57 protein-coding genes and 1 riboswitch (1 of these 58 running past the window's edge) are annotated in these 55,646 nt (G+C 69.4%); of the genes, 35 read left to right on the top strand and 22 right to left on the bottom strand.

From position 1 onward, the window contains the following. The 4 genes from EV644_RS40830 to EV644_RS40815 all read right to left on the bottom strand — a co-directional run. A protein-coding gene (locus EV644_RS40830) for a glucosidase family protein (protein ID WP_242001041.1) crosses the window boundary here: on the bottom strand, positions 1-1,040 show its 5' portion. 1,606 nt of this gene lie to the left of the window's left edge; 1,040 of the gene's 2,646 nt are visible here — the first part of the coding sequence; it begins with the start codon at positions 1,038-1,040; its stop codon lies off the left edge, out of view. A 44-nt stretch (positions 1,041-1,084) separates the two neighbouring features. Beyond that, complete coding sequence (locus EV644_RS40825) at positions 1,085-2,119, bottom strand: LacI family DNA-binding transcriptional regulator (protein ID WP_132196533.1); 1,035 nt, start codon at positions 2,117-2,119, stop codon at positions 1,085-1,087. Positions 2,120-2,226: 107 nt separating this feature from the next. Continuing rightward, the gene (locus EV644_RS40820) at positions 2,227-3,036 is read right to left on the bottom strand and encodes an LLM class flavin-dependent oxidoreductase (protein WP_132196531.1); all 810 of its coding nucleotides are present in this window, start codon (positions 3,034-3,036) and stop codon (positions 2,227-2,229) included. Positions 3,037-3,063: 27 nt separating this feature from the next. After that, positions 3,064-3,804 (bottom strand): SDR family NAD(P)-dependent oxidoreductase, encoded by a 741-nt coding sequence (locus EV644_RS40815; RefSeq protein WP_132196529.1) that lies wholly within the window; start codon positions 3,802-3,804, stop codon positions 3,064-3,066. Positions 3,805-3,963: 159 nt separating this feature from the next. On the opposite strand from EV644_RS40815, the gene EV644_RS40810 reads away from it, so the two are divergent. From EV644_RS40810 to EV644_RS40795, 4 genes are read left to right on the top strand one after another with little or no spacing between them, the layout of a single operon-like run. Next, a complete protein-coding gene (locus EV644_RS40810; RefSeq protein WP_369410617.1) occupies positions 3,964-5,475 on the top strand; it encodes an AlkA N-terminal domain-containing protein in 1,512 nt (503 codons plus the stop codon). 1 nt (position 5,476) lies between these two features. Continuing rightward, the gene (locus EV644_RS40805; protein WP_132196527.1) at positions 5,477-6,031 is read left to right on the top strand and encodes a GNAT family N-acetyltransferase; all 555 of its coding nucleotides are present in this window, start codon (positions 5,477-5,479) and stop codon (positions 6,029-6,031) included. After that, positions 6,028-6,513, top strand: coding sequence for a methylated-DNA--[protein]-cysteine S-methyltransferase (locus EV644_RS40800; protein ID WP_132196525.1), 486 nt, complete (start codon positions 6,028-6,030; stop codon positions 6,511-6,513). Before EV644_RS40805 ends, EV644_RS40800 begins: the two co-directional genes overlap by 4 nt. A gap of 44 nt (positions 6,514-6,557) precedes the next feature. After that, positions 6,558-7,205, top strand: a complete 648-nt coding sequence (locus EV644_RS40795; RefSeq protein WP_241999383.1) for a YdeI/OmpD-associated family protein — start codon at positions 6,558-6,560, stop codon at positions 7,203-7,205. On the opposite strand, the gene EV644_RS40790 is transcribed toward EV644_RS40795, so the two are convergent. Both EV644_RS40790 and EV644_RS40785 read right to left on the bottom strand, forming a co-directional pair. Next, positions 7,189-8,379: a cation:proton antiporter gene (locus EV644_RS40790; RefSeq protein WP_132196523.1), complete on the bottom strand. Its 1,191-nt coding sequence runs from the start codon at positions 8,377-8,379 to the stop codon at positions 7,189-7,191. The two genes, EV644_RS40795 and EV644_RS40790, sit on opposite strands and share 17 nt — an antisense overlap. A gap of 1 nt (position 8,380) precedes the next feature. Beyond that, positions 8,381-8,866, bottom strand: a complete 486-nt coding sequence (locus EV644_RS40785; protein WP_132196521.1) for a cation:proton antiporter regulatory subunit — start codon at positions 8,864-8,866, stop codon at positions 8,381-8,383. Positions 8,867-8,989: 123 nt separating this feature from the next. On the opposite strand from EV644_RS40785, the gene EV644_RS40780 reads away from it, so the two are divergent. The 3 genes from EV644_RS40780 (at position 8,990) to EV644_RS40770 (ending at position 12,566) form a co-directional block, all read left to right on the top strand. Further along, on the top strand, positions 8,990-9,565 hold the full coding sequence (locus EV644_RS40780; RefSeq protein WP_132196519.1) for a PadR family transcriptional regulator: 576 nt from the start codon (positions 8,990-8,992) through the stop codon (positions 9,563-9,565). After that, on the top strand, positions 9,562-11,583 hold the full coding sequence (locus tag EV644_RS40775) for an NADPH-dependent 2,4-dienoyl-CoA reductase (protein WP_132196517.1): 2,022 nt from the start codon (positions 9,562-9,564) through the stop codon (positions 11,581-11,583). Before EV644_RS40780 ends, EV644_RS40775 begins: the two co-directional genes overlap by 4 nt. A gap of 68 nt (positions 11,584-11,651) precedes the next feature. Then, on the top strand, positions 11,652-12,566 hold the full coding sequence (locus EV644_RS40770; protein ID WP_241999382.1) for an iron chelate uptake ABC transporter family permease subunit: 915 nt from the start codon (positions 11,652-11,654) through the stop codon (positions 12,564-12,566). Between the two features lie 10 nt (positions 12,567-12,576). On the opposite strand, the gene EV644_RS40765 is transcribed toward EV644_RS40770, so the two are convergent. Beyond that, positions 12,577-13,164: an HhH-GPD-type base excision DNA repair protein gene (locus EV644_RS40765; RefSeq protein WP_132196515.1), complete on the bottom strand. Its 588-nt coding sequence runs from the start codon at positions 13,162-13,164 to the stop codon at positions 12,577-12,579. 203 nt (positions 13,165-13,367) lie between these two features. On the opposite strand from EV644_RS40765, the gene EV644_RS40760 reads away from it, so the two are divergent. After that, a complete protein-coding gene (locus EV644_RS40760) occupies positions 13,368-14,711 on the top strand; it encodes a threonine/serine exporter family protein (protein ID WP_158293084.1) in 1,344 nt (447 codons plus the stop codon). Here EV644_RS40760 and EV644_RS40755 read toward each other — a convergent pair. Next, positions 14,691-16,226, bottom strand: coding sequence for an MFS transporter (locus EV644_RS40755; RefSeq protein WP_132196511.1), 1,536 nt, complete (start codon positions 16,224-16,226; stop codon positions 14,691-14,693). The genes EV644_RS40760 and EV644_RS40755 overlap by 21 nt on opposite strands. Before the next feature lie 169 nt (positions 16,227-16,395). Between EV644_RS40755 and EV644_RS40750 the strand changes: the two genes are divergently transcribed. The 6 genes from EV644_RS40750 to ribH all read left to right on the top strand — a co-directional run bounded on the left by EV644_RS40750 (position 16,396) and on the right by ribH (position 21,375). After that, on the top strand, positions 16,396-16,986 hold the full coding sequence (locus EV644_RS40750) for a TIGR03086 family metal-binding protein (RefSeq protein WP_132196509.1): 591 nt from the start codon (positions 16,396-16,398) through the stop codon (positions 16,984-16,986). A 74-nt stretch (positions 16,987-17,060) separates the two neighbouring features. Then, a riboswitch (FMN riboswitch) is annotated at positions 17,061-17,192 on the top strand. A 128-nt stretch (positions 17,193-17,320) separates the two neighbouring features. After that, positions 17,321-18,367, top strand: a complete 1,047-nt coding sequence (ribD, locus tag EV644_RS40745) for a bifunctional diaminohydroxyphosphoribosylaminopyrimidine deaminase/5-amino-6-(5-phosphoribosylamino)uracil reductase RibD (protein WP_199240309.1) — start codon at positions 17,321-17,323, stop codon at positions 18,365-18,367. Then, complete coding sequence (locus EV644_RS40740) at positions 18,368-18,994, top strand: riboflavin synthase (protein ID WP_132196507.1); 627 nt, start codon at positions 18,368-18,370, stop codon at positions 18,992-18,994. Further along, positions 18,991-19,671: a nicotinamide riboside transporter PnuC gene (gene pnuC / locus EV644_RS40735; protein WP_132196505.1), complete on the top strand. Its 681-nt coding sequence runs from the start codon at positions 18,991-18,993 to the stop codon at positions 19,669-19,671. Before EV644_RS40740 ends, pnuC begins: the two co-directional genes overlap by 4 nt. Position 19,672: 1 nt before the next feature. Further along, positions 19,673-20,905 carry a bifunctional 3,4-dihydroxy-2-butanone-4-phosphate synthase/GTP cyclohydrolase II gene (locus tag EV644_RS40730; RefSeq protein ID WP_132196503.1) on the top strand — a complete coding sequence of 411 codons (1,233 nt, stop codon included), beginning with the start codon at positions 19,673-19,675 and terminating at the stop codon, positions 20,903-20,905. After that, on the top strand, positions 20,905-21,375 hold the full coding sequence (gene ribH / locus EV644_RS40725; RefSeq protein ID WP_132196501.1) for a 6,7-dimethyl-8-ribityllumazine synthase: 471 nt from the start codon (positions 20,905-20,907) through the stop codon (positions 21,373-21,375). The genes EV644_RS40730 and ribH overlap by 1 nt, the downstream gene beginning before the upstream one ends. Before the next feature lie 57 nt (positions 21,376-21,432). Here the strand turns inward: ribH and EV644_RS40720 are convergent, their stop codons facing one another. Both EV644_RS40720 and EV644_RS45770 read right to left on the bottom strand, forming a co-directional pair. Further along, positions 21,433-22,389: a hypothetical protein gene (locus tag EV644_RS40720; protein ID WP_132196499.1), complete on the bottom strand. Its 957-nt coding sequence runs from the start codon at positions 22,387-22,389 to the stop codon at positions 21,433-21,435. Between the two features lie 2 nt (positions 22,390-22,391). Then, entirely contained in the window at positions 22,392-23,333 is a 942-nt protein-coding gene (locus tag EV644_RS45770; protein ID WP_199240308.1) for a hypothetical protein, read from the bottom strand. A gap of 61 nt (positions 23,334-23,394) precedes the next feature. Here EV644_RS45770 and EV644_RS40710 point away from each other — a divergent pair, with 61 nt between their 5' ends. After that, entirely contained in the window at positions 23,395-24,369 is a 975-nt protein-coding gene (locus EV644_RS40710) for a helix-turn-helix transcriptional regulator (protein ID WP_132196497.1), read from the top strand. Here EV644_RS40710 and EV644_RS40705 read toward each other — a convergent pair. After that, on the bottom strand, positions 24,357-25,328 hold the full coding sequence (locus EV644_RS40705) for a P1 family peptidase (RefSeq protein ID WP_132196495.1): 972 nt from the start codon (positions 25,326-25,328) through the stop codon (positions 24,357-24,359). The two genes, EV644_RS40710 and EV644_RS40705, sit on opposite strands and share 13 nt — an antisense overlap. Here EV644_RS40705 and EV644_RS40700 point away from each other — a divergent pair. From EV644_RS40700 to EV644_RS40685, 4 genes are read left to right on the top strand one after another with little or no spacing between them, the layout of a single operon-like run. Continuing rightward, entirely contained in the window at positions 25,327-26,043 is a 717-nt protein-coding gene (locus tag EV644_RS40700; RefSeq protein WP_241999381.1) for an MBL fold metallo-hydrolase, read from the top strand. The genes EV644_RS40705 and EV644_RS40700 overlap by 2 nt on opposite strands. A 40-nt stretch (positions 26,044-26,083) precedes the next feature. After that, positions 26,084-26,347 (top strand): phosphoribosyl-ATP diphosphatase, encoded by a 264-nt coding sequence (locus tag EV644_RS40695; protein ID WP_132196493.1) that lies wholly within the window; start codon positions 26,084-26,086, stop codon positions 26,345-26,347. 46 nt (positions 26,348-26,393) lie between these two features. Continuing rightward, positions 26,394-27,242, top strand: a complete 849-nt coding sequence (hisG, locus tag EV644_RS40690; RefSeq protein WP_132196491.1) for an ATP phosphoribosyltransferase — start codon at positions 26,394-26,396, stop codon at positions 27,240-27,242. Then, the gene (locus tag EV644_RS40685; protein WP_241999380.1) at positions 27,230-27,718 is read left to right on the top strand and encodes a PH domain-containing protein; all 489 of its coding nucleotides are present in this window, start codon (positions 27,230-27,232) and stop codon (positions 27,716-27,718) included. The genes hisG and EV644_RS40685 overlap by 13 nt, the downstream gene beginning before the upstream one ends. Here the strand turns inward: EV644_RS40685 and EV644_RS40680 are convergent. The 4 genes from EV644_RS40680 to EV644_RS40665 form a co-directional block, all read right to left on the bottom strand. After that, positions 27,715-28,611: an aldose 1-epimerase family protein gene (locus tag EV644_RS40680; protein WP_132196489.1), complete on the bottom strand. Its 897-nt coding sequence runs from the start codon at positions 28,609-28,611 to the stop codon at positions 27,715-27,717. The genes EV644_RS40685 and EV644_RS40680 overlap by 4 nt on opposite strands. A 4-nt stretch (positions 28,612-28,615) precedes the next feature. After that, positions 28,616-30,208 carry a hypothetical protein gene (locus EV644_RS40675; protein WP_132196487.1) on the bottom strand — a complete coding sequence of 531 codons (1,593 nt, stop codon included), beginning with the start codon at positions 30,206-30,208 and terminating at the stop codon, positions 28,616-28,618. A gap of 118 nt (positions 30,209-30,326) precedes the next feature. Continuing rightward, positions 30,327-31,079, bottom strand: coding sequence for a uridine kinase family protein (locus EV644_RS40670; RefSeq protein WP_132196485.1), 753 nt, complete (start codon positions 31,077-31,079; stop codon positions 30,327-30,329). Continuing rightward, positions 31,066-31,572, bottom strand: coding sequence for a hypothetical protein (locus EV644_RS40665; protein ID WP_132196483.1), 507 nt, complete (start codon positions 31,570-31,572; stop codon positions 31,066-31,068). Before EV644_RS40665 ends, EV644_RS40670 begins: the two co-directional genes overlap by 14 nt. Positions 31,573-31,670: 98 nt before the next feature. Here EV644_RS40665 and EV644_RS40660 point away from each other — a divergent pair, with 98 nt between their 5' ends. Next, positions 31,671-32,162 carry an SseB family protein gene (locus EV644_RS40660; protein WP_132196481.1) on the top strand — a complete coding sequence of 164 codons (492 nt, stop codon included), beginning with the start codon at positions 31,671-31,673 and terminating at the stop codon, positions 32,160-32,162. Between the two features lie 140 nt (positions 32,163-32,302). Then, positions 32,303-33,022 (top strand): TetR/AcrR family transcriptional regulator, encoded by a 720-nt coding sequence (locus tag EV644_RS40655; protein ID WP_132196479.1) that lies wholly within the window; start codon positions 32,303-32,305, stop codon positions 33,020-33,022. A gap of 6 nt (positions 33,023-33,028) precedes the next feature. Here the strand turns inward: EV644_RS40655 and EV644_RS40650 are convergent, their stop codons facing one another. Next, complete coding sequence (locus tag EV644_RS40650) at positions 33,029-34,198, bottom strand: glycoside hydrolase 5 family protein (protein WP_132196477.1); 1,170 nt, start codon at positions 34,196-34,198, stop codon at positions 33,029-33,031. A gap of 42 nt (positions 34,199-34,240) precedes the next feature. Further along, positions 34,241-35,263 (bottom strand): LacI family DNA-binding transcriptional regulator, encoded by a 1,023-nt coding sequence (locus EV644_RS40645; protein ID WP_132196475.1) that lies wholly within the window; start codon positions 35,261-35,263, stop codon positions 34,241-34,243. Positions 35,264-35,358: 95 nt separating this feature from the next. Here EV644_RS40645 and EV644_RS40640 point away from each other — a divergent pair, with 95 nt between their 5' ends. From EV644_RS40640 to EV644_RS40625, 4 genes are all read left to right on the top strand, one after another. Further along, positions 35,359-36,651, top strand: a complete 1,293-nt coding sequence (locus tag EV644_RS40640) for an ABC transporter substrate-binding protein (RefSeq protein ID WP_132196473.1) — start codon at positions 35,359-35,361, stop codon at positions 36,649-36,651. Positions 36,652-36,655: 4 nt separating this feature from the next. Then, positions 36,656-37,534, top strand: a complete 879-nt coding sequence (locus EV644_RS40635) for a carbohydrate ABC transporter permease (RefSeq protein ID WP_132196471.1) — start codon at positions 36,656-36,658, stop codon at positions 37,532-37,534. Beyond that, entirely contained in the window at positions 37,531-38,454 is a 924-nt protein-coding gene (locus tag EV644_RS40630; RefSeq protein WP_132196469.1) for a carbohydrate ABC transporter permease, read from the top strand. The genes EV644_RS40635 and EV644_RS40630 overlap by 4 nt, the downstream gene beginning before the upstream one ends. Before the next feature lie 469 nt (positions 38,455-38,923). Beyond that, positions 38,924-39,199, top strand: coding sequence for a YggT family protein (locus EV644_RS40625; protein ID WP_132196467.1), 276 nt, complete (start codon positions 38,924-38,926; stop codon positions 39,197-39,199). A gap of 113 nt (positions 39,200-39,312) precedes the next feature. On the opposite strand, the gene EV644_RS40620 is transcribed toward EV644_RS40625, so the two are convergent. Continuing rightward, the gene (locus tag EV644_RS40620) at positions 39,313-39,753 is read right to left on the bottom strand and encodes a DUF1844 domain-containing protein (RefSeq protein WP_132196465.1); all 441 of its coding nucleotides are present in this window, start codon (positions 39,751-39,753) and stop codon (positions 39,313-39,315) included. Between the two features lie 299 nt (positions 39,754-40,052). Between EV644_RS40620 and infC the strand changes: the two genes are divergently transcribed. From infC to EV644_RS40570, 10 genes are all read left to right on the top strand, one after another. Beyond that, complete coding sequence (infC, locus tag EV644_RS40615; protein ID WP_132196463.1) at positions 40,053-40,778, top strand: translation initiation factor IF-3; 726 nt, start codon at positions 40,053-40,055, stop codon at positions 40,776-40,778. Between the two features lie 72 nt (positions 40,779-40,850). After that, positions 40,851-41,045, top strand: a complete 195-nt coding sequence (gene rpmI / locus EV644_RS40610; RefSeq protein WP_132196461.1) for a 50S ribosomal protein L35 — start codon at positions 40,851-40,853, stop codon at positions 41,043-41,045. Between the two features lie 77 nt (positions 41,046-41,122). After that, the gene (gene rplT / locus EV644_RS40605) at positions 41,123-41,512 is read left to right on the top strand and encodes a 50S ribosomal protein L20 (RefSeq protein WP_132196459.1); all 390 of its coding nucleotides are present in this window, start codon (positions 41,123-41,125) and stop codon (positions 41,510-41,512) included. A 34-nt stretch (positions 41,513-41,546) separates the two neighbouring features. Next, on the top strand, positions 41,547-42,365 hold the full coding sequence (locus tag EV644_RS40600) for a TrmH family RNA methyltransferase (RefSeq protein WP_132196457.1): 819 nt from the start codon (positions 41,547-41,549) through the stop codon (positions 42,363-42,365). Further along, a complete protein-coding gene (locus EV644_RS40595) occupies positions 42,362-43,294 on the top strand; it encodes a CehA/McbA family metallohydrolase (RefSeq protein ID WP_132196455.1) in 933 nt (310 codons plus the stop codon). The genes EV644_RS40600 and EV644_RS40595 overlap by 4 nt, the downstream gene beginning before the upstream one ends. A 46-nt stretch (positions 43,295-43,340) precedes the next feature. Further along, entirely contained in the window at positions 43,341-44,450 is a 1,110-nt protein-coding gene (gene pheS / locus EV644_RS40590; protein ID WP_132196453.1) for a phenylalanine--tRNA ligase subunit alpha, read from the top strand. After that, positions 44,450-46,939 (top strand): phenylalanine--tRNA ligase subunit beta, encoded by a 2,490-nt coding sequence (pheT, locus tag EV644_RS40585; RefSeq protein ID WP_132196451.1) that lies wholly within the window; start codon positions 44,450-44,452, stop codon positions 46,937-46,939. Before pheS ends, pheT begins: the two co-directional genes overlap by 1 nt. Positions 46,940-46,957: 18 nt before the next feature. After that, complete coding sequence (locus EV644_RS40580) at positions 46,958-48,499, top strand: gamma-glutamyltransferase (protein WP_132196449.1); 1,542 nt, start codon at positions 46,958-46,960, stop codon at positions 48,497-48,499. A gap of 91 nt (positions 48,500-48,590) precedes the next feature. Next, on the top strand, positions 48,591-49,562 hold the full coding sequence (locus EV644_RS40575) for a glycosyltransferase family 2 protein (RefSeq protein WP_132196447.1): 972 nt from the start codon (positions 48,591-48,593) through the stop codon (positions 49,560-49,562). Next, positions 49,559-51,892, top strand: coding sequence for a hypothetical protein (locus tag EV644_RS40570; protein WP_241999379.1), 2,334 nt, complete (start codon positions 49,559-49,561; stop codon positions 51,890-51,892). Before EV644_RS40575 ends, EV644_RS40570 begins: the two co-directional genes overlap by 4 nt. A gap of 181 nt (positions 51,893-52,073) precedes the next feature. Here the strand turns inward: EV644_RS40570 and EV644_RS40565 are convergent, their stop codons facing one another. From EV644_RS40565 to EV644_RS40550, 4 genes are all read right to left on the bottom strand, one after another. After that, entirely contained in the window at positions 52,074-52,622 is a 549-nt protein-coding gene (locus EV644_RS40565) for a dihydrofolate reductase family protein (RefSeq protein ID WP_132196445.1), read from the bottom strand. An 86-nt stretch (positions 52,623-52,708) separates the two neighbouring features. Further along, entirely contained in the window at positions 52,709-53,230 is a 522-nt protein-coding gene (locus EV644_RS40560; RefSeq protein ID WP_132196443.1) for a GNAT family N-acetyltransferase, read from the bottom strand. A gap of 550 nt (positions 53,231-53,780) precedes the next feature. Further along, positions 53,781-54,746 (bottom strand): RNA polymerase sigma factor SigJ, encoded by a 966-nt coding sequence (gene sigJ / locus EV644_RS40555; RefSeq protein ID WP_132196441.1) that lies wholly within the window; start codon positions 54,744-54,746, stop codon positions 53,781-53,783. Further along, the gene (locus tag EV644_RS40550; protein ID WP_132196439.1) at positions 54,743-55,294 is read right to left on the bottom strand and encodes a carboxymuconolactone decarboxylase family protein; all 552 of its coding nucleotides are present in this window, start codon (positions 55,292-55,294) and stop codon (positions 54,743-54,745) included. Before EV644_RS40550 ends, sigJ begins: the two co-directional genes overlap by 4 nt. Positions 55,295-55,646 lie beyond the last annotated feature (352 nt).

Raw genomic sequence — 55,646 nt, 5'->3', positions numbered from 1 at the left:
TCACCAGGCAGGTCCACTGAGGTCATCGCGTCGATCGCCGCCCGGTCGCGGCTCTTTGCCTTCAGCAACTTCTCCGGGTTGCCGATCGCCTTCTGGTACTCGCGCTGTGCCGCCGCCGGGTTGTCGTCCGATCCGGCGACCGCGAACCACACGGTGGTCGGCTTGTCCGGCTTGACGTCGACCGAGTAGGTCAGCCGCCCGCCGGTGCCCTTGCCGAAGACGGAGTCGTCGCAGTGCGCGGGCGGAGTACCGTCGGCCGGGCAGACGACCGCCGGGTCCTGCGGGCCGCGATGGTTCGCGCCGAGCGCGTGACCCGTCGGACGCAGGGACGACCCGACGAGTGCGGTGTAGTCGTGCGGCGCGGCGTTCGTGATCGGCGGCGTGCCCTGCTCACGGAACTGCAGCGTCCCGTCGGCGTACGAGCCGGTGTCGGGCAGGTTCGCCTCACCCGCGTTCGGCGTCGTCCAGCCCCACGGGTAGGACGCCATCAGTTCGGAGTGCGCGTCGACGTCGAGCTTGACCGTCTTGGTCGTGCTGGACTTCAGCGTCAGGCCGACCAGGGTCGCGCGGACGCCGTCAGGGACGAAGTCGGTGCGTGCCACGCTGACGTCGCCGCCGTAGTCGATTCGCTGGTAGCCGTGCCCGCTGGTGTACTTGGCCGCGGCGACGTCCTTGCCGAGCCACGCGCCGTCCAGGCCGAACCAGATGCCGTCGAGCAGTTTCAGCGGCTGGGTCCAGAACCCTCCCATCTCGCCGCGGGTGTGCCAGCCGGTGGCGGGGTAGAGACCGGTCTCGTCGCCCATCGCGTAGGCACGGTCGCCGACCACCAAAGACCTGCGATCGGCCAGCCGCGTCGTCTCCGACAACTCACTACCGCCGGACTGCGATCCGGTCTGTACTGCGCCTGGTGATGCGGCGGCGGGCGGACCGGCGGTGGCCGGCAGTCCTGCGCCGGTGAGGGCGAGCACCGTTGCCGCGGCGAGGAGACCGGCGGGTCCGGCGGAGCGCCTGATAGTTCGTCCGACAGGGCGGGGTGTCATGACGGGATACCTCCTTCTGGCGGTGCGTGGCCGCACCACCTGTGTCAGCCTGGGCCTGAGCTGCCCCTGATCACTACTTCGGGTTCTAGGAGTCGTTCGGTGGAAGGCCGGGTGTCGCCGTTGCCGGTGGCGTCGGTGGCGGGCCCGGTCAGGATGTCGATGAGTTCGGTGGCGATCTGGTCCATCGGCTGGCGAATGCTGGTCAGCGCGGGGGACACCACCGAGGCCAGCGGGGAGTCGTCGAAACCGGTGATGCCGAGGTCGATACCGGCTCGCAGGCCGCGTCGGTTCAGCTCGCGGAGCGCGCCCAGCGCGAGAATGTCGCTGATGGCAACAATCGCGTCGACCGGCTGGTCCGCGTCGAGCAGTTCGGCGGTCGCCTGGGCGCCGGCGTCGATGGTGTCCTCGGGACAGCGGACCGCCAGCTTGGCGTCGTGCGGCAGGCCGAGTTCGCGGCACGCGGTGCGCCAGCCGCTCAGCCGGTCCTCGGCCAGGCCCGAAATCTTGGGCCAGCTGAGGAAGCCGATCCGCCGCCGGCCGGTCTCGTACAGGTGCCGGACCGCCGCGGCGCAACCGGCCGCGCCGTCCACGTCGACCCATGGACCCGGCTGGGTGCTCTCCTTCCACACCCGCCCGAACGAGACGAACGGGATCTGCTGCTCCTTCAGCCAGCCGTGCCGCGGATCGTGGGTCTCCGTCTGCGAGAGCACGAAGCCGTCGACGAGTCGCCGCGCGTGCAGGTCGTCGTACACGAGCATGCCGTCGACGCCGGTGGGTGCGGTGAACAGCAGGATGTGCCGGCCGCTGGTCTCGGCCGCGGTACAGAGCGCGTGCAGGAACTGGTCCATCACCAGGTGCGCCTGACCGTCCGGCCAGCTGGGCACGCAGTACCCGATCAGCTCGACCGCGCTGGTCCGCAGGCTCCGGGCATTACGATTGGGCCGGTAGTTGAGCAGTTCGATCGACCGGGTGACCCGTTGCAGGGTGTCCGGGCGCAGCCGGTGCGGGGCGTTCAGGGCGTTCGAGACGGTCTGGACGGAGACCTCCGCGTGCGCGGCGACCTGCTTCAGCGTTGCCATACCGATCTCCTCAACCCGGGTCACACCAGCCGGTTTGAACGTTAAAACGCTCTCGCAGTCTCACCTCACCAGCCCGTCCGTGTCAACGGTTCGGGTGGCTTGGAAAGTCAGGGCAGGCGAGGTGGTCCGGCCCGGAGGATTGCCACCGCGTCGGCGACCGGACCGGGTGCGATCCAACGGCCCCACCACGTCGCGCCGGCTTCGGCGAAGGCGATCGGATCGCCTCCGCTGACCTTGACGTCGAAGTGCGTCCGGTCGGTGGTCCAGTGTTCGGCCAGCAGGTCGTGGACATCCTGGGGCGTCATCCGCTGTGGTGCATCGGTGCTGCCCTTGTAGGCACAGGACCCGTCCCAGCGCAGGATCCGGCGACGCACCGCGGGCACCAGGAAGTTGCCGCCGACCCAGATCGGGATCCGCGGCTGCTGCACCGGCCGAGCCGTCAACTGCACCCCGTCGAGGCTGTAGTGCTTGCCGGTGAAGGTGACGGGGGCACCCGTCCACAGGGAGGTGATGATCTCCAGCGACTCGTCCAGCATCTCGGCGAGCACGCGGGGCTCAGTCGGCCCGCCGACGCCGGCCAGGAACGGATCACCCGGATCGCCGATCCCGACGCCGAGGATGAAGCGACCACCGGACAGGTGATCCAGCGCGACCGCCTCGGCGGCCAGCTTCCAGGGTCTCCGCCTCGGCACCGGCGTCACCGTCGTACCGAGTCTGATCCTGGTCGTCGCGCAGGCCATCGCGGCGAGGCAGATCCAGGGGTCGTAGGTGGGTAGCGCGGTCTCGCCCTGGTAGACGAGATAGTCCTCCAGGAAGACGGCGTCCCAGCCAGAGTCCTCGGCCAGCCGGGCGAGCTCGGCCAGACCGCGGGGATCGCGGCCTGGCCCCACTGCTCCGAACGTCACCGAGTAACGCACAACCCCAAGCTACTCAGTTTGCAGCCGTCAGGCCGCATGGCCGCCGTCGACCGTGAGTTCGGTGCCGGTGACGTAGCTGCCGCCCGGACCGGCCAGGTAGACGACCGCCGCGGCCACATCGTCGACGGTGCCGAAACGGTCGAGCGCGAGGAAGGCCCGCTGCGCGGCCGCCATCGGACCGTCGGCAGGATTCATGGACGTGTCCGTCGGACCCGGCTGGACGACGTTCGAGGTGATCCGGCGGCTGCCCAGGTCGCGGGCGAGGCCCTTGTTCAGGCCGACCAGGGCGGACTTGCTCATCGCGTACAGCGTCATGCCCGGGCCGGCGTTGCGCTCGGCGATGCAACTGCCGAGGTGGATCATCCGGCCACCGTCGGACAACCGAGCCGCGGCGGCCTGGGCGGCGACGTACACACCGCGGACGTTGACCGCGAGCACTCGGTCCAGATCCTCGAGGGCGACGTCGGTGATCAGCCCCATCGCCCCGACGCCGGCGTTGTTGACGAAGATGTCGAGCCCACCGAGTACGTCGACCGCGCGGGTGACCGCCGCGGTCACGGCGGCGGCGTCGGCGGCATCGGCCTCGAGCGCGAAGCCACGGCGTCCGAGCGCCTCGATCTGCTTGACCACGGCCGCCGCCTCGTCCGGAGAACTGTTGTAGGTGAGGGCCACGTCGGCGCCACGGTCGGCGAGGGCGATCGCGGTGGCAGCGCCGATCCCGCGGCTCCCGCCGGTGACAAGGGCCAGCTTGCCGGTCAGTTCAGTCATTGTTCCGGGGTGTCCGTTTCTCGTTGTGCTGCAGGGATTCCTGTCCCTCCAGTCCAGCGGCCGGGCGGACCGCAAGCTGGCGGAAATGCGACCCCGGATCCTCAGGTCGCATTTCCGCTGCCCGGGCCGTCCACCTCGATGGCGCAAAACCGCTAGAAAGTGTCGGCGCGGCCGGGGATGCTGGGCGACGTGTATGAATGCGTCGAGCGTTGCGTCCGTGCGGTCCAGTCGAAGGACGCCCGGTTCGACGGCTGGTTCTTCACCGCGGTCCTGACCACCCGGATCTACTGCCGGCCGAGCTGCCCGGTGGTGCCGCCCAAGGTCGAGAACATGCGCTTCTACCCGAGCGCGGCCGCCGCTCAGCAGGCCGGGTTCCGCGCCTGCAAGCGCTGCCGGCCGGACGCTAGTCCCGGGTCACCGGAGTGGAACGACCGCGCCGACCTGGTCGCCCGCGCGATGCGGTTGATCGGCGACGGGGTGGTCGACCGCGACGGCGTACCGGGGCTGGCGACCCAGCTGGGGTACAGCGTTCGCCAGGTGCAGCGACAGCTTCAGGCGGAGCTTGGCGCGGGCCCGCTCGCTCTGGCGCGGGCCCAGCGGGCCCAGACGGCCCGGCTGCTGATCGAGACGAGTTCGCTGCTCATGGCCGACGTAGCCTTCGCTGCCGGCTTCTCGAGCGTGCGGACCTTCAACGAGACCGTGCAGGAGGTGTTCGCACTGTCGCCGACCGAGCTGCGCAGCAGGGTCAAGCGCGGTAGCCGGTCGACCGCTGCCGGCACGATCTCCCTGCGGCTGCCGTTCCGTGCGCCGCTGACTCCGGACAACCTGTTCGGGCACCTCATCGCGACCGGTGTGCCCGGGGTCGAGGAGTGGCGCGGCGGGGCGTACCGCCGCACCCTGCGACTGCCGCACGGGCACGGCGTGGTCGCGCTCAGCCCGATGCCCGACCACATCGCCTGTCAGTTGTCGTTGACGGACCAGCGCGACCTCTCGATCGCGATCAGCCGGTGCCGCCGGATGCTCGATCTCGACGCGGACCCGATCGCCGTCGACGACCTGCTCCGGACCGATCCGGTGCTCGCGCCGCTGGTCCAGAAGGCGCCGGGCCGCCGGGTTCCGAGGACCGTGGACGGCGCCGAGTTCGCCGTACGGGCTGTGCTCGGGCAGCAGGTGTCGACGGCTGCGGCGCGGACGCATGCGAGCCGGTTGGTGCAGGCGTACGGGGATCCGATCGAGGACGCGGGTGGCGGGCTGACCCACCTGTTCCCCCGGATGGACGCCCTGGCCGCGCTCGATCCGGAGACACTCGCCTTCCCGGAGTCCCGGCGGACGACGCTGACCACCCTGATCGCGACGCTCGCGGCCGGCGAGATCGATCTCGGGGCCGGCAGCGACTGGGACCAGGCGCGCGAGCAGCTCGCGGCCCTGCCCGGGATCGGTCCCTGGACCGTCGAGTCGATCGCGATGCGGGCGCTCGGTGACCCGGACGCCTTCGTGGCCAGCGATCTGGGCGTCCGGTACGCCGCTCGCGACCTCGGGTTGCCCGAGGCACCGAAAGCGCTGATCGCGCATGCCCGGGCCTGGCGTCCCTGGCGTGCTTATGCGGTGCAGTACCTCTGGGCGGCCGGAGACCACGCCATCAACAAGATCCCCGACACCTCCGCGGAGTGAGATGACCGAGCTGAAGACCGACCGCCTGCTGCTGCGTCAGTGGCAGGACAGCGACTACGAGCCGTTCGCGGCGATGAACGCGGACCCGGCCGTGATGGAACACTTCCCGGCGCCGATGACCCGGGAGGCCAGCGACGGGCTGATCGACCGGATCAAGCCGTCCATCGAGGAGCGCGGGTTCGGGCTGTGGGCGCTGGAGGTGCTCGACACCGGCCGGTTCATCGGCTTCACCGGGCTGTCGGTGCCGAGCTTCGAGGCGCACTTCATGCCGGCGGTCGAGATCGGCTGGCGTCTGTCGAAGGATGCCTGGGGCAACGGATATGCGAGCGAGGCGGCCCGCGCGTCACTGGCGGACGGCTTCGGTCCGGCCGGGCTGGAGGAGATCGTCTCGTTCACCGCGACCAGCAACAAGCCGTCCCAGCGGGTGATGGAGCGCATCGGCATGACGCACGACGAGGCCGGCGACTTCGACCACCCGAAGCTGGAGCCCGGCCACCGGCTCGAGCGGCACGTGCTCTACCGCATCACCCGGGCGCAGTGGGAAGCCCGACGATGACGTACGCCGTGATCGACAGCCCGCTCGGGCGACTCACCCTGGTCGCGAGAGACCAGGGCGAGCTCGCCGGGCTCTATATGGAGGAGCACCGCCACCGGCCGCCACTCGAGACGTTCGGCATCCGGGACGACTCGGTGCTGCCCGAGGTCGTGCAGCAGTTGAAGGAGTACTTCGCCGGCGAGCGCACCACCTTCGACATCCCCCTCGCCCTGACCGGTACGCCGTTCCAGCACCGGGTGTGGACCGCCCTGCAGGACATCCCGTACGGCGAGACCACGACGTACGGGGAGCTCGCGGCCTCACTCGGTCTGGTGCCCGGGGCCTCCCGGGCGGTGGGGCTAGCGAACGGGAAGAACCCGGTCAGCATCATCGTCCCGTGCCACCGGGTGGTCGGCTCGACCGGCAGCCTCACGGGGTACGGCGGCGGCCTCGACCGCAAGCAGCGGCTGCTCGACCACGAACGCGCCGACGTGCTCTTCTGAAGTTCTTGATGAAAGTGCTCATTCGGTGAGCACTTATCGGGCGCATGCTGTCTTTCAAGAACGAGCGGATCGACGGAAGGCAGCGCGAGATGAGCACCCTGGTCAAGACCCCGCAGGTCGTCACCGACGCCGAGGCGTTCCATCCGGCGAGCGTCGAGGAGTGGCGCGAGTGGCTGGCGCTGAACGGTCAGACCCAGCGGTCGGTCTGGCTGGTCGTCCACCGCAAGGGCAGCGCCGAGGGCATCGATCTCGCCGAGGCGGTCGAGCACGCGCTGTGCTTCGGGTGGATCGACAGCAAGACAGTCCGGCGCGACGGACAGAGCACGTACCAGACCTTCACCCCGCGCAACCCGCGCAGCACCTGGAGCCAGGTCAACCGGGACCGGGTCGAGCGGCTGCTCGCCGAAGGCCTGATGGCGGAGCCGGGTCAGGAACTGATCGACCTGGCCCGGCGGACCGGCACCTGGGACTGTCTCGCCGAGGCGCAGAACGGCGTGATCCCCGCCGATCTGCAGGTCGAGTTCGATCGGTGCGAGGCGGCGGCCAAGCATTTCCAGGCGTTCCCGCCCTCGTCGAAGCGGCTCATCCTCGAGTGGATCGCGCTCGCGAAGCGCCCCGAGACCCGGCAGCGCCGGATCGACCAGACCGTCACCCTCGCCGCCGCCAACCAGCGGGCTAACCACCCACGCTGATTGATGCGGAGGTGGACTTGCTGCGCCGGGTGGTGAGCTTCTTGGCGATCGGTTCGGTGAAGCGGGCGGCGAGCGGGCCGAGGATGACCAGGATCAGCACGTACGCCGTCGCCAGCGGGCCGAGGCGTGGTTCCACCCCGACTGCGAGGCCGGCGATCACGATCGAGAACTCGCCGCGCGCCACCAGCGTTCCACCCGCGCGCCAACGGCCCGCCTTACCCACGCCGGCACGGCGGGCGGCGTACCAGCCGGTGCCGACCTTGGTCAGGGCTGTCAGTACGGCGAGGGCGAGCGCGATGCCAAGCACTGGTGGGATCTGGGCGGGATCGGTGCTCAGCCCGAAGAACACGAAGAACACCGCGGCGAACAGGTCGCGCAGCGGGCTGAGCAGGTTCCGGGCGCCGTGCGCGACCTCACCGGACAAGGCGATGCCGACCAGGAACGCGCCGACCGCGGCGGAGACCTGCAGTGCCTGCGCGATCCCAGCGACCAGCAGCGTCATGCCCAGCACGACGAGCAGCAACATCTCCGGGCTGTCCGAGGAGACCGCCCGGCTGATCAACCGCCCGTAGCGCAGGGCGACGAACAGCACGATGCTCACCGCGCCGAGTGCGACCAGCACGGTGATGCTGCCGCCGGCCAGTCCGACACCCGCCAGCAACGTGGTCAGGATCGGCAGGTAGACCGCCATCGACAGGTCCTCGAGCACCAGGATGCCGAGGATCACCGGCGTCTCCCGGTTACCCAGCCGGCCGAGGTCGCCGAGCACCTTCGCGATCACGCCGGACGACGAGATCCAGGTGACGCCGGCCAGGGCCACGGCCGCGACCGGTCCCCAGCCGAGCAACAGCGCGGCGATAGCACCGGGCAACGCGTTCAGCAGGAAGTCGACCACCCCCGACACGTACTGCGTCTTCAGCGTGCCGACCAGATCGGCGGCGGTGTACTCCAGACCCAGCAGCAAGAGCAGCAGGATGACGCCGATCTCGGCGCCGGTGGCAACGAACTCCTCCGAAGCGGCCAACGGCAGCAGACCGCCGTGTCCGAAGGCCAGACCGGCCAGCAGGTAGAGCGGGATCGGGGAGAAGCCGAACCGCCAGGCGATCCGGCCGAGGATGCCGAGGGCAAGCAGAACCGCGCCGAGCTCGATGAGCAGGGCTGTGGTGTCGTGCATCTCAGCCTCCTGTGATGAGGTCTGCCGCGGCGTCCACGCCTTCGCGCGTGCCGACCACCACGAGGGTGTCGCCGATCGCGAACCGGAAGTCCGGCGTCGGCGACGGCACCGCGCCGGTGCGGCGCAGTACCGCGACGATCGACGCGCCGGTCCGGCTGCGGACCTGGGTGTCGCCGAGGGTCCGGCCGGAGTACGGCGATCTGCCGGTGACCGGGATCTGCTCGGTGACCAGGTCGATCTCGATGTCGCTGTGCAGCGGGTCGATCGGTGCCGGGGTCAGCAGTTGCCCCAGGGCGGACGCCTCCGCCGGAGTCAGCGGGACCGAGGCGCGGCAGTTGTCGTCGTCATCGGGGTCGTGGAAACCGAGGAACCGCCGCCCGTCCGTGTGCGCCACCACCGAGACGTGCTTGCCGCCGTCGGTGGTCAGGTCGTACCGGACACCGATGCCCGGCAGCGTGGTCCTGGTCGGGTGAGCCTGCTGGTCCATGGTTCGTCCGTTCCCGCGATAGATGGCGTCTGCAACATTCTTCCCTACCTCGTAAACGCCTTCAGTGTGACGCTGCTTGCAATCAGCTGCAGTGCAACGAGTTGCATAGGTAGCCTCGGGCTCATGGCCCTCGAGCACGCGATCCTCGTCTCGCTCACCGAACGGACCGGCTCCGGTTACGAGCTGGCCCGGCGGTTCGACCGGTCGATCGGGTACTTCTGGCCCGCGACCCACCAGCAGATCTACCGGGTACTGCGCCGGATGGACGACGCCGGTTGGGTCACCCACACCGAGGTGGCACAGGACGGCAGGCCGGACAAGAAGGTCTACGAGGTGTCCGACGCCGGCCGCGACGAGTTGGTCCGCTGGCTCGCCGAGCCGGTCGAGCCTGCCGTGCTCCGCGACGGTCTTGGCGTGAAGCTCCGCGGCGCCTCCCTCGGCGACACCGACGCGGTACTCCGTGAGGTGGAGCGGCACCGCGGCGAGCACTCGGTCCGGCTCGAGGTCTACCGCGGCATCGAGCGCCGCGACTTCCCCAAGCCGAGCGAGCTCACCGGCCGGGAACTCCACCAGTACCTCGTCCTGCGCGGCGGCATCCGCGCGGAGGAGTCCTTCGTGGCCTGGTGCGACGAAGTCCTCCAAGCTCTGTCCCCGTCGACCAAGTCGTCCGAGGCATCGCGATCGGAGCGCACCCGATGACCGAGTACCCGCACCTGCTGGCACCGCTGGACCTCGGCCACGTCACCCTCCGGAACAGGGTGATCATGGGCTCGATGCACACCGGCCTCGAGGACCGGGCGAAGGACCTGCCGAAGCTCGCCGCGTACTTCGCCGAGCGGGCCCGCGGTGGGGTCGGCCTGATCGTCACCGGCGGCTACGCCCCGAACCGGACCGGCTGGCTGACGCCCTTCGGCTCCCGGCTGACCAGCCGCCGGCAGGCGCGCAAGCACCGGGTCGTCACCGACGCCGTGCACGCGGAAGGCGGTCTGATCGCGCTGCAGATCCTGCATGCCGGGCGGTACGCGTACCACCCGTTCAGCGTCTCGGCCTCCGCAGTGAAGGCACCGATCAACCCTTTCAAGCCACGCGCGCTGTCAGACCGTGGCGTCCGCCGCCAGATCGACGCGTACGTCGAGTGCGCCGCGCTGGCCCGCGAGGGCGGCTACGACGGCGTCGAGGTGATGGGGTCCGAGGGGTACTTCATCAACCAGTTCCTGGCCGAGCGGACGAACAAGCGCAAGGATCGCTGGGGTGGCAGCGCGGAGAACCGGCGCCGCCTCGCGGTCGAGATCGTCCGGGGCATCCGGCAACGCGTCGGCCCGGACTTCCTGATCATCTACCGGCTCTCGATGGCGGACCTGGTCGAAGGCGGCCAGGACTGGGCCGAGGTCGTTGCGCTGGGCAAGGAGATCGAGCAGGCCGGCGCGTCGATCATCAACACCGGGATCGGCTGGCACGAGGCCCGGGTGCCGACCATCGTCACGTCGGTGCCGCGGGCCGCGTTCACCTCGATCACGGCCGCGTTCCGTCCGCACGTGCGGATCCCGGTGGTCACCTCGAACCGGATCAACCTGCCGCAGGTCGGCGAGGAGGTGCTGGCCCGAGGTGATGCGGACCTGATCAGCATGGCCCGGCCGTTCCTGGCGGATCCCGAGTGGGTGCTCAAGGCAACCACCGACCGGGCCGACGAGATCAACGTCTGTATCGCCTGCAACCAGGCCTGCCTGGATCACGTGTTCGCCAAGCGCAAGGCCAGCTGCATGGTGAATCCCCGGGCCGCCCGGGAGACGGAGCTCGTGCTGCTGCCGACCCGTCGTACGCGCAGGATCGCGGTCGTGGGCGCCGGGCCGGCCGGACTCTCGGCAGCGGTCACCGCGGCCGAGCGGGGGCACGAGGTCGAGCTGTTCGAGGCGGACGACGAGATCGGCGGGCAGTTCGACATCGCCCGGCGGATCCCCGGCAAGGAGGAGTTCGCCGAGACCATCCGGTACTACGGTCGCCGGCTCGAGCTCACCGGCGTCAAGGTGCACCTCGGCCGCCGCGCGAGCGTCGAGGACCTGCGCGGTTTCGACGAGGTCGTGCTCGCCACCGGGGTGGTTCCGCGAATCCCGGCCATCCCCGGGATCGACCACGAGAAGGTCCTCTCGTACGTCGATGTCGTGCGCTTCGGGCGGCCCGTCGGGGACCGGGTGGCGGTGGTCGGCGCAGGTGGGATCGGCGTCGACGTCAGCGAGTTCCTGACCACGGCTGACTCGCCGACCCTCGACCTCGCCGCGTGGAAGGCGGAGTGGGGTGTCACGGATCCGCAGCTCGCGGCGGGCGCACTCACGAAACCCCGGCCCGAGCCCTCGCCACGTCAGGTCTTCCTGCTGCAGCGCAAGCCCGGCAAGATCGGCGCCGGTCTCGGCAAGACCACCGGCTGGGTGCATCGCGCGGCCCTGAAGAACAAGCAGGTCGAGCAGTTGCGCGGGGTGAACTACGAACGCATCGACGACGAAGGCCTGCACATCACCTTCGGGCCGAAGCGCGAGAAGCCCCGCACTCTCGCCGTCGACACCGTCGTCATCTGCGCCGGCCAGGAACCCGTCCGCGACCTGGCCGACGACCTCCGCACCGCAGGCGTCTCCGTCCACCTGATCGGCGGCGCCGACATAGCCGCCGAACTAGACGCCAAACGCGCCATCGACCAGGGCACCCGACTCGCCGCGACGCTCTGAATCTGTCACCGTCCAGGTACCGATCGTGAAGCTGACGAGTTTGGTTAGGTGAGGCTAACCTTCAGCCCGTGCGAGAGTCAGTGGGGCTGGCCGGCGTCGTGAACTGGATCAACGGCCGCTCCGGCCGGGCGATCACCTACGTCCTCGACCAGCGCGTCCCGCGAGTGCTGTCGGCCGTGCTGTGCGGCGCGGCGCTCGCGATCGCCGGTGCCACCGTGCAGGCCGTTTGCCGCAATCCGCTGGCGGAGCCGGGCATTCTCGGCATCACCGGTGGGGCAGGCGTCGGTGCGGTCATCACGCTCATGGTGGTGCCGGCCGCGAGTATCTGGCTGCTGTCCGGTGTCGCCGCGACCGCCGCACTGGCCACCTTCGCGCTGGTCTATCTGGTCTCCTGGAGGGGTGGGCTCAGTTCGGACCGGCTGGTGCTGATCGGGGTCGGCGTCTCGTCGGCGACGACCGCGATCATCACCTTCGTCATCGTCTACACCGATCCGTGGAACCTCAGCCCGGCGATGACGTGGCTGTCCGGCAGCACCTACGGCCGGACCCTGCCGCAGGTCGTCCCCGTCGCCGCGGCGCTGCTGGTGCTGACGCCGGTCATCGTGCTGGCCCGCCGCGAGCTGGACCTGCTGTCCCTCGACGACGACGTGCCGCGCATCCTCGGAGTACGGCTCGAGCGGACCCGGTTGGTCGCGTTGGTGGGTTCCGCGTTGATGACGGCCGCGGCCGTGTCAGCCGTCGGCGTGGTCGGTTTCGTCGGCCTGGTCGCACCGCACGCGGCGCGGGCACTGGTCGGCGGGCGCCATGCCCGCCTGCTCCCGGTCGCCGCCCTGCTCGGCGCGGTCCTCGTCAGCGTCGCCGACAGCCTGGGCCGCACCGTCCTGGCCCCGGCCCAGATCCCCGCCGGCCTGCTGACCGCCCTGATCGGCGCCCCGTACTTCGTCTACCTCCTCTGGCGCACCCGCACCCCCGCCCGCGCTTGACCCCCGGAGGTCAGCCGACGGCGTTGTCCTGCTTGTCGCGTTTGGCGGCCTTCTGGGCCTTCTTCCACTCGCGGACCTTGGCGAGGGACTCGGGGCCGTCGATGTCCGCGACCGAGCGCGGGATGTCGTCGCCGAACTTGCCGGCCGCCTCCCGCCAGCCCTCCGGGCGGACGCCCTGGGTCTTGGCCAGGATGGCGACGAAGATCTTCGACTTCTCCTCGCCGTACCCGGGCAGTGCGCGCAGCCGCCGGTACAACTCGGCGCCGGTGTCGACGCCCTTCCAGATGTTCGCCGCCTGGCCCTCGTACTCGTCGGCGAGCACCGTGCAGACCTGGTGGATCCGCTTGCCCATCGCACCGGGGAACCGGTGGATCGACGGCTTCTCCGCGCAGACCGCGACGAACTCCTCGACGCCCATCGCGGCGATCCTGTTCGCGTCGAGATGGCCGAGGCGTTCCTTGAGCTTGGCCGGACCGCCGAACGCCCACTCCATCGGCACCTGCTGATCCAGCAGCATGCCGATCAGCAGGGCGGTTCCATCTTCGTTCAGCAGACCGTCCGCGGCCTTGTCACCTGTGATGTAGAGCGTCCCGGGCATGCGCTCAGGCTACTGGGTGCCCGGGGCGGGGTGTGGTCAATCCTCCGGAAAGCGCAGCGGCGCCGGGCTCGGGCCCGACCAATCACCCGTGCCGGACGATGACCCAGGGGGGTCTGAGGCTCGACGATGGCCATCTGATCGGTGTCGTCCGTCTTGCGCCTGGCGCGCGCGGCGTGACTCTGGGTGTTGTGATCGGACGGGACATGACGGAGCGACGCGAGGTCTACGAAACGCTCGATCTGGCGCTGCGGATCGGCGAGGTCCTCCTGTCGTCCGGGGCCGGGGCGGCTGATGTCACGGTCACCATGCTGGCGGTGACCCGAGCCTGCGGGGTGCGCAACGTGACCGCGGACGTGACGTTCGTAGACCTGACCCTCCATCACCAACCCACCAGCGATGAGCCCGCCGCCATTCAGGTTCGCCGGGTGACCCGGCGCCCGGTCGACTACGCGAACCTGATCGAGGTCGACGAGATGGTGAACCGCCTCGTCGCCGGTGACATCACCCGACGCGAGGCTGGTGACCAGCTCGCCCGGATCGTGTCCACCGGCCACCACCGGCTCCGCTGGGCGGTGACCGTCGGCTGGGGCGTGATGGGAACCGGTATCGCGCTCACCCTGGGCGGCAGCCCCATCGTGTGCCTGCTCGCCTTCCTGACGGCCTGTGCGATCGACGGGACCCAGTTGCTCCTGCCCCTGCACCGCATCCCGGCGTTCTACCAGCATGCGGCGGGGGGCTTCGTGGCCACGCTCATAGCGGTCATCGCCTCGGCCACGGAGCTCGCGGTGAACCCGTCCCGCGTCGTCACGACGGGCATCGTCATCCTCCTCGCGGGAGTCGGCATGATGGGTGCCACCCAGGACGCTCTGAACGGCTTCCCGGTCACGGCCAGTGCCCGGCTGATCGACGCCGTGCTGAACACGGCGGGCATCATCGCCGGGGTGGGTGCAGGACTCACCGTCGGCGACATGCTCGGAGTGGGCCTGATCAGCTTCGAGCCCGGTGCGGCCGGCCTGGCGGAGGCCGGGGTCACCGTTTTCGGCGCCGCACTGGCCGCCGCGGCCTTCGCATTCGCGTCGTACGCACCGCGGCGCTCCCTGATAGCGGTGGCCCTGGTAGCGGCGCTCGGACAGGGGGTCCTGCTGACCGTCGACAGCTCTGAGGTCGGCCGGACCTGGGGATCGGCGGTCGCCGCCGTCACCATCGGCGCAGTCTGCTACCTCGTCGCAGGTCGATTCCGGGTCCCGGCGCTCGTCGTGGTGGTCCCCGCGGTCGTGCCGCTCCTGCCAGGACTCGACATCTACCGGGGACTCGCCCTCTTCGCGGAGGGCAAGGACGGCGTCCTCGAGCTGGCCTCCGCGCTCGCCACCGCGCTCGCGCTCGCGGCCGGCGTGATCCTCGGTCAGTACCTCGCGCAGCCGGTCAAGCGTGAGGCGCGCCGACTGGAGACCCGGCTCGCGGGCCCACGGATGGTCGGTCCGTTCCGACGCCGCGGCCACAAGGACACCCGGAGGCCCCGACCGACCTCACCCCGGCCTCCGCTCTGATGCGTCGGCCTTACCTTGCTCGGGGTCGGCTCGTCCGGCCGTTGCCGAGGTCGGCAGGGTGTGGAGGTGGGCGGCGGCTGCTGCGGCGGCGTCGTTCAACGTACCGGTCGCCGCGCGGTGGCGGGCAATCACCACGGCCATCAGGACGCCGAGGAAGCTGAAGATCGCCATCATCCACGAGGCCGCGGCCAGGCCGGACGCCAGGGCGTCACTCTGCGACGCGCCGTCGTCGGCCTGGTTGGCGATCACACTGCCGTAGATCGTGGCGGCCAGTGCGGTGGCCACCGCGGCGCCGACGTACCGGGCCATGTTGGAGACGCCGGAGGCCCCACCGACCTCGTTCTCCGGTACCGACGCCGTCGCCGCCGACGACGCTGGGCCGTTGGACATTCCCATGCCCACCGCGATGGCAACCAGCGGCAGCACGAACGCGGCGTACGTCCACGAAGCGCCCACGAAGCCCACGATGACGAATCCGAGAGTGGTGAGGGCGAACCCGACGCCGATCGTCTGCCGACCGCCGAACTTCGCCGCCAGACGCGGCACGAGCGGGGCCACGACGACGAGCCCGACGGTCGCCGGCAACGTCGCCAGGCCTGCCTCGAACGGGCTGAAGTCCAGAGCGGCGGGATCCTGGAAGTACAAGCTGAGCAGGTACATCAGCCCGTTGATCGTGCCCGCACCGATGAGAATCGCGATCGTCGAGCCCACCAGGACGCGGTTGCGCAGCAGCGCGAGGTCCAGCAGCGGTACGGCGACCCGCCGCTCGACGGCGATGAACGCGTACCCGGCCGCGATCGAGATCGCGAAGCAACCCAGGGTGGCCACCGAGAGCCATCCCCAGTCGCCGCTCTTGGAGACCCCGAGGATGAGCGGCGTCAGCGTCAGCGCGATGAGCACGGTGCCCGCGTAGTCGATCGTCCTCGGCCGATCCGGGTCGCTCGACTCGCTCACGGTCGCCGCGGTCAGCACCATGCAGAGCAACGCCACGGCGGCGTCGATCCAGAACAGCCCCTGCCACCCGGTGGCATCGACGAGCACGCCGCCCAGCAACGGGCCGGCGGCCGCGCCGACGGCCGCCGCCGCGCCCCACAGGGACACCGCCCGCAACTGGGCAGCTCCGTCGTTGGCGACCGACAGGAGGCTCAGGCCACACGCCAGGATGGTCGCCCCGGCGGCGCCCTGGATCACGCGTCCGGCGATCACCATCCCGCCGGACCCGGCGAGCGCGATCATCACGCACGACGCCACGAACAGCAGGAGGCCCAGCTGGAAGACCCGCCTGCGGCCGAAGACGTCACCCAGCGAGCCCGAGGTGACGATGACCGCGGCACCGACCAGCGAGTAGCCGGTCACCGCCCACTGCAGCGTCTCTACCGAGGTGCCGGTGTCTTCCGAGATGGCGGGTAGGAGAATGCTGACCGCCGAGGTGTTCGCGTTCACCACGAGCGTCGAGATGCACGTGGCCGCGAGCACCCCACCCGCCCGGCTCCTGACCTTTGCAGCGTCGCTCATACGCATCCTTCCCGCGAACGGCCGATCGAGCCCGAACCAACGGTAGGACGTACGCCCTCAGCAGCCCTCACCCGCTACGGACGAACTCACCTCGTTTTTCAGGAAAGCGGGCGGCGCCCCGGCTGCGGGCCTATGCTCGGCGAGGGCAGGACGACGAGGAGGAGAGCGGATGGACATCCGGGATCTGGATCGGCGGGCCGGCGCGGTACTCGGCGAGGTGATCATGCAGGTGCGGCCTGAGCACCTGTGGTTCCCCACCCCCTGTCCCGACTGGACGGTGCGCGGCCTGCTGCGGCACATCGTCTCTGAGAACGAGGGATTCGCCGCCGCGGCGATCGACGGCTCGGCCCCGGTGCAGACCTGGACCGGCGGGCGGCTCGGCGACAACCCCGCGGGCGCGTACCGGCGGTCGAACGTGGGGGTCGCGGACGCGTTCGCGGACGGGGGAGCGCTGGACCGGCCGATCGAGGTGCGCGAGTTCGGCACCTTCCCGCGCCGGGTCGCGCTGACCTTCCACCAGCTGGACTGCGTCGTGCACGCCTGGGACGTCGCCCGCGCGATCGACGTCCCGTACGACCCGCCGGACGACATGGTGGAGATGGCCCTCGGCCTGGCCCGCCGCATCCCCGACACCGACGACACCCGAGGCCCCGGCGCCGCCTTCGAACGCAGCGTCAAAATCCCCGGTGGCGCCTCCGACCTCTCCACCCTCCTGGCCCTCCTAGGCCGCAACCCCGACTGGATGTCCCCCCTCGACTGACCAGTCCAGGATGTGACCCAGGTCGTGGTGGGGTTTCGGGGGAGGGGCATACTTGAAGCACGAGTGAACCCACTCGCGTGCTCCGGGGTCGGTGTAATTCCGAGCCGGCGGTGATAGTCCGCGACCCGGTCGTTGCAGTTCGGCGGCCGGTTGACCTGGTGGAATTCCAGGACCGACGGTGAAAGTCCGGATGGGAGGCGCACGCGATCGGCGGGTGCGCTCCGGCGTCCGGACGACGCGGCCTCAGGGCTGCGCCGAGCGGGTCAAACGCGTTGGAGCGGTGCGCGCCGGTTGTCACGACCCCGGGCGCGTCCGTGACAACGAGGGACCGTCAGTGAACAACGCGTCGCCGATCGACATCGCCTGGATGCGTCGTGCCGTCGAGCTCGCCGCCCTGGGCATCGGCACCACCCATCCGAACCCTGTCGTCGGCTGTGTCATCACCGGGCGCGACGGACACCCGGTCGGCGAGGGATTCCACGCCTACCCGGGAGGCCCGCACGCCGAAGTCGAGGCCTTGCGGATGGCCGGCGACCGCGCCCGCGGCGGTACGGCGTACATCACGCTGGAGCCGTGCAACCACACCGGCCGGACCGGTCCGTGTGCCGACGCCCTGATCGAGGCGGGCGTCGCCCGGGTCGTGTACGCCGTACCGGACCCGAACCGCCAGGCGTCGGGCGGAGCCGACAAGCTCGCCGACAAGAACATCCAGGTCGAGCAGGGCGTGCTCCAGGACGAGGCCGAAGCGGTCAACCACGTCTGGCTGCACTCGATCCGGACCGGCCGGCCGTTCGTGACCTGGAAGTTCGCCACCACCCTGGACGGACGCAGCGCGGCCCCGGACCGGTCGAGCCGGTGGATCACCGGGCCGCTCGCGCGCGCCGACGTGCACCGCAAGCGGGCCGAGTGCGACGCGATCGCGGTCGGCACCCAGACCGTGCTCGACGATGATCCCGAGCTGACCGTCCGCGACGCGGAGAACCAGCCGGTCGGGCGGCAGCCGCTCCGGGTAGTGGTCGGCGACCGCGACATCCCGGCCACCGCGCGGGTCCGCAACGACCGGGCCGAGACGCTGCTGCTTCCCACGCACGACCCCGCCGAGGTGCTCCGGCAACTGGACGACCACCAGATCCGGCACCTCTGGCTCGAAGGTGGCCCGACCCTCGCCGCCGCCTTCCTGCGCGCCGGGCTGGTCGACCAGATCGTCGCGTACGTCGCTCCGGCGGTCCTCGGTTCGGGGTTCTCCGCCATCGGCGACCTGGGCGCGGAATCTATCGCCGATCTGAGGCGCTTCACCCTTGCGGACGTCACCCGCCTCGGCGACGACGTCCGGCTGACCCTGACCCCGCTGACAACTCCATCACCGCAAAGGACGGTCTGAATGTTCACCGGAATCGTCGAAGAACTGGGCACGGTCGAGGCTCTCGACCTGCTGGAGGGCGACGCCGCCCGGCTGCGGATCCACGCGCCGCTGGTGACGTCGGACGCCGGCCACGGCGACTCGATCTCGGTCAACGGCTGCTGCCTGACGGTGATCGAGACCGCCGACGGCACCTTCACCGCCGACGTGATGCGCGAGACGCTGCTGCGCACCAGCCTGGGCAGCGCCGAGAAGGGCGCCCGGGTCAACCTCGAGCGCGCGGTCGCCGCGCACGCCCGGCTGGGCGGTCACATCGTCCAGGGACATGTGGACGGCGTCGGCACCATCGCCAGCCGTGAGCCCGCCGAGCACTGGGAGGTCGTCCGGATCGCGGCGCCGGCGGAGATCCTCCGGTACGTCGCCGAGAAGGGCTCGATCGCGGTCGACGGGGTGTCCCTGACCGTGACGGACGTGGACGACAGCACCGGCACGTTCGGCATCAGCCTGATCCCCACCACGCTCGAGCTGACCGTGCTCGGCCGCAACAAGATCGGCGACACCGTCAACCTCGAGGTGGATGTGATCGCGAAGTACGTCGAGCGCCTGCTCACCGCCGGCGCGCAGGACGACGCTGGAGGCAAGGAATGAGCTTCTTCGACTGGTTGCTGCACGAGCAGGTGTCGATCGCCGGCTCGCCGGTGCTGGTCCGGGAGATCGTCGGCAACGTGTTCGGTCTCGCCAGCGCCTTGTTCGGCATGCGCCGCCTGGTCGCGGCCTGGCCGGTCGGCATCATCGGCAACGTCCTGCTGTTCACGGTGTTCGTCGGCGGGGTCTTCGACACCCCGCAGGACAAGGACCTCTGGGGCCAGGCCGGACGGCAGGTCTTCTTCGTCCTGGTCAGCCTCTACGGCTGGTACCGCTGGTACCAGACCCGCCACGCAGGCGCCGCCACCGGCGTGAACCCGCGCTGGGCGACCACGAGAGAGCGCCTGGAACTGGTCGGCGTCGGCGTGGTCCTCTACGCGATCGCGTACCCCGTGCTGAAGTCGCTGGGCTCGTGGGGACCGCAATGGGATGCGTGGATCCTGACCGGCTCGATCCTCGCCACCTACGGGATGGCGCGGGGTTTCGTCGAGTTCTGGCTGATCTGGATCGCGGTGGACGTCGTCGGCGTACCGCTGCTGGTGCAGGCGAAGTTCTACCCGAGCGCGGCGATGTACGTCGTCTACGGGTTGTTCTGTGTGATCGGGTTCGCCGCCTGGTGGCGGATCCAGAACCGCGAGGCGGCGGCAGCGTCGACTCCCGAACCAGTGGTGGTGGGTTGACATGGGTGAGCTGCTGAAGCTCGACACGATCGAGCATGCGATCGACGAGATCCGGGCCGGGCGCCCGGTGATCGTGGTCGACGACGAGGACCGCGAGAACGAGGGCGACCTGATCTTCGCCGCGTCCAAGGCGACGCCCGAGCTGCTCGCGTTCCTGATCCGCTACAGCTCCGGCGTGGTCTGCGTCCCGATGGAGGCGGCCGAGCTCGACAGGCTCGGCATCCCGTTGATGACTCCGCACAACCGGGAGCGGATGCGGACGGCGTACACGATCTCGGTCGATGCCCGCGACAGCATCTCGACCGGGATCTCGGCGGCGGACCGGTCCCGGACGATCCGGGTGCTGGCCGACTCCGCCTCCGAGCCGTACGACCTGGTCCAGCCCGGGCACATCTTCCCGCTGCGCGGGCGGGAGGGCGGCGTACTGGTCCGGCCGGGGCACACCGAGGCGTCGATCGACCTGGCGCGACTCGCCGGGCTGACGCCGGCCGCGGTGATCTCCGAGCTGGTGAACGACGACGGCACGATGAAGCGCGGGCAGGACCTGCGGACCTTTGCGGACGAGCACGGCCTGGTCCTGGTCTCGATCGCGGACCTGATCCGCTATCGGCAACGGACCGAGACCCAGATCAAGCGGGTGGCGACCACCACGCTGCCGACCCGGTACGGCGACTTCGTTGCCCACGGCTACCGGAACACCGTCGACGGGTCCGAGCAGCTCGCGCTGGTCCGGGGCGACATCGGGGACGGCCCGACGCTGGTCCGGCTGCACTCCGAATGTCTGACGGGTGACGCCTTCGGCTCTCTGCGGTGCGACTGTGGTCCGCAGTTGGACGAGGCGATGCGCCAGGTCGCGGCCGAGGGCGGCGTCGTGGTGTACCTGCGCGGCCACGAGGGCCGGGGGATCGGCCTGCTGCACAAGCTGCAGGCCTACGAGCTCCAGGACGCGGGCCGCGACACGGTCGACGCGAACCTCGACCTCGGGCTGCCCGCCGACGCCCGCGACTACGGCACCGGCGCGCAGATCCTGGCCGACCTGGGGATCACCTCGGTGAAGCTGCTGACCAACAACCCGGACAAGCTGGCCGGAGTACAGGGCTACGGCATCGACGTGGTCGAGCGCCGGGGCATCTCGATCGACCCGACCGAACACAACCTGCGGTACCTGCGGACCAAGCGCGACCGGATGGGCCACCACCTGCCCACCGGCACAGACGAGAACGGAGCCGGCTGATGTCGGGCAGTGGAGCACCAACCATCGAGATCCCGCGGGCCGAGGGAGTCCGGGTCGCGGTCATCGCGGCCCAGTGGCACCCGAAGGTGACCGACTCCCTGGTCGCCGGGGCCGAGCGGGCGCTGGCGGACTCAGGTGTCACCGACTACAAGGTGATCCGGGTGCCCGGGTCCTTCGAGCTGCCGGTCGCCGCGTTGCATGCGGCGAAGGGCGGGTACGACGTGGTGGTCGCGCTGGGCGTGGTGATCCGCGGTGACACGCCGCACTTCGAGTACGTCTGCCAGGCGGCGACCGACGGCCTGATGCGGGTCGCGGTGGAGACCGGAGTACCGGTCGGCTTCGGCCTGCTGACCTGCGACAACGACCCACAGGCCCTCGACCGTGCAGGGCTCCCCGACAGCCGCGAGGACAAGGGCTACGAGTCCGCGCAGGCCGCACTCTCCACCCTCCTGGCCACCCGCGCCCTCTGAAAAGCGTTGCGTCCGAAGAACTGAGGGTCAGGGTCCTCGGATCTTCGGACGCAAGCGTCAAGCGGTCCGCGTGTGCGTCATCTTCCAGTTCGGGAGCCAGGTCTGGCCGCCGTCGGTGGAGAAGGACTGCTCCCAGGCGGCCTGATCCGCGCCGGGCGTCCAGAGGAAGCGCACGTCGATCGGCTGGCCCTCCCACTCGTCCGGACCTTCGAATACGCCCAGGCCGTCGGCGCCGAACGAACCGATCACGGGTGTCTCGAGCCGGCCGCGCAGGCTGTTGATCCAGTGGATCGACCAGGTCTTCGTCTCCGGGTGGAACAGCCGCAGCGTCGCGCCCCGGAATCCCTCGGTCGGGAACCAGCCCTCGTCGAAGCTGATCGCGCCGTCGAAGTACGAGTAGACCTTCATCTTCGAGGGCACCTCGTACCACTCCGCCGGCTCGCCCAGGGCCGGCTTGCGACGCTCGTTCGCCATGTCCCACTCGCCGACGAGGAAGTCGAAGTCGCTGGTCGGCTTCGGGATGTCCACCTGCGGCGGCTCGGTGTCGCGCCGGGTGAAGTCCATCGTCCAGTTGACCTCCCAGGTCTCCCCGCCGTCGTCGGAGAAGGACTGCTCCCAGTGCGCGGTCGTGTCGGTGATGTCCGACCAGGAGTAGCTGACCAGGATGGGCTTGCCGTCGAGTACCTCCTCGCCGACCAGCCAGCACGAGCCGTCCTTCCACCCGCCCTTCACCGGTGGCTGAACCTCCATCGAGGTGCTGCTGATCCAGTAGATCGTCCACTGCTTCTCGACCGGGTCGAACAGCCGGACGGACATCCCGTACGACCCCTTGGTCGGGAACTGCATCTCGTCGATGCTGATCGCGCCGTCGAAGTGGGTCCGGGCGCTGCAGGTGCCGTCGTACTCCTGCCAGTCGTCGCTGCCGACGAACACCTTGTTCAGCGTCCGGTGCCGGACGTCGAAGTGGCCGTCGAGAAAGTCGAAGTCGCCGGTTTCCTTGGTCCAGGTGGTCATGGTCACTCTCCTTGCCGGGTGAAGGTCATCGTCCAGTTGCTCTCCCAGGTCGCTCCGTCGTCGACGGAGAAGAACTGCTCCCAGACCGGTACGTCGCCCGTGGTCCACCGGAAGCGGACGTCGACCGGCCGGCCCTCGTGCTCGTCGGGACCCTCCAGTACTCCGATGCCGTCGGCACCGAATCCGCCGTGTACTGGCGGTTCGAGCACACCCCGGCGGCTGCTGATCCAGTAGATCGACCAGGCCCCGGCAGCCACGTCGTACAGGCGGACGGTCATGCCGTGCGCGCCGTCGGCCGGGAGAGTGACCTCGTCGACGCAGATCGCGCCGTTGAAGAGCGTGTACGCCTCGGAGGTGCTGCCCGACTGCTCGCGCCATTCGTCGCTACCGGTCAACGGCGACACGAGGCGGCGGTGGAGTACGTCCCAGGAGCCGACGAAGAAGTCGAAGTCGCCGGTCACCTTGGGGAGGTCCAGCGGCGGCGGTTCCGTCGTCCGCCGGGTCAGATCCATCGTCCAGTTGGTCTCCCAGGTCTCCCCACCGTCGGACGAGTACGCCTGTTCCCAGTGGGCGGTCTCCTCGGTGATGTCGGACCAGCGCAACCGCACCGGGACCATCCGGTCGCCGAGGTCGTCCTCGCCGTACAGCGTGGCGACGCCGTCCGTCCACTTGCCGCGGACCGGGGGCTGGAGCTTGCCCGTCTTGCTGTTGACCCAGTAGATGGTCCAGTTCTCATCGGCCGGGTCGTACAGGCGGAGCGACAGGCCGTACCCGCCGGCGAATCGCGCCTCGTCGATGCTGACGCCGCCGTCGAAGTGGGTGCGGCCCGTGCAGGTCCCGGTGAACTCCTTCCACTCACCGGTTGGCTGCAGCACGCGATGGGCCACGTCGAAGTGTCCGGTCAGGAAGTCGAAGTCGCTCGTCAGCTTGGTCAATGTGGTCATGACCAGACCTTCTCGTGGATACCTGACAGGTCATGTCAGTGTTCCGGAGTAGCCTCGAGTCATGCGTTCGAGTCGCCTGCTGTCGATCCTGCTCCTGCTGCAGACCCGCAGGCAGTTGACCGCGCGTGAACTCGCGACCGAGCTGGAGGTCTCGCTCCGCACGATCTACCGCGATGTCGAGGCGCTGGCCGCCGCCGGAGTCCCCGTATACGCCGACCAGGGCCGGGCCGGGGGATACCGCCTGGTCGACGGATACCGCACGAAGCTGACCGGGCTCACCGAGGGAGAGGCGGCCGCGCTCTTCATGGTCGGCATGCCTGGTCCCGCCGCAGCACTCGGCCTGACCGAGCAGACGAGTGCGGCCGAACTCAAGCTCCTGGCCGCGCTGGGCCCCGATCAACGCGACCGCGCCGGGCGGCTGAAGAACCGCTTCCACCTGGACATGCCGGCCTGGTACCGCGAGGCCGAGGACTCACCGCACCTCGCGGCGATCGCGGCGGCGGTCCTGCACGACCGCCGGATCAAGGTGCTCTACCGGCGCTGGGAGGCGCCCCGCGAGGTCGAGCGCATCCTCGAGCCGTACGGCCTCGTGCTCAAGAACGGCACCTGGTACGTCGTCGCCGCCACCCCCGGGGGACTCCGTACCTATCGCGTCTCGAACATTCTCGAGCTGACCCCGACCGACGAGGAGTTCACCAGGCCGGACGGGTTCGACCTCGGCCGGCACTGGCAGGACCACCTGGACCAGTTCGAGCAGCGGCGGTTCACGAGCGAGGCGGTGGTCCGGATCTCCGCGCCGCTGGTGGCCCGGCTCAGCGACCTGTCGTCCACCCTGCTGCTGAAGGCGATCGCCGACGCCGGGGCGGAGCCCGACGAGGACGGCAGCATCACGGTCGCAGTACCGATCGAGGCGATCGGCAACGCGGCCACGCAGCTCGTCCGGTACGGCGATCGTCTCGAGGTGCTCGACCCGCCGGAGCTCCGCGCCGAGCTCAGCCGGCTGGCCCGGTCGTTGGTCGCCCTCTACGAGTCCTGACCCCGCTCGGCGACCAGTTCGAGAGGTACGGCGTACTGCGTGTTGCCGCCGAACCCGGTGACGGTGTGGGCCATCGTCACCGAGTTCAGCAGGGCTTCCTCGGTTGACTCGGTGACGGCGTGGAAGACGTTCCTCAGCAGGCGATCCTGCATGCCCTCGCCGGTGCGGGCCGTGCTGAAGGCGATGGCGTAGTCGCCGCTGCCAGGGGAGTAGTCGGAGCCGACCCGGGCCATGGCGAAGATCGCACGTCTGGCCAGGCGGCCGAGTTGGCGGGCGTCCAGCGGGAGGTCGGTGGCTACGACGATCATGCAGGAGTTGCCCTCGGGTTCAGCGACGGGATCTCGGTGGATGGGAGTGCCGAGGACGGTGAGGGTGCCGGAGAAGTTGGATTGGACGAGGGCGCCGACGGTGCCGCCCGTGACCGCGCGGGAGGACGTGCCGATCCCGGCTTTGAAGCCAAGGGCGCTGGTGCCGGTGCCGGCTCCGACGCAACCTTCAGCGGGGAGGTCGGTGGAGGCTGAATCGAGGGCGTCGAAGACGTGCTGGGGCGTGATCGGACGCCGGCGGATGTCGGAGAGGAAGCCGTCGTTGGTCTCGCCGACGACCGGGTTGAGGCTCGTCGCCGTCGGGTCGCGGTCGAGCAGCCAGGTCAGCAGCGCATCGGCGACCCGGAAGACCGAGAGTGTCCCGGTCAGCAGTACCGGCGTCTCCAGCACGCCGAGCTCGTCCACCTGGGTGGAGCCGACCAGCTTCCCGTAGCCGTTCCCCACCGCGATCGCCGCGGGTAGCCCGGCGGCGTACCCGTCCGGCACGATCGCCGTCACCCCGGTGTGCAGGTCACCTCCGTCGTCGATCGTCGTCTGCCCGACCCGGATCCCCGGCACGTCGGTGATGGCGTTCAGCGGACCGGTCGGCAGCGAACCCGGTACGACTCCCAGTTCTCGAACTCTCGATGGCATGCCAGCTATCGTCGGGCAGATGGTCGAGTTGGTGCACCTCAGCGGCCGGGTCTGGCTCTATCCGCACGACCCGGACCCCGAAGCGGTCCGCCCGTCCGTCGCGGTGATCGCCGACGACCGCGGCAGCGTCCTGGTCGACGCCGGCAACAGCCCGGTCCACGCCACCGAGGTCCAGCAGGCGATCGCCGCAGCCGGTCTCCCGGCGCCCACGATCCTCGTCTACACCCACCACCACTGGGACCACACCTGGGGAGCGTCCGCCTGGGAGAACGTCGAGGTCATCGCCCACACCGCGGCCGTCGACCTCCTCGAGGCGGAAGCGAAGCGCCCGTGGAGCCACCAGTACCTGAGAGACCAGGTCGCCGAGAACCCGAGACTCGGTCCGAGCTTCCGCGCCCGCGCGCTGGCGATGCCGGGCTGGGACGGGTTCGAGGTGATCGTGCCGCACCGGACCTTCGAGGACACCCTGACTTTGCCGACCGGAGTACAACTGCGGCATGTCGGCGGGAACCACGCGCCGGACTCGCTCGTGGTCCTCGACCCCGAGTCGGGCGTGATGCTGCTCGGCGACTGTTTCTACCCGCCGCCGTTCCACCTGCGCACCGACTCCGACGGGATGGACTTCGGGATGGTGAAACGGCTCCTCGCGGAGCGTCACGCCTGGTACGTCGACGCCCACTCACCGCCTCGGGGAAGTCCGGACAGCGAGACCTGATCGCAACCTGCGACCGGCCGACCTCTAGGCTGAGCCTGCGATGAAGACCTTTGACGAACTCTTCGCCGAGCTGGGCGAGAAGGCGCTGACCCGACCGGAGGGCTCCGGCACGGTGGCCGCGCTCGACGCCGGTGTGCACTCGATCGGCAAGAAGCTGGTCGAGGAGGCCGCCGAGTCCTGGATGGCCGCCGAGCACGAAGGCAAGGAACGGGCCGCGGAGGAGCTGAGCCAGCTGCTCTACCACGCGCAGGTGATGATGCATGCGCTCGGCCTGAGCCTCGACGACGTGTACCGACATCTGTAGGAGCTCCTCCAGATCCCCCGGTTCACATCTACAGATTGGCCGTTTCATGCTGCGCGTCGCAGTACCGAACAAGGGCTCGCTGAGCGAGGCCGCCACCGAGATCCTGGCCGAGGCCGGTTACCGGCAGCGCCGGACCACCAAGGACCTTTCCCTGACCGACCCCGACAACGGCGTCGAGTTCTACTACCTGCGCCCCCGCGACATCGCCGTGTACGTCGGTGAGGGCACCCTGGACGTCGGCATCTCCGGCCGCGACCTGGTGCTCGACTCGCACGCGGCCGCCGAGACCATTCTCGAGCTCGGCTTCGGCGGCTCGACCTTCCGGTTCGCCGGCCGGCCCGGGGTGGCCCGGTCGGTGAAGGACCTCGAGGGCAAGCGGATCGCCACCTCGTTCGCCGGCATCCTCAGCGACCACCTGGCCGAGAACGGCGTCAAGGCGTCCGTGGTGAAGCTGGACGGCGCGGTCGAGTCCGCGGTCCAGCTCGGCGTCGCGGACGTGATCGCTGACGTCGTCGAGACCGGTACGACGCTGCGCCAGGCGGGCCTCGAGGTGTTCGGCGACCCGATCCTCAAGTCCGAGGCCGTGCTGATCAAGCGGCACGCGGTGACCCTGCAGCCCAACGGGCTCGAGCAACTGGTCCGCCGGCTGGAAGGCGTCCTGGTCGCCCGCAACTACGTGATGATGGACTACGACATCCGCGCCGAGGCGGTCGAGGCCGCGAACGCGGTGGCGCCGGGCCTGGAGTCGCCGACGGTCTCGCCGCTTCATCGGGAAGGCTGGGTCGCCGTCCGCGTGATGGTGCCCCGGGCCGAAGCACAGCGGATCATGGACCAGCTCTGGGAGATCGGCGGCCGGGCCATCCTCACCACGGACATCCACGCATGCCGGATCTGACCACGATGACCTCGAAGGACACGGCGGCCCCGCGGGCGGAGTGGACCTTCCACCCGTGGATGGTCGCGATGATGTCGACCGCGATGGGGCTGTCCCTGGTCGCCGTGTTCGGGGTGATCTGGTTCCGGTTGTCGGCGGAGTCGCGGGACAGCTTCACGCCGTTCCAGCGGATCACGCTGCTGGCGTTCTTCGGTGTCATCCTCTGGCTGCTCTACCGGATGGCCACCGTCCGCGTCACGGCGTACGCCGACGGGCTGCGGGTCCGGAACGTGTTCAAGAGCTACCGCTACGGCTGGGACAATGTGAAGGCGCTGCGGTTCCGCGCGGGCGACCCGTGGCTGCAGCTGTTCGATGCCGAGGGCAACAGACTCGGCATCCTCGCGGTGCAGGCGTCGGAAGGCGCCCGGGCGGGCCGCGCGGCCAAGGAGCTTGCCGCGTTGGCCCGCTCCCACGGCGCCGGCCAGACGCCCGCCTAGACGCTGACGTTGAAGCTGGTGGTGTGTTCGTCGCCGGGTTTCAGGACGACCAGGTGGTCGCCAGTCTTGAAGGCGTCCGGCGGACACGTCATCGGCTCGACGGCCAGCCCGACCCGGCCGATCGCGTTGCCCGTGTAGAGCTGCATCCACCTGGTGTCACTGCGCAGCCGTGCGCTGTTGCCGCTGTCCGGATCGGTCAGCCGCACCTCCCAGGACTCCGGCAGCCCGGTGAAGGCGTTGTCGATATCGAGATCCTGCAGCTTCTTCGCCTGACTGAAGTCGTACTGCGAACCGCCCACCGCCGCGAGTCCGACCGGGCTCAAGCGATCCGGGGTGACCTCCAGCCAGTCGGCCGCGGTGAACTCCAGCTCACACTCGTCGATCTTCCGGCCGACGGACAGGTACGGGTGGGAGCCATACCCGTACGGCGCGTCGCCGGCGCCGACGTTCACCGCCCGGGCAGTGACGGTCAACCCGCCCTCGGCCTCCAGGTGGTATTCGAGGCTCAGGTCCAGCTGGTGCGGGTACCCCGGCTGGCCGTGGAGGTGGTGCGCCAAGTGGACGACGGATTCGTCGGTCCCGTCGTCCACCTGCTCCCAGTTCGCCCAGCGCGTCAGCCCGTGGATCGCGTTCAGCCGGGCCGGCTCGGTCAGGTAGAGCTGCTGGTCCACCCCGCGGAAGGTGTACTTGCCGTCGGTGATCCGGTTCGGCCACGGGAACAGGTGCTGCCCGATCCCCGCGTGCGCCGGCTCGTCCTCGCCGTAGCCCAAGAGCACCTCGCGCCCGCCGTACGAGAGTCCGCGCAGCCCACCTCCCACGCTCACCACGGTGCCGAGGTACTCCCCGGCACGAATCGTCCATTGCTCCCCTGACGGCAAGACCTGTCGGCTCATCCGCCTATCCTCCCGCACCGCTCGTGGAGCCGGCCATCAGCTTGTCGATGCGGCGAGTGCCGGTGTGATCGACCCGGAACCTGAACCCGTGGGGGCTGGCCCACTCCAGTGCGCCATCGTCGAGACGCCGGACCGACCAGCGCCCGTGGGTCTTGACCCGGTGGCTGAATCGCCGCAGGGGTGCCAGGTTGCTGGAATTCGTCTGCCCTGGTGGTCCGGTCGGGTCGTAGGGCTCGATGTGGTCGAGGTCGATCCGCCGGGTCGTCTCAGCTGTCCCGAACGGGAACTGCTCGACCGGGTGGGTCAGCGCAACACGCTCACGAATGCGGTCGGGAATCTCATAGGCGTCGACGCTGACCTTGTCGTTGAGGTCGATCACCGGCCTCACCAGGTACGGGCCGTATCCGATCAATTCGCCCAGTTGGCCGGCCACCATCGGCCCGATGCCTTCGACCCGCAAGACTCCGCTGCCGGTGGCGAGGGTGTGGTCGGTGAGGTGGACGAGAACCTCTGTCCGGCCCGGTGAACGTCCGCCGGACTGCATGGTGTTGCTGTGGGCTTGCTGCTTGATCTGGGCAAGCCTCGCCGCCAGGGCGCGCTGCGCTGCTCGATCCGGCTCTGAATCGTCGCAGTCCTCGCACGCTTCGTGTCGGGTCCGGACCGGCGTGTCCAGGGGATCAGGCAGCTCGCTTTGACCTGGATGGGGTGCGTCTCGGTCTGCTTCGTCATCAACGCCCGGCTCAGGTGGATCAACGGCAGGCGATTCTGCTTCCGCGGGTCCTCCGAAATCTCTGGAAGTCGGGGCGGCGGGGCGCGGCGGGGTGCTCACGGAGAGACTGGAGGCTTGGGCGAGCACGGCGGCGGCGTAGGTCGGGTCAGCGAGGATACCGACGGCCTTGGCGCGGCGCCTTTGGAGAGAGCTGGTGTCGCCGAGGGCTTTCAGGGCTTCAGCGATCGCGTCGACAGTGGCGTCGAAACGGATGACATCGCCCGACGCGGCCAGGATCCAGACGGACTTGTTGCCATGGTCGTTCGAGCGACCGATGTAGACACCTCGTTCGCGGGCCTTCTGCTGGGAGGCCGCCTCGGCTGCTGCGGCGTCTGCCTGCCAGATCGCCGCCTTGACGATCTTCTTCAACCGAAGCGGGGTGACGGAATCGATGATCCCCGCAACCCGCCGATCGACGATGGCGGCGGCCTCCTCGCTCAGGTCGAGGCAGGCAGTGGCGATCTGCCGGGCCTTCCAAGGAGTCGCCTCCTCGTTCAGAACCATCGCGAGGATTCGGGGCAACCTGTGGCGAAGGGCGAGTGCCTGGCCGATGAAGGCCGCCGCGGCACCGGCGGACATGTCCATCATGGCCCCGAACTCAGCAGCGGCGAACTCGCTGATCGATGGGCAGCCCGCTCCGCCGAGGACGATCGCCCGTTCACTCCCAGGTGTTTCGTCGCGCTCGTGGGTCGTGGAATGGTGAAGGTCGGCGTACCGCAGAGCGTGGACGATGAGCCTGACCTCGAGCCGCCGGTGTTCGGCGTGATGCTCCGCGGTCGAGCTGAGCAGCTCGGCCGTATCCAGCTCCCGCACATCGCCATCGAACATGTCTTCGATTCTAGGCGCAATCCAGTGTGCACGCCAAGTCACCAACCCCGCCGTTTTCCGTTGTCCACAAGGGCAAACGTCACACTGGCGCTCGACGAAAACCTGATAGACAACGCGGCTAGGAGGCGGCGGAGTCCTGGGTGAGGTTGACGGACTTCGTCACCAGTTCCGTGTCCGTCGAGTGCGGGGCGGTGGGGTCGCCGTCGACGATGACGTGGGCGCGCTGCCGGCTGTTCTCGATGGCGAAGTGGTCGCGCTCCCAGCGCATCCACTCCAGCCAGTGGTCACGGAGAGCCTCGCCGTCGCGGTCGATACCGCGGTCCAGGCGGACCTCGTTGCTCGTCTCGATCCAGATCCGCAGGGACTGGTAGGGGTCGGCGTCACGGTCGTTCGAGGTGACGCCCTCGACGATCAGCAGGTCCAGGGTGACCGGGACCACGTGGAGCTCGGCGTAGGCGCCGCGGTGCCAGTCGTACCGGCGGTAGCGGCCTTCGCGGCCGTCGGCCAGCCGCTTCAGGACGTGGTCCCGGAGCAGCCCGAACCCGCGAATCGCGCCGTCCCACCCCTCGTACAGGTCGTCCATGTGCAGCACCAGCGTGTGCAGGCCGCGCGCCTCCGCACGCGCGGCGATGCGGTCGGCCAGGGTGGTCTTGCCGGAACCGGCGGGCCCGTCGACGCTGATCAGCCGCGTCCGGCCCAGCCGTGCGGGCGTCTCCTGGACGTGGTCGAGCAACTTGTCGATCGCCAGCGGCCCGTTCGTCAGGGGATCGTGTGTCAGGGGGTCGTGCTTCAGGGGGTCGTTCGTCAGGGAGTCGTGCTTCAGGGGGTCGGTACCAGGGGTGCCCTTGGTCAGGGGGTCAGTTGATTCCATGGCGTTTCAGGATGTCCTCGATCTCGTCGAACTCCGACGATTCCTGGCTCTTACCCGCCTTGGGGGCCTTGGCGGGCTTCGCCTGCTTCGTGGGCTTCGCGCTGGCCGCCGGGGGACCGGACGCCGTCAGCTCACCGATGGCGTCGGAGACCTGCTTGGGCTTGGCCACCTTCTCCGGGGCGTCACCACGGCGCGTCCTGGCCACGCCGGAAACCACGTAGAGCACGACCGAGACGCCGAACAGCGCCACGCCCGCCCACACGGTGGGGGAGAAGATCAGGTGCGTGACCCAGCTCGTGACGCTCTTCACCACGTCCCAGAGCAGCTCGAGCAGCCCGGTCATGTACAGCGAGACCGGGAGCAGCGACCAGGCCACGCCACGCACGCCCGAAGCGAGTCCGCGGCGCCGCCAGGCGGCCCAGGACGCGATCAGGCCGAGCAGCGTGAGGCCGGCACAGAACGGCAGCAGCGTCAGATCATTGAAGTCAGGCACATACCCAGGCTCGCACAGGAACCACACGATCCAAGAGGGAACAGCCCTGACACCACCCTGAAACCCCGCTCCGGGGAGGCGACCCGGACAATGGGCGGGTGCAACCAGAACGACGCCTCGCCTTCACCGGGTTCGACAACGACGACGGAACGGCCGATCCTGCGCTCAGCGAAGCCCTCCAAGCGGGTGACCAGGGCGCGATCCTGGCCGCGCTGACGAAGGCGCGGCTGCTGGTGCCGGTGGTCGCCATGCTCGGCGAGGTCGAGTACGACGACCGCGGGCTCGCGCACGACAAGACCTCCGACATGGCCGTGGCGCTGCTGCAGGGCCAGGACGGGCGGAACGCGTTGCTGGCCTTCACGAGCACGGAGAGTCTGGCCCGCTGGAGTCCCGAGGCGCGGCCGATGCCCGCCCAGTCACAGCTGGTAGCCACCGCCGCGATCCAGGAGGGCGCCGCCGCCATCGTCCTCGATGTCGCCGGGCCGGCGCCCGCAGTACTGGAGACTGATGACGTACGGCGCCTCGCCGCCGGCCTCCAGGTGGTTCGCCTGGAAGACGGCGGCTACGGGTGGGTCACGATCAGCGAGTGACCAGCCGGCCGGGGAGTTGACCGCGTCCATCGGCGCGGCGCGCGTCGCCAGGCGGCCGGTGATGCCGGTGACCTCTGCAGGTCGATCGCCGCCGGCTGGGGGTCCTGCCGGAACGGCGCCGGGTGCGGAAGGATGGGGACATGAGCGACGAGCCGGGCCGGTTGCCGGCTGGGCTCGCCCTGTCCTGGGGCGTCCAGCCGGTGCAGCGCCGTGGCCCGAAACCCGCGCTCAGCGTCCGGCAGATCGTCGCCACCGGGATCGAGTTCGGCGACACCCAGGGCTTCGAGGCCATCTCGCTGCAGAAGATCGCCGCGCACCTGGGCGTCAGCACGAACGCGATGTACCGCTACGTCAGCTCGAAGGACGAGCTGATCGTGCTGGTCACCGAGACCGCCTGGGGACGAGCGCCTCGACTGACCGCCGAAGGCTGGCGCGAGGGCGCGCAAGCCTGGGTGCACGCCCAGCTGGAGCGGTACTCCGAGCGCCCCTGGCTGCTGGATGTCCCGATCCGGGGAGCGCCGGTGACGCCGAACCTGCTCAGCTGGGTCGAAGTACTGCTGCAGATGCTCGACGACACCGGACTGAGCCAGCACGACAACCTTGGTTGCGTGCTGCTGCTCGACGGGTACGTCCGCAGCTATGCCAACCTGGCCCGGCAGTTGGAGGCGAGCGACGCGGCGCCGGTGCAGTCGGAGGAGGTGGGGGCGTTCCTGGTACCGCGACTGGCCGCCGGCGACTACCCGATGCTGACCGTGCTCTATACGAACCAGGAGTACGAGGACGGGCTCGACGACGATCTCGAATTCGGCTTGGACCGCATCCTCGACGGCATCCAGGTCCTGATCGACCGCAAGCTGTAGCTGTTGTCAGGACGGAAGGGAGATGCGGACCGGGCCTTCCGCGCGGGCTGCCACCCAGCTGAGGTGGAACTCGCTGCCCGGGGCGATCTCGGCTCGGCGGTGCGGCTCCGTGCGCAGGTTCACCGGGCTCGTCAGCATGGTCGCCTGCTGCGGGCTGACTCCGGCGTACCGGATCTCGGCGATCACGTCCGCCAGCGCCTGCGCGGCCGGCTTGCGCTGGTGGTCCACGGTGAAGAGCCCCAGGTCGTACTCCCGGTCCGGGAAGTCCAGCAGTCGCCGGTCGATGTCGTGCGACGACCACCAGGTGACACCCCACAGCGCCGGGTTGTGCACCACCAGCTCGACCGTACGGCGGGTGAACTCGGCTTGGAGGTCCACCGGGATGTCAGGACCCGGTACGCCGATCTCCTGCAGCCAGACGGGTCGCGCCGGGTCGAGCGAGGTGCCCGCCGCGAGCTCGACCAGGTAGTCCGCGTGGGTCAGGGTCGCCGGGCCGAGCGGCCCGTCCACTCGGGAGACCCCGTTGAAAACCCACGAGTGGACGGTGCTCAGCTCTCCCATGTCGACCACGTCGACCGGCAGGAACGGGTGGTCCGGTTTGTACCAGGCGTCGTCGAAGACCGAGTGCAGCGCGAGCACCCCGGGCGCCGCCTCCTTCACCGCGACGAGCAGATCCTGCGCCCAACTGGTCGAGCTCTCCGGGGTGGTGGAGCTGTCCGGCCAGAGGTTGTTCACCTCGTTCCCGAGGGTGATCGCGAAGACGTTGGGCCGCGCGGACACAGCACGCGCCACGGTCTCGACGTACGCCGTCAGGCCGGCGCGGACGGTGTCGCTCTCGAACAGGCTGCCGCGGTGCCAGGTGAGCACCCAGGACGGCAGGAAGTCGAAGCTCGACAGGTGGCCCTGGATCAGGTCGACCGCGACGCCCAGGCCATGCTCGGCGGCCGCGTCGATCAGGTCGAGCAGGTCCTCGATCGCGCGCTCGCGGATGATCGCCCGGTTCGGCTGGATCCACGGCCAGACCGGGAACACCCGGACGTGGTCCAGCCCGAGTCCGGCGAGGTCGGCGAGGTCGCGCCGGACCGCGGCGCCGTCGTAGTCGAGCCAGCTGTAGAACCACCCGGACGACGGGACGTAGTTCGCGCCGAACCGTGGCGTGCTGGGATCCGAGGGCATGACAGGGATGCTAAATCGGTTTAGGAAATTTCGCCAACCGGGTCATGACGACGCCGGCGGGGCGGTGGACTCGCGGACGGTCAGCACCGGGTCGGCGGTGCGCTTGTTGACCACTGTGGCCGGGTCGGCGATCACCTCGAGCAGTACCTCGGCCGCCTGCCGGCCGAACTCGAAGGTGTCCCGGGACAGCGCGGTCAGCGCCGGGTGCATCAACTGGGTCAGGATCGAGTCGTCGAACGCGACGATGGACAGGTCGCCCGGCACCGAGACGCCCATCTCCATCGCGACGCCGAGCCCGGCCACCGCCATCACGTCGCTGTCGTAGACGATCGCGGTCGGTTTGACCGCCTGGGAGAGCAGTTTGCGGGTGGTGGCGGCGCCCTCGGCGTCGCTGAAGTCGGTGGTCAGCGACGGGGCGTCGATCAGGCCGAGCCGGGGCGCGGCGTCGCGGACCGCGCGGATCCGGCGCTGGGTGTGCTGGAAGTTCGGCGTGCCGGCGACGTGCGCGATCCGGCGGTGGCCGAGCGCGGCCAGGTACTCCACGATCGACAGCATCGCGTCCCGGTCGTCGGCCCAGACCGAGGCGAGCGCGCCCTTGCCGCCGCGGCCGCCGATCACCACCGCGGGCAGTTCCAGCTCCCGCAGGGCCTCGATCCTGGGATCTTTCACGGTCAGGTCGACCAGGATGACGCCGTCCACCCGGTGCTCCGACGACCAGCGCCGGTACACCTCGATCTCGGCGGCGGTGTCCTCGACGATCAGCAGTTGCAGCGAGATCGCGTGTGCGGACAGGCCGGACTGCAGGCCGGAGAGCAGGTGCGCGAAGAAGGGCTCGACACCGAGGGTGCGCGCAGGCCGGGCGATCACCAGGCCGACCGAGTCGACCCGGGACGCGCCCAGGGCCCGCGCGGCGCTGTGCGGTCGCCAGCTCATCTGCTCGGCGATCTGCAGGATCCTGGCGCGGGTCGCGTCGCTGACCCCGGGACGCCCGTTCAGCGCGAACGAGACGGCCCCCTTCGACACCCCGGCGCGATCGGCGATGTCCGAGATCGTCGGTCTGGCCACGGCCCCTCCCTTCGTCGAACTTTCCCCTTGACAGCGGATTCTACGATGTGGATAGTGCAGGAGCTATACCGGTTTATCACTTCAGGAGAAAACCTATGCGTAGTCGTCGTCTGACCCCGGTGGCAGCACTTGCCGTCGCGGCCCTCACTCTCGCCGGTTGTGGCCTCGGCTCCTCCGACGACACGTCGTCAGGCAGCCAGCCCACTGTCGATGCGAACGCCAAGGTGACGGGCGAGGTCAGTTTCCAGACCTGGGCGCTGAAGCCCAAGTTCACCTCGTACGTCGAAGGCGTGATCAAGGCCTTCGAGGCGAAGTACCCGGGCACCAAGGTGACCTGGCTGGACCAGCCGGGTGACGGCTACGACAAGAAGGTGCTGAGCCAGGCGTCCGCCGGCCAGTTGCCGGACGTGACCAACCTGCCGCCGGAGTTCGCGCTGCCGCTGGCCAAGCAGAACCTGCTGCTCGACGTCGCCGCGGCGGACCCGGCCGTCAAGACCGACTACGTTGACGGCGGCCTCACGGCGTACCAGTACAACGGGCTGAACGGCACGTTCGGCTACCCGTGGTACCTGAACACCGACATCGACTACTGGAACTCGACGAAGTTCGCCGCGGCCGGACTGGACGCGAAGAACCCGCCGAAGACCTTCGACGAACTGCTCGCCGCCGCCAAGGTGGTGCACGACAAGTCCGGCGGCAAGGAGTACCTGATGAGCCGGCTGCCCGGCATCGGCGACTTCACCAACGCGGGCGTCAAGATCGTCTCCGACGACGGCAAGAAGTTCACCTTCAACACCCCCGAGGCAGTCGCCCTGCTGGACAAGTATCGCGACGCCTACAAGGCCGGGTACCTGCCGCGCGACATCCTGACCCAGGAGTACCTGGGCAACTCCAAGCTCTTCACCCAGGGCAAGGTGGCCTGGACCACCGGTGGCGGCAACGCGATCGTCGACTTCCAGAAGGACAACCCGTCGCTGAAGGGCAAGGTCGTCCCGTCGCCGGCGCTGGACACCCCGCCGCTGTACGTGCAGGGCCTGTCGGTCTCGTCGAAGAGCAAGAACCAGGCGGCCGCGATCGCGCTGGCCCGGTTCGTCACCAACGCCGAGAACCAGGCCGCGTTCGCCAAGATCGTCAACATCTTCCCCAGCACCAAGGCGTCCGCGAACGACCCGTACTTCTCCAAGAGCGACGGGACCGTCGAGAGTGACGCGAAGGTGCTCGCCTTCGAGTCGCTGGCCAAGGCGAAGTCGCTGCAGCCGGCCGTGATCAGCGGCGCGACGAACGACTTCATCAACCAGCAGATCTCGCTCGCGATCGCCGGCAAGGTCACCTCGCAGCAGGCCCTCGACGCCGCGGTGGCGAAGGCCGACCAGCTGCTCGCCCAGTAACGCGATGCGCTACCACCGGTGGTTCTCCCCCTGGGTGCTGGTCGTGCCGGCACTCGCCTGGTTGCTGGTGTTCAACCTGTGGCCGTCGATCAACACCGTGATCCTGTCGTTCACCAACGCCAGGCCGATCGGCGGCGGGACCTTCGTCGGGCTGAAGAACTTCGAGGCTCTGCTGCACGACGAACAGCTGCGCTACGCGTTGCTGAACAGCGTCATCTACATGATCGTCTGCCTGCCGCTGCTGACGATCCTGCCGTTGGCGCTGGCGGTCCTGGTGGAGAAGAAGCTGCCCGGGATCACGTTCTTCCGGACGGCGTTCTACACGCCGGTGGTGGCGTCCGCGGTGGTGGTGGCGCTGATCTGGCAGTGGATCCTGGACGATCGCGGCCTGGTCAACGGCCTGGCCGAGAAGCTGGGCGTGATCTCCGGGCCGCTGCCGTTCCTGTCCGACCAGTGGCTGCTGCTGTTCAGCGCGATCAGCCTGACCGTGTGGAAGGGCCTCGGCTACTACATGATCATCTACCTGGCCGCGCTGGGGAACGTCGGCCGTGAGCTGCACGAGGCCGCGGCCGTGGACGGTGCGAGCGCCTTCCGGCGGTTCACCAACATCACCATCCCCGGCGTCCGCGGCACGATGATCCTGATCGCGATCCTGATCTCGGTGTCGGCCCTGCGGGTCTTCTCCGAGCTCTTCATCCTCAGCGGCGGCAACGGCGGTCCCGGTGGCCGGGACAGCTCCGTGGTGATGCTGATCCAGCAGTACAGCCAGGGCTTCGAGGGCAACCTCGGCTACGCCTCCGCGCTGTCGATCGTGCTGTTCTTCGTCACCGTGGTCCCGATGCTGGCGTTGGCCCGGCTCAACCGGAAGGCGGCGGACGCATGACAGTCGTGACCGACCCCGCGCGGCCCGTCGCAGTACCGGAGTCTTCTGGTACTGCGAACCGGCGGCGGCGCAAGGGTGGGACCCTCGGGTTCAACTCCGTCTCGCCGCGGGAGAAGGTGGTCCGCTACGTGCTGCTGGTGCTCGTCCTGCTGATCACCATCGGGCCGTTCCTTTGGCAGTTGTCCACCTCGCTGAAGGGATCGGGCGAGGACATCTACACCCGGATCCCGCGGTTGCTGCCGGCCCAGCCGACGCTGTCGCACTACGGCGAGGTGGCCGACACCATCCCGGTCTGGGACTACATGCGCAACTCGCTGCAGGTCGCAGTACTGGTTGTCGGAGGCAACATCGTCGGGTCGTCGCTGGCCGGCTTCGCGCTGTCGCGGCTGCAGTTCAAGGGCCGCAAGATCGTGCTCGGGTTGTTCCTGGCCACGCTGGTGCTGCCGGGCGAGGTGACGATCATCTCGCAGTACGTCACGGTCCGGGAGTTCGGCCTGGCGAACACGCTGTTCGGCGTCGCGCTGCCCGGGATGATCGGCGCGCTGAACGTGCTGCTGATGTACAACGCGTTCCGCTCGCTGCCGGTCGAAGTGGACCAGGCGGCGATCGTGGACGGCGCGAACGTCTGGCAGCGGTTCGTCTACATCGGTCTGCCGAGTGTGCGCGGGACGATCAGCGTGGTGGCGATCTTCGCCTTCATCGGCGCCTGGGACGACTTCCTCTGGCCGCTGATCGTGCTGACCGACCCGGACAAGTACACCCTGACCGTCGGACTGCAGTACCTGTCCGGCACCTTCAGCAACAACCCCCGGCTGATCGCCGCGGGCACGATGATCGCGTTCATCCCGATCGTGATCGTGTTCGCGACGTTGCAACGGTTCTTCTTCAGAGGCGTGGAGGAGGGCGCCGTCAAGGGATAAGCCCTGCCGACGCTGAAGAACACTCTGGCGTCGCTGGTCGCGAAGTACCCGACCTTCGCGGCGTCGACGGCTGGGAGTACTTCAACTCCGACCCGGGCGGCACCGGGGCTCCGTGACAGTGGGTCGGTGAGATGACGTCCGCGACGTCCGGGCAGCGGCGGCCCCGTCAACCTGGCCCTGAACAAACCGGCCACCGGGTCCGCGGCCTGCACCTCCTCCGATGGCCCGGCCAAGGCGGTCGACGGTAGCGTCTCCGGCGGCAACTCCGACAAGTTCTGCACGCTGGCGTCGTCGAACGGCAGGCGCTTCAAGGTGTCCCGCGGGACTTCGACCTTTACCACCGAAGCCGGTGGGGCGACGGCTGGACCTGATAGTCGGCTAAGAAGACCGCGAGAGGGACACTCCCGGGGTTGTCGGGGCGTTGATACTGGTGAGACGGCCGGCGTGGCCCTTACGGAGGAGTTCGGTCATGAGCATCATCGGAGCCCTGATCGGGTATGCGTTGACGGCGTTCATCCTGCTGCTGATCGTGCGGATGGTGCTGGACTGGACAGGTGTGGTTGCGAACGGCGCCCAGTGGGCGAGCCGGGCGCGCTCCATCACTCACACCTGGACCGAGCCGGTGCTCGCGCCGGCCCGACGGGTGATCCGGCCGATCAGGGCCGGCGGACTGTCGATCGACCTGGCATTCACAGTCGTCTTCATCGCGGCCCTGATCCTCCGCTCAATCGCCTTCAGCCTGTAACCGCCACCCCCGCGCGGACCGCAGTACTGCGCAAGCCCCTCTCACGAGCGACTCCACCCAGATCCCACCCGGTGAGCAGGCGCTCATTCGTGGATCCCGGGTAGGGCGTAGTGCTAGCGGCGGCGGGAGGCGGCCGGGTGGACTTCGCCGGTGTACTTCTCGCCGGGGCCGGCGCCTGGTTCGTCGGGGATGGTGGAGGCTTCCTTGAAGGCGAGCTGGAGGGAGCGGAGGCCGTCGCGCAAGGGGGCGGCATGGTGGTGGCCGAGGCTCTGGGCCGAGGCGTCGAGGAGGCCGGCCAGCGCGTCGATGAGGGAGCGGGCCTCGTCCAGGTCTTTGTGTTCGGGGAGGTCCTCGGCCAGGCCGAGGTTGACGGCGGCGGCGCTCATCAGGTGGAGGGCCGCGGTCGAGATGATCTCCACGCTCGGCACCTCGGCGATGTCACGCGACACCGTCGACATCGGATCCACCCGCGACTGCCCGGAGGTCTGCGCAGAGGGCTGCTCGGCGGGCTGCGTGGGGGCCGGATCTAGCGGAGTGGAGACTGGGTCGGTCATGCTGCTACTCTTGCACGGCGACCGACCCGGTCCAGCGGTGACCCCTGAGCGGAATACTCGAGGGCTGCCGGTGGTTCGAGTCTAAGCGGAGGGCCACCTCCCACCCAGTCGATGGAAAGTCGGCGGGTCCCGGTCACGCCGAGGTTCATTCCGGTTCAGGCCGGTGGACAGCGGCGATCGTACGGCGTATCTCCCCTCAGCGGGGTGGGACCGTCGTCGATCTGGGAATTGGGCCTTCGTGTGGACGCACGGAGGCCTTTCGTCATTTCCAGGGCGAGATCCACCGCGCGAACACTCAGGTGGCACCAGTAAAAACGAACAACCCAGGAGGACCCATCACCATTGAACTGCGCGTCAACGAGCGCATCCGCGTTCCTGAGGTGCGTCTGGTCGGACCGAACGGTGAGCAGGTAGGCATCGTCCGGATCGAGGACGCACTTCGGTTGGCACAGGAAGCCGATCTCGACCTGGTCGAGGTTGCGGCCACGGCACGTCCGCCGGTCTGCAAGCTGATGGATTTCGGCAAGTACAAGTACGAGACCGCGCAGAAGGCGCGCGAGTCACGCCGGAACCAGACCAACACCGTCATCAAAGAGATGAAGCTGCGGCCGAAGATCGACCCGCACGACTACGAGACCAAGAAGGGTCACGTCGTTCGGTTCCTGCGTGCCGGTGACAAGGTCAAGATCACCATCATGTTCCGCGGTCGCGAGCAGTCCCGCCCCGAGCTGGGGTTCCGGCTGCTGCAGCGGCTGGCCGAGGACGTCAGCGAGCTCGGCTTCGTCGAGTCGTCGCCGCGTCAGGACGGCCGGAACATGATCATGGTGCTCGGACCGCACAAGAAGAAGTCCGAGGCGCGCGTGGACGTGGAAGCCGAGAAGGCCAAGAAGCTCGCCGAGCACGAGGCCGAGCAGGAGGCCGAGCGCAAGGAGCGTGCTGAGCAGTTGCAGCAGCACGAGGCCGAGCGGGCCGCCGGCGCCACGAAGAAGCCGAAGGGTCCGGCAGACAACCTCGATCCGGAGTGATGGTGCGCTCCGGCCCGCGAGGCCGGAGCCTTCACCCGTCGAGTCAACGAAAGAAACCAGGAGTACATAGCCATGCCGAAGATGAAGACCCACTCGGGGATGAAGAAGCGCATCCGGATCACGGGTTCGGGCAAGCTGCGTCGCGAGCAGACCGGCAAGCGCCACCTCGCCGAGGCGAAGTCGACCAGGCGCAAGCGTCGCCTGTCCGGCACCGTCGAGGTCGCTCCGTCGCACGTCAAGAAGGCCAAGAAGCTTCTCGGTATCTGAGCCTGCTTTCCCACCCCCCGAACACCCCGCCGGGTGGACCACCTTCTCCGGCGCAGAAATACAAGGAGTAACACCTCATGGCACGCGTGAAGCGGGCGGTCAACGCCCACAAGAAGCGCCGGGTCGTACTCGAGCAGGCCAGCGGTTACCGCGGCCAGCGCTCGCGGCTGTACCGCAAGGCCAAGGAGCAGGTCACCCACTCGCTCGTCTACGCCTACCGTGACCGCAAGGCGCGCAAGGGCGACTTCCGCAAGCTGTGGATCCAGCGGATCAACGCCGCGGCTCGCGCCGAGGGCCTGACCTACAACCGCCTCATCCAGGGTCTTCGCCTGGCCGAGGTCGAGGTCGACCGCAAGATCCTGGCCGACCTGGCGGTCAACGACGCGCCCGCGTTCTCCGCGCTGGTGGCACTGGCGAAGGCGGCCCTGCCGGCCGACCTGAACGCCAAGAGCGACGCCGCGGCCTGAGCCGCAGCGATCCAGTAGCAAGGCAAGCACCGAAGTGGCGAGCCCAGGTCTGCTGACCGCGCAATCCGTGCGGATCAAGCAGGCCCGGAGGCTCGCCACTCGTGCGTTCCGGCGCAAGACCGGCCGCTTCCTGGTCGAGGGACCACAGGCGGTCCGGGAGGCGCTGGAGCACCGCGAACTGGTGCTCGAGGTGTACGCCGAACCCGACGTGGCCACCCGGCACCGCGACCTGCGGGACCTCGCGTCCGCCGCGGACGTTCCGTGGTACGACGTGAACCGGGCTGCCGTCGAGGCGCTCAGCGAAACGGTCACCTCACAAGGGGTTGTCGCCGTCTGCCAGTTGGTCGACGTACCGCTGGACCAGGCCGTACTGCGAACCGCGAGCCTGGTGGCCGTCGGCGTCCAGGTGCGCGACCCGGGCAACGCCGGGACCCTGATCCGTACTGCGGACGCGGCCGGCGCGGATGCCGTCGTACTGTCGGCGGAGTCGGTGGATCCACACAACCCGAAGGCGGTCCGGGCCAGCGTGGGCAGCCTGTTCCACCTGCCGATCGCGGTCGAGGCGGACGTGGTGACGGCCGCGAAGTCCTGGCGGGAGCAGGGCCTACAGGTGCTCGCCGCCGATGGGTACGGCAGCTCCGACCTGGACGAGTGCATCGACGACGGGACGCTGGCCAAGCCGACGGTCTGGTTGTTCGGCAACGAGGCGCACGGCCTGCCCGACGGCTTCGACGCGATCGTCGACCGCTCGGTGAAGGTCCCGATCTACGGCCGCGCCGAGAGCCTCAACCTGGCCACCGCGGCCGCCGTCTGCCTCTACGCCTCAGCCCGCGCCCAGCGACGTACCGGATGACTGGTCTGCCCTTCGACCGGCCCGACCGGTTCTGGCGCGGCAATCTGCACACGCACTCGAACCGGTCCGACGGAGCGCTGTCCCCCGAGGAGACGGTGAGTCACTACCGGGACGCGGGCTACGACTTCCTGGCGATCACCGACCACTTCCGGGCCGAGTACGCCTTCCCGCTGACGGATACCAGGTCGCTGCGCGCACCCGGCTTCAGCACTCTGCTGGGAGCCGAGCTGCACGCCCCACGCACCGAGACAGGATCCTCGTGGCACATCCTCGCGGTGGGCCTGCCCCTGGACTTCCGGCCCCCAGAACCCGGCGAGAGCGGGCCGCAGCTGGCGCGCCGGGCACGGGCTGAGGGTGCGTTCATAGGCATGGCCCATCCGTCGGCATCGCTGCTCACCGCTGCCGATGCCGCGAGTCTGGACGCCGCCCACGCGGTCGAGGTCTACAACGCCCTCGCGGATCGCGAAGACCGGGGTGACAGCTGGCACCTGACCGACGTCCTGCTCAACCGGGGTCACCGACTCACCGCCTACGCCGCCGATGACGCGCACTTGCAGCCCCAGGATCCGCCGCCTTGCGCGGCGTGGGTCCAGGTACGCGCCGAATCCCTCGAGCCGGGGCCTCTCCTCTCGGCGCTCAAGGCGGGCCACTTCTACTCCAGTACCGGTCCCGAGTTGCACGATGTCCGCCTCGACGACGGTCAGGTCACGGTACGGTGCTCGCCCGCGCGCAAGGTGCTCCTCACCGGCGGCGTCCCCGGCGCCCAGGTGGTTCAGGGCACTGCGCTGACAGAGTGCTCACTGCCCGTGGAGATGTTCCGGGGCGGGTACTGCCGGGTCACCGTCGAGGACGCCGCCGGCGGCCGGGCCTGGAGCAATCCGATCGGCCTGTGGACGACCGATTCACGCTCCGGGGCCGGGGGTTCCTAGACTGCCTTGAGCAGTTCCAGGAATCCGCGACCCCGGAAAGAGAGCCATGTCCGGTCCCAACAAGAACTACGACCCCGTCGAGGTCACGCCTCTGCATGCCGACGAGGTCGAACGGACGCGCGACGAGGCTCTTGACGCCTTCGCCAAGGCGGCCGACCTGGCCGCGCTGCAGGAGGCGAAGCTCGCTCATCTGGGGGACCGGTCGCCGATCGCGCTGGCGAACCGTGAGATCGGGGCGCTGCCGCCGCAGGGGCGCAAGGAGGCCGGACAGCGGATCGGCTCCGCTCGCAAGGCGATCAACGAGGCCTTCGCGGCCCGGCTCGCCGTCCTCGAGGCCGAGCAAGAGGAGCGGATGCTGGCCACCGAGCGCGTCGACGTGACGCTGCCGTGGCACACCCCCGAGCTCGGCGCGCGGCACCCGCTGTCGCTGATCTCCGAGCAGATCGCCGATGTTTTCACCGCGCTCGGCTGGGACGTCGCCGAAGGCCCCGAGGTCGAGGCCGAGTGGCTGAACTTCGACGCGCTGAACTTCCAGCCCGACCACCCGGCGCGGCAGATGCAGGACACCTTCTTCGTCGACCCGCCCGGGTCCGGGACGGTACTGCGGACCCACACCTCGCCGGTGCAGGCGCGGACGATGCTGACCCGCAAGCCGCCGATCTACGTGATCTGCCCGGGCCGGGTGTTCCGGACCGACGAGCTCGACGCGACGCACACGCCGGTCTTCTACCAGGTCGAGGGCCTGGTGGTGGACGAAGGCATCACGCTGGCACACCTGAAGGGCACCCTGGACCACTTCGTCCAGTCGATGTTCGGCGAGGGGCTGGAGGCGCGGCTGCGGCCGAACTTCTTCCCGTTCACCGAGCCGTCCGCCGAGGTCGACCTGAAGTGCTTCGTCTGCCGCGGCGCGTCCGTCGGCAACCCGGACCGCCCCTGCCGCACCTGTGGCAGCGAGGGCTGGATCGAGTGGGGTGGCTGCGGTGTGGTGAACCCGCGGGTGCTGCAGGCGGCCGGCATCGACACCGATCGGTACTCCGGGTTCGCGTTCGGGATGGGGCTGGAGCGCACGTTGATGTTCCGCAACGGCGTCCAGGACATGCGGGACATGGTCGAGGGTGATGTGCGGTTCAGCCGCCAGTTCGGGATGGAGATCTGATGCGGGTCCCACTGTCATGGCTTCGTGAGTACGTCGAGCTGCCCGCCGGGGTGACCGGCCGGGACGTCGGCGAGAAGCTGGTTCGCGCCGGGCTCGAGGTCGAGACCGTGGACGAGGCGGGCGCGGGGCTGACCGGGCCGCTGGTGGTCGGCAAGGTGCTCAGCTACGAGCCGGAGCCGCAGAAGAACGGCAAGACCATCCGCTGGACCTCCCTCGACATCGGCAAGGACGAGCCGCAGTGGGTCGTCTGCGGCGCGGACAACTACGAGGTCGGCGACCTGGTCGTCGTGGTGCTGCCGGGGGCGGTGCTGCCCGGTGGTTTCGCGATCTCCGCGCGCAAGACCTACGGCCACGTCTCCAACGGGATGATCTGCTCGAGCTCCGAGCTGGGCCTCGGCGACGACGGCCTGCACGGCATCGTCGTGCTCGAGCCGGGCGAGGCGACGCCTGGCGACGACGCGATCGAGCTGCTCCAGCTGCGCGACGACGTGCTCGACATCGCGGTGACCCCGGATCGCGGCTACTGCCTGTCGATCCGTGGCGTCGCCCGCGAGGCCGCCACGGCGTACGGGGTGGAGTTGAAGGACCCGGCGGCGTTGACCGTGACCGGGGCCGAGACCGGTGGCTACCCCGTGCGGGTGGACGACGCGCAGGCGAACAGCGTCTTCGTCACCAGGACCGTGACCGGGATCGACCCGAAGGCTCCGTCGCCGCGCTGGTTGCAGCAGCGGCTGGTGATGGCGGGGATGCGGCCGATCTCGATCGGTGTCGACGTGACCAACTACGTGATGCTCGAGCTGGGCCAGCCGATCCACGGCTACGACAAGGATCGGCTGTCCGGCGAGATCGTGGTCCGGCGGGCGACCGCCGGCGAGAAGCTGATGACGCTGGACGACCAGACCCGCGAGCTGGACCCCGAGGATCTGCTGATCACGGACGACTCCGGACCGATCGGCATCGCCGGTGTGATGGGTGGCGCGTCCACCGAGATCTCGGAGTCGACCAGCGACGTGGTGATCGAGGCGGCGCACTTCGACCCGGTCGTGATCGCCCGTTCGTCGCGCCGGCACAAGCTGTCGTCCGAAGCGTCCCGCCGGTTCGAGCGCGAGGTCGACCCGGCCCTGCCGCGGTACGCCGCCCAGCGGGTCGCCGACCTGCTGGCCGAGCTGGCCGGCGGCACGATCCAGCCCGATGGGACCGTCATCGACACGCACGTGCTGCCGAAGCGCGTCACCCTTCGCGCCGACCACGCGGCCCGGGTCGCCGGTGCCCCGATCTCGGTCGAGGAGTCGGTCCGCCATCTGCGCGCTGTCGGTTGCTCCGTCACCGGCCCGCAGGGCGACGACAACACCCTGGTCGTCGGTGCACCGTCGTGGCGGCCGGATCTGCGGGATCCGAACGACTTCGCCGAAGAGGTCATCCGGCTGTTCGGCTACGACAACGTGCCGTCGATCCTGCCGCCCGCTCCGGGTGGTCAGGGCCTGACCGTGGCGCAGCGCCGCCGCCGGCGGATCGCGACCGCGCTGGTCGGCGCCGGGCTGACCGAGGTCGTGTCGTACCCGTTCGTGGGCGACGCCGACTTCGACGCGATGGGCCTGCCCGCGGACGATCAACGCCGCAAGACGGTCCGGCTGGCGAACCCGCTGTCGGACGAGGAGCCGTCGATGCAGACGACGCTGCTGCCGACCGTACTGCGGACCGCCGAGCGCAACGTCGGTCGCGGGGCCACCGACCTGGCGATCTTCCAGACCGGCCTGGTCTTCCTGCCCCGCTCAGACGCCAAGCCCGCGCCGCTGCCGTCCGTCGCGCAGCGCCCGAGCGACGCGGAGATCCAGGCGCTGAACGACGCGCTGCCAGATCAGCCGCTCCATCTCGCGGTCGTGCTGACCGGTTCGCGGATCCCCTCCGGCTGGTGGGGCAAGGGCCAGCCCGCGGGCTGGGCGGACGCCGTACAGGTGGCTCGGACGGTTTCCGACGCGGTCGGCGTCGAGCCGGTACTGCGGAACGTGGAGCTCGCGCCCTGGCATCCCGGCCGGTGTGCAGAGGTGTCCGTCGACGGCAAGGTCGTCGGTCACGCCGGTGAGCTGCACCCGAAGGTCTGCCAGGCGTTCGGTCTGCCGGCCAGGTCGAGCGCGGTCGAGCTCGACCTGGAGGCGTTGATGGCGGCCGCGCCGTCGTCGGTCGTGGCGGACCCGTTCTCGTCGTACCCGGTAGCCAAGGAGGACGTGGCGCTGATCGTGCCGGCCGACGCCTCGGCGGCGGACGTGCGGGCGGCGCTGGCCGAGGGCGCGGGGGAGTTGCTGGAGTCGATCCGGCTCTTCGACGTCTACACCGGCGAGCAGATCGGCGAGGGGAAGAAGTCGCTCGCGTTCGCGCTGCGCTTCCGTGCTCCGGACCGGACCCTCACCGAGACCGAGGTCGCGGCGGCCCGGCAGGCCGCGGTACAGGTGACCGTCGACCGCTTCGGCGCCGTCCAGCGCGTCGGCTGACAGTCCGGAGAACGACCGATGACGAATCCCAGGGTCGCGGTCGCCGCGCCCAACGCGACGGCGGCCGAGGCCGGCGTCCGCCTCGCGGCCGAGGGCGGTAACGCGGTCGACGCCGCGATCGCCGCGACCCTGGTGACGATGGTGAACGAGATCGGCGTCGTCTCACCGGCCTCGGGTGGCTTCGTCACCCTGCAGGTGGCCGGCGGCGAGCCCGTCACCATCGATGGCTGGGTGGAGATGCCGGGCCGCGGCCTGACCGGCGAAAGGTTCGGCCGGGGCGTCTGGGACGTCACCACGGACTACGGCGGCGGTACCACGACCACCGTCGGGCACGGGTCCGTGGCCACGCCCGGCGGGATGAAGGCCCTCGACCTGGCGCACCGGCGGTCCGGCAAGGCGCCGTGGAGCGAGGTGGTCCGGCCTGCGATCGAGGTCGCCAGGCAGGGGTTCCCGCTGAGCCGGACGTCGGGCTACTACCTCGGCTACACCCACGAGATCATCTTCGGCTGGCACCGGCCGAGCCACGGGGTCGTGCACGACGACGACGGCGTGGTGATCAAGGCCGGCACGAACGTGGTGATCCCCGAGCTCGCCGAGGCACTCGAGCTGATCGCCTCGGCCGGCGCGGAGACCATGTACACCGGGGAGCTCGCCGAGCTGCTGGTCCGCGACATGGCCGCCAACGAGGGCATCCTGACCGCGGAGGACCTCGCGGCGTACGAGGCCATCGTGCGGCCGGCGCTGACCGTCCGGCAGAACGGCTGGACCCTGGCGACGAACCCGCCGCCGGCTGTCGGCGGTGTCGCGGTCGCCGCGATGCTCGCCCTGCTGGACGGGATTCCGAAGCAGGGCAGCTGGCGTCCGGACGAGCTGGAGCGGCTGGTCGACGTCCAGCACGCGGTACTGGGTCAGCGCCTCGCCGAGCTGGACGTCGAGGATGTGCGCCGGCTCGAAGCGCAGAAGGTGCTCGACCTCGCGGCCGCCGGAGACCTGCGCGCGCTCAGTTCCCCCAGTACTGCGACCGTGTCGGTGGTCGACGACGAAGGTGACGCCTGCGCGATCACGGTGTCGTCCGGGTACGGCTCGGGCGTGATGACACCGGGCACGGGCATCTGGCTGAACAACGCGCTCGGCGAGCAGGAACTCGTGCACGGCGGCCCGCACAGCCTCACGCCGGGCACCCGGCTGACCTCGAACATGGCGCCGAGCGTGGCCCGCCGGGACGGCGACGGCGCGGTACTGGCGATCAGCTCGCCCGGGTCCGACCGGATCCCGACCGCGATCGCCCAGGTCTACGCGCTCTACACGCACGGCGGCCTGTCCCTCGAAGAGGCGGTGGAGCACCCGCGGCTGCACGTCCGGGTCCGCGAGAACGTGGTGGTCGACTTCGAGGAGGACCTCGAGGTCGAGGGTGCCAGCAACCTCCCGGTCCGGCCGATGCCCCCGCACTCGATGTACTTCGGCGGGGTCGCGGCAGCCTTCTGGGACCCGGCCGACGGACTGCTCGCGGTCGGCGACCCGCGGCGCACCGGTGCGATCGCGGTGTCACCGCAGACCTGAGACCTGCTACTTTCGCCCAGCCGCATCAATCGGCTGTCCAGCCGTTGCCCTGGGCATTCACGCGATACCAGATCCTGGAGGACAGCCGGACATGGGTGACCCCGAACTCTCCGTCGTCGTGCCGATGTACGACGAGGAAGAGGTACTGCCGATCTTCTTCGAGCGGATGCGCCCGCTGCTGGACGGACTCGACATCGGCTACGAGGTGCTGGTGGTCGACGACGGCAGCCGGGACGCGACCGCGTCGATGCTGCTCGCCGCTGCGACCGACTGGCCCGAGCTCCGCGTCGTCCGCCTGCTCCGGAACTCCGGTCACCAGGCCGCGCAGTCCGCGGGGTTCCGCCGGGCTCGCGGCCGCTACCTGGTCACCATCGACGCCGATCTCCAGGATCCGCCTGAGTTGATCGCCGACTTCCTCGCCACCGCGCGGGAGAAGGACGTCGATGTCGTGTACGGCGTGCGCTCCGATCGGTCGAGTGACTCCTGGGCCAAGCGGACCACGGCTCGCATGTACTACCGGCTGATGTGTCGCCTGGTCGGCAAGGACATCCCGTTCGACGCTGCCGACTTCAGGCTCGTCTCCCGTCGGGTCGTGGATGCCGTCAACGCGTTGCCCGAGGACGGCCGGGTCTTCCGGCTGGTGATCCCGTGGCTCGGGTTCCCGAGTGCGGAGGTGAAGTTCGTTCGCGCCGAGCGGGCGGCAGGCGTGACGAAGTACAACTGGTCGAAGATGTTCCGGCTGGCCTTCGACAGCGTGACGGCGTTCTCGGCCGCTCCGCTCCGGCTGGCCACCTGGCTCGGGCTGCTCGGCGGGCTGCTCTCCATCGCGGTGGTGGTCGCCGCCCTGATCATCAAGCTGTCGGGCAACAGCGTTCCGGGCTGGACCTCGACCGTGCTGGCGGTCGGCATCATCGGCGCGATCCAGCTGCTCTGCCTGGGGTTGCTGGGTGAGTACGTGGCGAGGCTGTTCCAGTCGAGCCAGCGACGACCGCAGTTCCTGGTCGGTTACGACAGCCTCGAGGACCCGGGCCACCAAGCGCTCGACGAGGTCGCGAATAGATGAACCTTGCCCTGGTCTCCCGTGACCGGCCCCGCATGCACAGAGCGGACGTCAGCCACGGGACATCGGCCCGGTTGCTGCCGTGGTTGCTGCCGTTCCTGGTCGCGGTGATCTCCCTGCTCTCGCTCGAGGTCCCGCTCGGCCCGATCGCGAAGTACACCCTGTACTTCGCTCTGGCGGTCGCCATGCCGGGAATCCTGATCCTGCGGGGGTTGTGGCGCAGTACGGGGAACTGGGCGGAGGACTTCGGGCTCGGGTCGGCGGTCGGGGCCGTGTACCAACTAGCCGGCTGGGCGATCTTCACCGCGCTCGGCTGGCAAGGGTGGCTGGTGGTTTGGCCCGCGCTGGCGCTCATCGCGTTCGCGGCGCTGCCACGGCTGCGGAAGTACTGGCGGATCGCGGAGCCCCGGCCGCTGCCCTTGTGGTGGACCTGGGGCATGGTGATCGCCGCGGCCGTGCTGCTCGGTGGCACCGTGCTCGGCGCGATGAAGTACCACCCGCCGCCGCCGGACGGCACATCGTACTACCAGGATCTGCTGTACCACCTGTCGATGCTGAGCGAGCTGACCCGCTCGGTGCCGCCGCAGTTGCCACAGGTGGCGGGAGAGTCGCTTGAGTACCACTGGTTCCCGAACGCCGACATGGCCGCCTCGGTCGACATCACCAAGCTCTCGCCGATCATCGTGCTCTACCGGCTCTGGCTGCTGCCGCAAGTGCTGGTGGCGCTGCTGGTCTTCGCGACGCTGGCCCGGACGGTGAGCCGCGCGTGGTGGACCGGAGTACTGGCGGCGGCTGCTCTGGCCGGGCCGAACCTGTTCCTGTACATCGACACGAGCGTGAACCTGTCGCCGCCGTTGAGCCTGCTGAGCCCGTCGCAGACGTTCGGGATGACGGCCGGGGTGGTGGCCGGGATCTTCCTGATCGAGTTGCTCATCCGAGGTGCCGGCGGCAAGGGCTTGTGGCTGCTGGCGCTGACGGTCGCTGTCGTCGGCGGTGGTTCCAAGCCGGCGATCCTGCCGATCCTGGTCGGCGCGGTCGGGTTGCTGGCGCTCCTGCTGCTGATCCGCGATCGCCGGCTGCCCTGGCGGTTCATCGCAGCCGGTTCGCTGCTGGTCGCCGCCGCGGTCGGCACCATGGTCACGGTCGCCGGCAGCACCAGCGGGTCGGGGCTGCAACTCCTCGCCGTGGTGAAGACCCAGGGCGGCTACCTCGCGGCGACCAAGGACCCGACCCCGGCCGGTGCGGGTGGGGTGATCCTCCCTGCGTTGACGTCGGGCAACGTGCTGTCCATCGGCGGCGTCGTCGTGGTCACGATCCTGTTGCTGACCTGGCAGCTGCTGGCCGTCGCCGGGTACGGCCTGCTCGCCAGGCGTGAACTGCGGCGCGATCCGCTCGGGTGGTTCCTGCTCGGCGCGCTGATCGCGGGGTGGGCCGGCTTCCTCGTGATCGACCATCCGTCGGTCAGCGAGGGGTACTTCGTCTACAGCGTCGTGCCGTTCAGCCTCGCCGCGACGGGTTGGCTGCTGGCGACCTGGACCCGCGCCTACGCACAGCCCTTCCGGCGAGCGGCGTTGCTCAAGATCGCGGCGGTGGCAGTTCTGCTCGGTGCGGTCTTCGCCTTCATCCTGTTGACCACGGACGAGACTCCGCGGGGCTCGCAGTCGCATCGGATCCTGCTCGTCGGGCGGCCGCTGATCGCAGTCTTCGCCCTGACCTGCGTGCTGGTGCTCGTCTGGTCCCGGTTGGCGAAGAGCAGGCCGGCGATGGCCTGCCTCGGCGGCATCCTCGTCCTGCTGACCGTGCTGGTGGTGCCGGCGGCAAGGACCTTCGAGCAGAACCTGCATCTCAACGGTGGCCAGCAGGCGCAGACCTACACCTCCGCGCCCTGGTGGGTCTATCCGGACGAGCAGGAGGCAGCCCTCTGGCTGGCGAAGAACTCCGCGCCGACGGACATCGTTGCCTCCAACACCTGGTGCCGTCCGGCCACGCAACAAGGCCCGGGCTGCGACGCCCGCGGCTACATCGTCAGCGGGATCGCCGGACGGCGCACCTTCATCGAGGGTTGGGGCTACACCTCGCAGGCGATGGTGAACCAGGGCGTCGGCGGCAAGCCGTACACCGAGCAGCCCTCGCCCTGGCCGGACCGGGTAGCACTGACGAATCAGGCACTCTACGAACCGACAGCAGCGGTCCTGCACCGGCTCCGCGACGAGTATCACGTCCGCTGGCTGTACGCCGATCTCTTCGACGGACCGGTATCTCCCGAGCTCGACAAGCTGGCCGTGCTCCGACACAGCGAGCAGCGGGTGCGGATCTACGAACTCACGCCCTGATCCAGCGTCACATCGGGTCGGCGTGGAGCGTTACCTCTACGGGACGACCCGGCTTGTTCCGGAGCGGGGCTTCACCGGTACGGCGAAGCAGTTGTACCGGGTCGCTGACACCAACGGCATGACGGTGGACTCGCAGGTGAAGGTGACCGTCGGGGCCGCCAATAGTGGCGGCACCGTGAGGTCAGTTTGTTCGGTAGCGCAGCAAGACGATGCCGGAGCGGAGCGGCAGGGTCTGGACCAGCTTCAGGCGAGCGGCCCCGTCCTCGAACAACCGGCGTCCCTTGCCGACCACCGTCGGATAGACGAACAGCCGGTACTCGTCGACCAGGTCCGCGGCGATGAGCTCGTGCACGAGACGGATACTGCCGGTGGTGACGATGTCTTTGCCCGGCTGCTCCTTGAGCTTCCGAACGTCATCCCGCACCGGGCCCCGCAGTACGCTTGTGTGCTGCCACTGCGGATCCTGCAGGGTGCTGGACACGACGTACTTCGAGACCGCGTTGAGGTAGTCGGTGATGCCGGTCTGGTCGTCGGTCTGCAGCGGCCAGAAGCCCCGCATGTCCTCGAACGTCTGACGCCCGACCAGGAAGGCATCGGCGGCCTCGCGCTGGCGGGTGATCTCCTCGATCAGATCCGACGAGTCCACGCCGTCCGCAGGGTCGAACCACCCGTCCGTCGCTTCGATCACCCCGTCGAGGGTGATGTTCTGGGTGACGATCAGATCCCGCATGATGGCTACCTCCGGAGTCGATTGTGGTCATACCGGACGTCGGAGGCGGACAGCGGGGTTCGACATTTCCTCCCAGGGATATCGGCTCAGGGGAGGTCGGTGACCAGCATGAGCTCGTCGCGGTAGTCGTCGGGGGCGACGCGGACCGCGCGGGGGTGGTTGCCGACGATGCGGTAGCCGAGGCGCTGGTAGAACTCCTCGAGGCTGTTGCCGTCGCGGATGGTCAGCTGGAGCTGCTCCAGGCCGAGGTCGACAGCCGACTGGCGCAGCCCGTTCATCAGCAGGCGCCCGGCGCCGCCACCCTGAAACTTCGGGTGCACCATCACGCGCAGCACCGTCCGCCAGTGCTGACTGAGCGGCCCCTCCTTGCCGACAAGCAGACCCATCCCGACATACCGCTCGCCGTTGTGCAGCACCCCGAGCAGGTCCTTGCCGCCGGCGACCCGCTCGAGCGCCAGATCCAGCGTCTCCGCAACCAGGTGCACCGGCGCAGGCGCGGTGAACCCAACACTCCCACCGGCATCCGTAGCCGCGATCCAGTTATCCAGCAAATCCGTCTGCAACCCCGGGTCCGACACCCCGTCCGGATCAACCACGACGTACTCCACAGAACCCTCCCAAATGCGACTGACTTGCATCTGGCAGTCTACGGCCAACCCACCCCGCCGTCTCGTCCGCTCCTTCGTCGGCCGCCCCATCCACCCCTCGTCCGCGACTCCTCCGTCGCCGCTCCCTCCAGCGAAAGCGGTGGTTGTGCGCGCATAGGTGGTTGCCCGCCCGGCACGGGGTGGCTGCGCATCCGACGTAGCGCGCGAATTGCCGAGGACGGGCGGGCGGCGTACGCAAGGACAGGAAGTACTGCATTCCCGCTGCGCCTCAACTGCCTCGGCACGCGTGGAGGTTGACGTCGCGAGCAACATCTTCCTGTCACTCGGTACGCCGGGCCGGGTGCACCTCGTCGAGAAGCTTCGGGCCGGCCATCGCGATCAGGTTCGCGACTTCCCACTGGCCGCCCAGATCGCCTTGTTGACCTGCTTGACCTCGTCCTTGGTCACGGCTGCCACCCCCCTCCGGCCGTCATCACAGCACGCGGGTCCGGCGCCGACAGTGGTTCACCCCGGCCAGCCGCGTCCGCAGTACGGACTCTCATCGCGGCGACTATTGGCGCAGGTCGGGGAGGCGAGGGATGCCGGTGAGCTTGTCGGGGTTGCGGACCACGTAGATCTGGCAGATCCGGCCGCTGTCGTCGATCTCGGTGAAGCCGACGCTGTCGACCTCCTCGCCGTTGTAGGCGATGATCGCGTCCTCGCCGTTCACCTCGGCCAGCCGGATGTCGAAGCCGGCCGCCTCCTCGTCGTTGGCGAGTACGCCGAACAGCCAGCGCGCGATCTTCTCCGCGCCGTGGAGCGGCCGGAGCGCGGCCTTCTTCTTGCCGCCGCCGTCGCTCACCAGTACGACGTCCGGGGCGAGCAGCGAGACGACCTGGTCGAAGTCGCCCGACCACGCGGCCGCCAGGAACTGGCTAGTCACCTCGGTATGCCGCGCCTTGTCGACCCGGTGTCGCGGTTGCCGCGCGTGTACGTGTTCCCGGGCCCGATGTGCCAACTGCCGTACTGCGGTCTCCGACCGGCCGAGGGTGTCCGCGATCTCGCCGAACGGGAGGTCGAACACCTCGCGCAGTACGAAGGCCGCGCGTTCCAGGGGTGAAAGGGTCTCGAGCACGACGAGCATCGCCATCGAGACGGAGTCCGCCACCTCCGCGACCGCGGCCGGGTCCTCCGTCGCCGGCGCGGCCGCGATCGGCTCGGGCAGCCACGGGCCGACGTACTGCTCGCGCTGCGCCTTCTGCTGGCGGAGGCGGTTCAGCGCGAGGCGGGTGGTGATCCGGATCAGGTACGCCCGGACGTCCCGGATCTCGGCCCGATCCACCGCCGCCGCGGCCCAGCGCAACCAGGTCTCCTGGACGACGTCCTCCGCGTCGGCGACACTGCCGACCACCCGGTACGCCGCGCCGACGAGCACCTGCCGATGCTCCGCGAACTCGGCAGCAAGCTCCTCCTCGGTGCCGGGCTCGGTGTTGTGGGGCTCGGAGTTGTGGGGCTCGGTGTTGTGGGGCTCGGTCACGCCGGCCTCAGTTCGCAGTACCGCTTGAAGCCCTGGCTGGTCATGCCGAGCGCGGAGTTGGTCCGCGAGCGGAAGTTCTCCAGCGAGACCTGAGTGGTGAGCTCGACCAGCTCGGCGTCGTTCAGGTCGCGCCGCAACCGCTCGACCTGCTCGTCGGTCACCTCGGGTGGGGTGGCCGTCATCGCCTCGGCATACTCCATCACCGCACGCTCCAGATCCGTGTAGACGTCGCTGTCCCGCCACCGCGGCACGGCCCGGAGCTTGGCCGGGTCGATGCCCTGGTGGTGATACTCCCAGTACCCGAAATCCATACACCAACTGCAGCCCACTTGTGCGGACGCCACCATCCCCGCGAGCGCCCGCAACGTCGGGTCGAGCTTGTTCCACCGTGCCGCCGTCCCCTCCAGCAACACCGTGCTCGCCAGCACCCGCCGGTTGTGCAGCGCCACCTTCACCGGATCCAGCACTTCGCCGTACTTCTTCCGGCTCCACCACTCAAGCACCCGCACGAACACCGTCCGCCGGTGCTCCATCCCGATCCGCGCCATCTGCTCCTCCTCCGTTCCCCTCCGGACACGCGGACCCGCCCGGGCGTGACATGACCCGCGTCACACCACGACGAAGACAGTCTTGCGCTCTGCATTCAGCGCATCGTCCCGAGTTGCTCGAGCCCCGGTCATATCCGACGCCGCCGCGGCCACCAACCCGGACCCCGACGAACGACGGGTCGGGCAAGGGCGGTTCTCAGCCGCCATCCGGGGTTGATGTTGGCAGGTCGCCAGACCAGTGGCCGGTTGTTCGCTGCCTGGCGGCTTGTAGAGCCTGTTGAGAAATGGGTGTGGCGGTGGTGTGGGTCACCGGGTGGGCGTTCGAGTATTGGGTATGGCGAATTCGTATCGG

It is taken from the genome of Kribbella orskensis (assembly GCF_004342085.1).
Taxonomy (GTDB): Bacteria; Actinomycetota; Actinomycetes; order Propionibacteriales; family Kribbellaceae; genus Kribbella; species Kribbella orskensis.
This window is presented reverse-complemented; position numbering and strand designations above follow the sequence as displayed.

Coding starts and splice junctions, on each gene's coding strand:
- EV644_RS40825 (WP_132196533.1), bottom strand. CDS start 2,119: ATGGCAACGCTGAAGCAGGTCGCCGCGCACGCGGAGGTCTCCGTCCAG.
- EV644_RS40815 (WP_132196529.1), bottom strand. CDS start 3,804: ATGACTGAACTGACCGGCAAGCTGGCCCTTGTCACCGGCGGGAGCCGC.
- EV644_RS40805 (WP_132196527.1), top strand. CDS start 5,477: ATGACCGAGCTGAAGACCGACCGCCTGCTGCTGCGTCAGTGGCAGGAC.
- EV644_RS40800 (WP_132196525.1), top strand. CDS start 6,028: ATGACGTACGCCGTGATCGACAGCCCGCTCGGGCGACTCACCCTGGTC.
- EV644_RS40795 (WP_241999383.1), top strand. CDS start 6,558: ATGCTGTCTTTCAAGAACGAGCGGATCGACGGAAGGCAGCGCGAGATG.
- EV644_RS40790 (WP_132196523.1), bottom strand. CDS start 8,379: ATGCACGACACCACAGCCCTGCTCATCGAGCTCGGCGCGGTTCTGCTT.
- EV644_RS40785 (WP_132196521.1), bottom strand. CDS start 8,866: ATGGACCAGCAGGCTCACCCGACCAGGACCACGCTGCCGGGCATCGGT.
- EV644_RS40780 (WP_132196519.1), top strand. CDS start 8,990: ATGGCCCTCGAGCACGCGATCCTCGTCTCGCTCACCGAACGGACCGGC.
- EV644_RS40775 (WP_132196517.1), top strand. CDS start 9,562: ATGACCGAGTACCCGCACCTGCTGGCACCGCTGGACCTCGGCCACGTC.
- EV644_RS40765 (WP_132196515.1), bottom strand. CDS start 13,164: ATGCCCGGGACGCTCTACATCACAGGTGACAAGGCCGCGGACGGTCTG.
- EV644_RS40760 (WP_158293084.1), top strand. CDS start 13,368: ATGACGGAGCGACGCGAGGTCTACGAAACGCTCGATCTGGCGCTGCGG.
- EV644_RS40755 (WP_132196511.1), bottom strand. CDS start 16,226: ATGAGCGACGCTGCAAAGGTCAGGAGCCGGGCGGGTGGGGTGCTCGCG.
- EV644_RS40750 (WP_132196509.1), top strand. CDS start 16,396: ATGGACATCCGGGATCTGGATCGGCGGGCCGGCGCGGTACTCGGCGAG.
- EV644_RS40740 (WP_132196507.1), top strand. CDS start 18,368: ATGTTCACCGGAATCGTCGAAGAACTGGGCACGGTCGAGGCTCTCGAC.
- pnuC (WP_132196505.1), top strand. CDS start 18,991: ATGAGCTTCTTCGACTGGTTGCTGCACGAGCAGGTGTCGATCGCCGGC.
- EV644_RS40730 (WP_132196503.1), top strand. CDS start 19,673: ATGGGTGAGCTGCTGAAGCTCGACACGATCGAGCATGCGATCGACGAG.
- ribH (WP_132196501.1), top strand. CDS start 20,905: ATGTCGGGCAGTGGAGCACCAACCATCGAGATCCCGCGGGCCGAGGGA.
- EV644_RS40720 (WP_132196499.1), bottom strand. CDS start 22,389: ATGACCACCTGGACCAAGGAAACCGGCGACTTCGACTTTCTCGACGGC.
- EV644_RS45770 (WP_199240308.1), bottom strand. CDS start 23,333: ATGACCACATTGACCAAGCTGACGAGCGACTTCGACTTCCTGACCGGA.
- EV644_RS40710 (WP_132196497.1), top strand. CDS start 23,395: ATGCGTTCGAGTCGCCTGCTGTCGATCCTGCTCCTGCTGCAGACCCGC.
- EV644_RS40700 (WP_241999381.1), top strand. CDS start 25,327: ATGCCAGCTATCGTCGGGCAGATGGTCGAGTTGGTGCACCTCAGCGGC.
- EV644_RS40705 (WP_132196495.1), bottom strand. CDS start 25,328: ATGCCATCGAGAGTTCGAGAACTGGGAGTCGTACCGGGTTCGCTGCCG.
- EV644_RS40695 (WP_132196493.1), top strand. CDS start 26,084: ATGAAGACCTTTGACGAACTCTTCGCCGAGCTGGGCGAGAAGGCGCTG.
- hisG (WP_132196491.1), top strand. CDS start 26,394: ATGCTGCGCGTCGCAGTACCGAACAAGGGCTCGCTGAGCGAGGCCGCC.
- EV644_RS40685 (WP_241999380.1), top strand. CDS start 27,230: ATGCCGGATCTGACCACGATGACCTCGAAGGACACGGCGGCCCCGCGG.
- EV644_RS40680 (WP_132196489.1), bottom strand. CDS start 28,611: ATGAGCCGACAGGTCTTGCCGTCAGGGGAGCAATGGACGATTCGTGCC.
- EV644_RS40675 (WP_132196487.1), bottom strand. CDS start 30,208: ATGTTCGATGGCGATGTGCGGGAGCTGGATACGGCCGAGCTGCTCAGC.
- EV644_RS40670 (WP_132196485.1), bottom strand. CDS start 31,079: ATGGAATCAACTGACCCCCTGACCAAGGGCACCCCTGGTACCGACCCC.
- EV644_RS40655 (WP_132196479.1), top strand. CDS start 32,303: ATGAGCGACGAGCCGGGCCGGTTGCCGGCTGGGCTCGCCCTGTCCTGG.
- EV644_RS40650 (WP_132196477.1), bottom strand. CDS start 34,198: ATGCCCTCGGATCCCAGCACGCCACGGTTCGGCGCGAACTACGTCCCG.
- EV644_RS40640 (WP_132196473.1), top strand. CDS start 35,359: ATGCGTAGTCGTCGTCTGACCCCGGTGGCAGCACTTGCCGTCGCGGCC.
- EV644_RS40635 (WP_132196471.1), top strand. CDS start 36,656: ATGCGCTACCACCGGTGGTTCTCCCCCTGGGTGCTGGTCGTGCCGGCA.
- EV644_RS40630 (WP_132196469.1), top strand. CDS start 37,531: ATGACAGTCGTGACCGACCCCGCGCGGCCCGTCGCAGTACCGGAGTCT.
- EV644_RS40625 (WP_132196467.1), top strand. CDS start 38,924: ATGAGCATCATCGGAGCCCTGATCGGGTATGCGTTGACGGCGTTCATC.
- EV644_RS40620 (WP_132196465.1), bottom strand. CDS start 39,753: ATGACCGACCCAGTCTCCACTCCGCTAGATCCGGCCCCCACGCAGCCC.
- rpmI (WP_132196461.1), top strand. CDS start 40,851: ATGCCGAAGATGAAGACCCACTCGGGGATGAAGAAGCGCATCCGGATC.
- rplT (WP_132196459.1), top strand. CDS start 41,123: ATGGCACGCGTGAAGCGGGCGGTCAACGCCCACAAGAAGCGCCGGGTC.
- EV644_RS40595 (WP_132196455.1), top strand. CDS start 42,362: ATGACTGGTCTGCCCTTCGACCGGCCCGACCGGTTCTGGCGCGGCAAT.
- pheS (WP_132196453.1), top strand. CDS start 43,341: ATGTCCGGTCCCAACAAGAACTACGACCCCGTCGAGGTCACGCCTCTG.
- pheT (WP_132196451.1), top strand. CDS start 44,450: ATGCGGGTCCCACTGTCATGGCTTCGTGAGTACGTCGAGCTGCCCGCC.
- EV644_RS40580 (WP_132196449.1), top strand. CDS start 46,958: ATGACGAATCCCAGGGTCGCGGTCGCCGCGCCCAACGCGACGGCGGCC.
- EV644_RS40575 (WP_132196447.1), top strand. CDS start 48,591: ATGGGTGACCCCGAACTCTCCGTCGTCGTGCCGATGTACGACGAGGAA.
- EV644_RS40570 (WP_241999379.1), top strand. CDS start 49,559: ATGAACCTTGCCCTGGTCTCCCGTGACCGGCCCCGCATGCACAGAGCG.
- EV644_RS40565 (WP_132196445.1), bottom strand. CDS start 52,622: ATGCGGGATCTGATCGTCACCCAGAACATCACCCTCGACGGGGTGATC.
- EV644_RS40550 (WP_132196439.1), bottom strand. CDS start 55,294: ATGGCGCGGATCGGGATGGAGCACCGGCGGACGGTGTTCGTGCGGGTG.